Raw genomic sequence first — 55,839 nt, 5'->3', positions numbered from 1 at the left:
CCCCTGCGGCAGCGATACTACGCCCGGTGCCCCCCCCAATGGTGCTGCCGAGCAGGCCGCCGACCACACCGCCTCCTATGGTGCCGAGGATGGAGTTCTCCTCCGCCTGGATCTTGACCGGACGGGTGGAGACGATGGTGCCGTAGTTGACGGTCTGCACTTGCTTGGCCCTGTCTTTGGTGTAGACATCGCCAGAATAGACATCGCTGTTGGCACAACCGGTGATGGCTGTGGCCAGCAGGGCGATGAGGGTCAGTCGTTGCAACATAATGGTTCTCCTGAATTTGACTACAAATTGGGCATCCTGGGTCACTCTACCCCTCTCTTCACCATGATGGCACCCTCAAAGTGTAACCAAGTATGTTGTATCCAAGCTGGCTCACTCCGAGGTCTTGGCAGGGTTTTGGCATAGCTCCGTCAGCCTCTGTCGGATCGCGCTCTACTGCCTGTTATGGGGAGGGTGATGGGACTAGCTGGTGCTCGAGCAGGCACCTATCCTCCCCCGGTCCGAAGTAGGCGGGCTCCAGCGCCAGCTCGCGATAGCCGAGCCGCTCATAGAGGCGCCTGGCCGGATTGGCCGGATCGACGGTCAGTCGCACCTGCAGGCAACCTTGCGCCAGCAGTGCTTGCTCCAGACTGTCGATGATGGCTTTGGCCAGTCCGAGCCCGCGGGCCTGGGGCAGGACCGCCAGGGAGAGCAGCCAGCCCTGGGTTCTGTGCTGTCCCACGCCCCCCAAGCCGTAGCCGAGCAACTGCCCCTCGCGTTCGGCGACCAGCAGCAGTTCGGGCCACAGATCCATGGCCTGGCGAAAGAAGAAGTCGGGGTAGACGGCGTCGCCGAATACCTGGGATTCAATCTGCCAGATGGCATGCATGTCGGCCGGGGTGGCAAGTCTGAGGGTCGGGGTCACTGGGGCTCCGCTGGTTGGCGAGTGCGCGAGAAATGGTCGGCAAGGGTAGCCCTAGTCGAGAGGGGATTCAAGCGGTGGCGAGGTGGCGGTAAGTGTGGCGTTGTCTATGTGGCTGCCGGGGGCAAGAAACGAAACAGGGCCATGAGGCCCTGCTTTTATGAGGCTGACTGCAATCAGATGAGGTCGGTGGCCTGCTCCAGCCAGGCGAGATCCTCGCCTTCCAGCAAGGGGCTCAAGCGACGATAAACCTCGGCATGATACTCGTTTATCCAGCGGAACTCATCCTGGCTGAGCAGGCTGCGATCGATCAGGCGAATGTCGAACGGCACATAGGTCAGTCGCTCGAAGCCCAGCATGTCGAGCTCACCCTGACGGGGCAGTTCGATCACGATCTCCAGGTTCTCGCAGCGAATGCCGAACGCATCTTCCCGGTAGTAGCCGGGCTCGTTGGAGAGCACCATGCCCGGCATCAGCGGTACCAGACTGCCCTTGGGCGCGATGCGCTGGGGGCCTTCGTGCACGCTCAGGAAGTGGCCCACACCGTGGCCGGTACCATGGTCGTAGTTATACCCGGCCTGCCAGAGCGGCATGCGGGCCAGCACGTCGAGTTGGATGCCCGAGGTGCCGCGCGGGAAGCGAGCCTGATCCAGGGCGATATGACCCTGCAGCACGCGGGTGAACATGGCCTTGTGCTCCTCGGTCACCTCACCCACCTTGACGGTGCGGGTGATGTCGGTGGTGCCGTCCAGATATTGAGCCCCCGAGTCGACCAGATAGATGGCGTCCTGACCGAAGCCGCGCGGCACCCCGTTGGTATGGCGGTAGTGGCACATGGCGGCGTTGGGACCGAGCGCCGAAATGGTGTCGAAGCTGGGTTCGACATAGTGCAGCTGTTCCTTGCGAAACCCTTCGAGCTGATCCGCCAGGCTGGCTTCATCGACCCCGTCGAACTCACCGGAGACGATCAGGCGATCCAGCCAGGCGAGGAAACGGGTGACGGCCACGCCATCGCGCAGGTGGGCGGCACGCATGCCCGTCAGCTCAGTCTCGTTCTTGCAGGCCTTGGGCAGCATGGTGGGATCTTGACCCGCGACCAGGATGGCACCCGCCTCTTCCATGGTCAGTTGGGCCCAGGCGTTGGCGGTGTTGGGGTCGGCCAGGACTTTTTGTTGATCTTCACCGATGCGCTGGAGCAGGGCTCCCAACTTGTCGGTGGGGTAGACGGAGACATCCTGCCCCACATGCTGGCTGAAGGCGATGCAGTCGAGCTTGTCGGTATCGACGAAGAAATCCATGCTGGCGTTGGCATAGAGCACACCGAATCCCAGTACCACGGGCAGACGCTCGACATCGCGACCGCGCAGGTTGAGCAGCCAGTTGATGGGCTCGGCCTGGGTCAGCAGCACGGCGTCCAGACCACGCTTGCGCAGGTCGCTCGCCAGCAGCTCGCGCTTGGCCTGGCTGGATTGGCCGGCCAGCTCTTCGCTGTAGAACATGACGGGGTGCTTGCCGGGGGCAGGACGGTCCAGCCAGTGCTGGTCGACGGGATTGTCGGTGATGGCGACGAGGGTGATGCCGCGCTCGCCCAGTTGGGCATTGGCATGCTGGTACCAGGTCAGGCTGTGCAGACGGGGATCGAAGCCGACCCGGTTGCCCGGCTCAAGCTGATCCGCCAACCAGCTGACATGGGGATCCTCATTGAGGTGCAAGAAGCTGAAGAGGTGGGCCGGGGTCTGCATCCGGGCCTGGACAGTGTAGCGACCATCGACGAAGAGCGCGGCCTGCTTGGCCAGGATGATGGCCAGACCCGCCGAGCCATTGAAGCCGGTCAGCCAGTCCAGGCGCTCGGCGTGGGCCGGAATGTACTCCCCCAGATGTTCGTCATCGTGGGGCACTATGAACGCGTCCAGTTCCTGCTGGGCCAGGGTGGTCCTGACTTGGGCGACGCGGGTTTCAATGATCTCGAAATGGTTCATGTCGTAATTGCCAGATAGTTGTTCGATGAGCGGTTCAGCCGGGCTGACCGTGGCTGAGGATCTGTCCGATGGACAGGCCTGCCGCCTGTATATGCTGCTTGAGCAGCACGGCAGCCTCGTGTTTTCGCCTCGCCCGGCACAGGGCCAGCAGTTCGGCATGTTCGCGCTCCGCCTTGTCTACACCACCTTGGGCAAATAGCAGCTCGAAGCGCACGTAACGGTCGCAACTCAGATTGATTTGGGCGATCAGCTCCATGGCCTGGGGGCGATTGGCGGCCTGATAGAGGGTGGCATGGAAGCTGTGATTGAGCTGGGCCCAATGCTCGACCCGGGTCCCTGACTCGAGTGCGGCATCGAACTGATCGAGAATGGCCTGGGCGTTGACGAAGGTCTCCTCCGTCATCAGATCGACGGCGTGAAACAGGGTATCGGCTTCCAGCAGGGCTCGCAAATAAAAGAGCTCGGCCACGGACTCGCTATCGAGTCGGGTGACCACGGCGCCGCGATGGGGTTCGAACTTGACCAGCCCCTGAGCCTCCAGCTGCATCAGGGCCTCCCGCACCGGAATGCGGCTGACCGCCAGCTCCTTGGCGATGGCGTCCTGGCGCAAGGGGGCGCCGGCCGGGAAGTCTCCGCGCAGTATCCTGGCTCTGAGGTTGTCCATCACCATCTGGGTGCGGGTCTTGTAGATAGGCGTCATGGTTGTGTCATGGGGGCAGGTTGCAAAATTGTATATTGTATAAAGTTTGGCTGAATCTAACGCGCTCGCGCCGGCAAGGCAAGGTGGCGCTGGACCAATTGCCAGATGTTGGTCAAAAAAATACCGGCCAGCAGAGCTGACCGGTATGGCAGTGCGGTGGGGCTGTTACAGCTGAGGGCCTGCGGCTACCAGCTGTTTGCCTTCGTCGTTATCGGTGAAGCGTTCAAAGTTCTTGATGAAGCGCATCCCCAAGTCCTGAGCCTTCTCATCCCACTGGGCGACCTCGGCATAGGTATCGCGAGGATCCAGTATGGCCGGGTTGACGCCGGGCAGGGCGGTCGGGATTTCCAGGTTGAAGATGGGCAGCATCTTGGTCTGTGCCTGCTCGATGGAGCCATCCAGGATGGCGTCGATGATGGCGCGGGTGTCCTTGATGGAGATGCGTTTGCCGGTGCCGTTCCAGCCGGTGTTGACCAGGTAGGCCTCGGCGCCGGATGCTTCCATCCGCTTGACCAGTTCCTGACCGTACTTGGTCGGGTGCAGGCTGAGGAAGGCCGCACCGAAGCAGGAGGAGAAGGTCGGGGTCGGTTCTGTGATGCCACGCTCGGTACCGGCCAGTTTGGCGGTGAAGCCGGACAGGAAGTGGTACTTGGTCTGTGCCTTGGTCAGCTTGGAGACCGGGGGCAGCACGCCGAAAGCATCGGCCGTCAGGAAGATCACCTTGTTGGCGTGACCGGCCTTGGAGACCGGCTTGACGATGTTCTCGATGTGATAGAGGGGGTAGGAGACCCGGGTGTTCTCGGTGCGGGAACCATCATCGAAGTCGATGGTGCCGTCTTCGGCCACGGTCACGTTCTCCAGCAGGGCGTCGCGACGGATGGCGTTGAAGATGTCCGGCTCGGCCTCCTTGGAGAGCTTGATGGTCTTGGCGTAGCAACCCCCTTCGAAGTTGAACACGCCGTCGTCATCCCAGCCGTGCTCGTCATCGCCGATAAGCGCACGCTTGGGATCGGTGGAGAGGGTGGTCTTGCCGGTGCCGGAGAGGCCGAAGAAGATGGCCACGTCGCCCTCCTGACCCACGTTGGCGGAGCAGTGCATGGAGGCGATGCCGCGCAGGGGCAGGAAGTAGTTCATCATGGAGAACATGCCCTTCTTCATCTCGCCACCGTACCAGGTGCCGCCGATGAGCTGGATCTTCTCGGTGAGGTTGAAGGCGACGAAGTTCTCGGAGTTGAGACCCTGCTCCTGCCAGTTCGGGTTGGTGCATTTGGCTCCGTTCATCACCACGAAGTCAGCCTTGAACGTCTTCAGCTCGGCCTCGCTGGGGCGGATGAACATGTTTTTGACGAAGTGGGCCTGCCAGGCCACCTCTGTGATGACACGCACCGCCAGACGGGTGTCCGGGTTGGCACCGCAGTAGCCATCGATGACAAACAGACGCTTGCCACTGAGCTGTTTGGTCACCAGGGATTTTAGATGTGACCAGACTTCCGGGCTCAGTGCCTTGTTATCGTTCTTGCCCTGGTCAGACCACCACACAGTATTCTGGGTAGTGGCGTCCTTGACGATATATTTATCTTTCGGGGAGCGGCCGGTAAAGATACCGGTATTGACATTGACGGCGCCCAATTCAGTTACTGTACCGCGTTCGAATCCTTCCAGGTCTGGGCGAGTCTCTTCTGTGAAAAGCTGCTCATAGGAGGGGTTACGCAGGATTTCTACGGCGTTATGGATGCCATATTGCTCCAGTTGTAACTGTTGGGCCAGGGTGGGTTCTGCCACTATTGTCATTGTATTCTCCTGGGTTCAGAGGTGTGTAGGGTTCTATCTGGCATCAACTCTACCACTTAGGTAGTAGAATTTAGCGACCTTCATCAAACTTTATAAAGTAGGGTATTTTTTTGTTATTTAAGTTAAAGGCGGGTTTCCCCGCCTTCATTTAGTGTAACTGGTTTGTATCATTACCGGGAGCCCCGCTGAACAGGGTTTCGACATCGATCGCATCAAAGGGATACTGGGCGCCGCAATAGTCGCAGTGCATCTCGATCTTGCCCTGCTCCTGCAGCATCTCCAGCACTTCAGCCTTCTCTACCTGCAACAGGGCACCCTCGCAGCGCTCCCGCGAGCAGGTGCAGCGGAAGGCGACGGCCTGGGGATCGAACACGCGTACCTTGTCCTGGTGATAGAGGCGATAGAGGATCTCTTCGGCCTCCAGACCGAACAGCTCTTCATCCTTGATGGTGCTGGTGAGCTGGGTCAGGTGGTCGAAGTCGATGCTGTGATCCTCACTCTGGGATGGCAGCTCCTGCAGCAGTATGCCGGCGGCGCGGGGTTGGCCCTCATGGTGTCCGGTGCGGATCCAGAGCTTGGTGGCGAGCTGTTCGGATTGGGCGAAATACTGCTCCAGGCAGCCGGCCAGGGTATCGGCCTCCAGGGCAACGATGCCTTGATAGCGCTCACCCTGCTCGGGGGTGATGGTGATGACCAGCTGGCCGTTACCTATCAGGCTCTGCAGTTTGCCATCGCTGGGCAGCTCCCCTTCATGACGGGCGACACCGCGCAGCTGCTGGTTGTTGTCGCCATTGATGACGGCCAGACGCACCGGGCCATCCCCTTGCAATTGCACGGTAATGGAGCCTTCGAACTTGAGGGTGGCAGTGAGCAGGCTGGTGGCGACCAGCAGTTCGCCCAGCAGCTGTTGTACCTGAACCGGATAGCTCTGCGCCTCGATCACGTGGCGATAGGTGCTATCCAGCTGGACCAGCTCACCCCGCACTTCGTACTCTTCAAACAGATAGCGATACAGCAGATCTTGGTGACTCATCTCATCTTCCTTCGGGGTGGTAATAGGTTGGGCACCCGGCATCTTGGGTCGGGTGTGAACTTTCTGGCGTACATGTCGTCATACAGGGGTCATGGACTCAGGTCAGTATTGCTTTACCCGGATCAGCTGGCGGCGCTCCTGCTTGTCGGGGCGACGCTCGGGGCTAGGCGCAAACTGGCTGTTGAAGCGGCGCGCCTCGGCATTGTCGGCCCGGCGTTTGAGGCTCTCGGGGGTCTCTTCATACATCAGTTGGGCGAGGGGGGCCGATTTGCGCTGCTCGCTCAGGGTGAGCACTCGCACCTCCCGCTCATCCTGACCCTGCCAGAAACGGATCAGGGCGCCGAGCTCGACCGCCTTGCCGGGTTTGCTGCGCTGGCCGTTATAGTGCACCTTACCCCCTTCGATCTGCTCCCGTGCCAGACTGCGGCTCTTGTAGAAGCGGGCGGCCCATAGCCACTTGTCCAGACGCAGGGAGGATTCGGGCGAAACGGCTTTGCTCATGACGGATTCCGACGATGTGACATGGTGACCGATTATACCAGAGCCGGGGCCCTGGGTTGAATCCGGGCTGCATTGGAGTGATGGCACGAGCATTTTTGACCATCTTGCCCTTTAGGTCAGTTGTCTCAGGCGCCATTGCCGTACACAATGGCTGACCGACTTGGATAGAAAATTATTTTGAGAAACATGACGCTACCGTTCAGGGATGACTTGCTGTCTGCCTTGCTTGCCCAGGGCAAGCGGCTGCCCCTTGCCCGTCTCAGCCACTGGTTGTTCTGGGGACTCTTGCTGCTGCTGGCTCACCAGTGCGCCGGTTTGACCTGGCGCCTGTTCTCTTTGGCGAGTCCGGAGCCGCAGACGGCCTGGCAACCCCGCACGGGCGTGGCGGAGACGGCGAGTCAAGGTACAGACCTGGCGCCTCTCACTCGCCTGGGTCTGTTTGGTCGTGCGGAGCAAATCCAGGCCCAAGCCCAGGTGGCGGCCGATGCCCCCAAGACCCAGCTCAATGCCCAGCTCAACGGGGTACTGGCGAGCTCCAATGCCGCCAAATCCATCGCCATCATCGCCCATAACGGCACCCAGAACTCCTACGGTATTGGTGACTACATAGATGGTACCCAGGCCCGGCTGCGACAGATTTTTGCCGATCGCGTCATCATAGCGCGCAACGGTCGTGATGAGACCCTGATGCTCGATGGTGAAGAGTACGGCAAGCCGTTGCCGGCCAAGGGCAACGCGACAGACAAGTTGGGCGAGGTGCGTGGCGAGCTGATGAGCAATCCGGGCAAACTCACCGATTACCTCAATATATCCCCGGTCCGGGTCGATGGCCGCATGGCGGGCTATCGCCTCAACCCTGGGCGGGATCCCGAACTCTTTAACCAGCTCGGCCTGGTCGCCAATGACCTGGCCGTCAGTATCAATGGGCTCGACCTGCGCGACAATGCTCAGGCGATGCAAGCAATGCAGCAGGTGGCGAGTGCCACCGAGATGACAGTGACAGTCGAACGGCAAGGACAGCTGTATGACGTCTATGTCGGCTTGTCAGAATAATGATCCGGAGTAGTGCACGCATGAGAAATAAAGGGAAAGGCTGGCGCCTGGCGTCTGTGGCGGCGGCCTTGCTGATGACGGGATCCGTCTGGGCGACCGAGTATTCGGCCAGCTTCAAGAATGCAGAGATCGAAGAGTTCATCAACACAGTTGGTAAAAACCTCAACAAAACCATAATCATAGAGCCATCAGTGCGCGGCAAGATCAATGTGCGCAGCTACGATCTGCTCAACGAGGATCAGTACTACCAATTCTTCCTGAGCGTGCTGGATGTGTACGGTTTCGCCGTGGTGCCCATGAACAACGGGGTGCTCAAGGTGGTGCGTGCCAAGGACGCCAAGACCTCGGCCATTCCCGTGGTCGACGACCGTAACCCCGGGATTGGCGACGAGATGGTGACCCGGGTGGTCCCGGTGCACAATGTCTCGGTGCGCGAGCTTGCTCCCCTGCTGCGTCAGCTCAATGACAACGCGGGCGGCGGTAACGTGGTGCATTACGAGCCCTCCAACGTGCTGCTGATCACCGGCCGCGCCGCCGTGGTCAACCGCCTGGTCGAGGTGGTGCGCCGGGTCGACAAGGCGGGCAATCAGGATGTGGACATCATCAAGTTGAGATATGCCTCCGCTGGCGAGATGGTGCGCCTGGTGAGCAACCTCAACAAGGATGGTGCGGCCCAGGGGGGCAACGCCGGCTACCAGCTCACTCCCAAGGTGGTGGCGGATGAGCGCACCAACTCTGTGGTGGTGAGTGGTGAGCCCAAGGCGCGGGCGCGTATCATACAGATGGTGCATCAGCTCGATCGGGATCTGCAGAGTCAGGGCAATACCCGGGTCTTCTACCTGAAATATGGCAAGGCCAAGGATCTGGTGGATGTGCTCAAGGGCGTCAGCTCCAGCATCGAGGCCGACAAGAAGGGCAATGCTGCAGGTGCCACGGCTGGCACCAGCATAGGCGGCGGTCAGCTGGCCATCTCGGCGGATGAGACCACCAATGCCCTGGTGATCACCGCTCAACCGGACGTCATGGCCGAGCTGGAACAGGTGATCGCCAAGCTCGACATCCGCCGTGCTCAGGTGCTGGTCGAAGCCATCATCGTCGAGGTGCAGGACGGCGATGGCCTCAATCTCGGGGTGCAGTGGGGCAATGCCAATGGCGGCGGTACCCAGTTTACCAATACCGGCTTGCCGATAGGGCCTGCCATCATCGCGGGCAAGGATTACCAGGACAACGGCAATACCGAGGGGCTGGAGAACCTGCTGGGTGGCTTCAGTGGCATGGCTGCCGGTTTCTACAAAGGGGACTGGGCCATGCTGGTGACGGCGCTCTCCACCAATACCAAGAACGATATCCTCTCGACCCCGAGCATCGTCACCATGGACAACAAGGAGGCGTCGTTCAACGTGGGTCAGGAGGTGCCGGTACAGACCGGCTCCCAGAGTTCCACCTCGGGAGACAACATCTTCAACACCATAGAGCGCAAGACGGTGGGCACCAAGCTGGTGGTCACTCCCCAGATCAACGAAGGGGACTCCGTGCTGCTCAACATCGAGCAGGAGGTCTCCAGCGTCGCCCAGGCTCAGGCCGCGGGTACGGCCGATCTTGGCCCCACCTTCGACACCCGTACCGTCAAGAACGCCGTGCTGGTGAAGAGTGGCGAAACCGTGGTGCTGGGTGGTCTGATGGATGAGCAGACCAAGGAGCAGGTCTCCAAGGTGCCCATCCTCGGCGACATCCCAGTGCTGGGTTATCTGTTCCGATCCACCTCCAACACCACGGCCAAACGCAACCTGATGATCTTCATCCGGCCGACCATATTGCGGGATGCCAATGTCTATTCCGGCATCTCCAGCAGCAAGTACACCCTGTTCCGGGCCGAGCAGCTGGATCGCGCGGCGCAAGAGGGCTACCTCACCTCGCCACCGCGCCAGGTGTTACCCGAATATGGCCAGGACATCATGGTCTCCCCCGAGGTCCAGAGGCAGATCCAGGCCATGAAGAGCCAGCAGCAGGCCACGGCAGCGAGCGTGCAACCCTTCGTGCAGAGCAAGCCCTGATGGCGGCCTATCAGCTTGATGGCAGCGAACTGTCGGCCCCCCTGCCCGAGCTGCCCTTCGCCTTTGCCCGCAACTTCGGGGTGATCCTGACCGAGCGGGCCGGTGCCCCCGTGCTGATCTGCCGGCCCGGGGTCAGCCCCCAGACCCTGCTCGAGGTGCAGCGGGTGGCGGGTGCCACTTTCGCAGTCGAGCAGATAGAGGGTGAGGCGTTCGAGCAGTTGCTGATGGCCCACTACCAGCGCGACTCCTCCGAGGCGCGTCAGCTGATGGAAGATCTCGGTAACGAGATGGACTTCTTCGCCCTGGCCGAAGAGCTGCCCCAGAGCGAGGACTTGCTCGACGCCGATGACGACGCGCCCATCATTCGCCTCATCAACGCCATGTTGAGCGAGGCGATAAAAGAGGAGGCGTCCGACATCCACATCGAGACCTTCGAGCGGGTGCTGGTGATCCGTTTTCGCATCGATGGCGTGCTGCGGGAGATCCTGCGTCCCCATCGCAAGCTGGCCTCCTTGCTGGTGTCGCGTATCAAGGTCATGTCGCGCATGGACATCGCCGAGAAGCGCCTGCCTCAGGATGGCCGCATCTCATTGCGCATCGGTGGCCGGGCGGTGGACGTGCGGGTCTCGACCATGCCGTCCAGCTACGGCGAGCGGGTGGTATTGCGACTGCTCGACAAGAACAACATCCGCCTCGAGCTCAAGCAGCTCGGCATGACGCTGGCCAATCGCAACATCATCAGCGAGCTCATTCGCAAACCCCACGGCATCATTCTGGTGACGGGGCCGACCGGTTCGGGCAAGTCCACCACCCTCTATGCGGCGCTCTCGGAGATCAACTCCCGGGATCGCAACATCCTCACTGTTGAGGATCCCATCGAATATGACCTGGAAGGGGTCGGCCAGACCCAGGTCAACGCCAAGGTCGACATGACCTTCGCCCGTGGCCTGCGCGCCATCTTGCGTCAGGATCCGGACGTGGTCATGGTGGGGGAGATCCGGGATCTGGATACCGCCCAGATAGCGGTACAGGCGTCCCTCACCGGCCACCTGGTGATGTCGACCCTGCACACCAATACCGCCATCGGCGCCATCACCCGGATGCGGGACATGGGCATAGAGCCCTTCCTGCTCTCCTCCTCCCTGCTGGCGGTGCTTGCGCAACGATTGGTACGTACCCTCTGTCCCGACTGCAAGGAGGCGCGTCCGGTCACGGAGCAAGAGCTGGCATTGATGCGCATCGAGGGCCTGGACAGGGCCAGTCAGCTCTGGCATCCGGTGGGGTGCGAACAGTGCAACCACACCGGCTACCGTGGCCGGACCGGCATCCATGAACTGGTGGTGGTCGATGAGGCGGTACGCGAGGCGGTCCACAGTGCGAGCGGTGAGCTCGCCATCGAGCGGTTGATCCGCCCCCACACCCCCAGCATTCGCCGCGACGGTATCGACAAGGTGCTCCAGGGGCAGACCAGCCTGGAAGAAGTGCTGCGTGTGACTCGGGAAGATTGAGGATAGGACGTGGCAGCATTCGAATATAAGGCCCTGGATGACAAGGGGCGCCAGAAGCAGGGGGTGACCGAGGGTGACTCGGCGCGCCAGGTGCGCCAGCAACTGCGCGAGCAGGGGCTGACCCCGCTCGAGGTGAGTGAAACCACCGAGAAGGCCAAGCGTGAGGCAGGCCAGTTCCGACTGTTTCGCCGTGGCGCCAGTACCGCCGAGCTGGCACTGATCACCCGCCAGCTGGCGACCCTGGTGGGGGCCGGTCTCACCATAGAGGAGGCGCTCAAGGCGGTCTCCCAGCAGTGTGAGAAGGCCCATCTCAGCAGCCTGGTGGCGACAGTGCGTGGCCGGGTGGTGGAGGGTTACAGTCTGGCCGATTCGCTTGGCGCCTTCCCCCATGTGTTCGATCAGCTGTTCCGCTCCATGGTGGCGGCCGGGGAGAAATCCGGCCACCTGGAGAAGGTGCTCAACCGGCTCGCCGATTACACCGAACAGCGCCAGCATATGCGCACCAAGCTGATGCAGGCGATGATCTACCCCATGGTGTTGACCCTGGTCGCGGTGGGGGTCATCTCCATCTTGCTGACCGCCGTGGTGCCCAAGGTGGTGGCCCAGTTTGAACATATGGGGCAGCAGCTGCCCGCCACCACGCGCTTCCTGATCGGCACCAGCGAACTGATGCAGAACTATGGCCTCTGGTTCCTGCTGCTGATCTTCCTGGGTGGTTTCGTTTGGCGTTGGTGGCTGGGGGATGCGCTGCGCCGTCGCCATTGGCACGGGATCCTGCTGCGTCTGCCGGTGATTGGCCGGGTCAGCCGCGGCCTAAATACCGCCCGTTTTGCCCGCACCCTGAGCATCCTCAATGCCAGCGCCGTGCCGCTGATCGAGGGGATGAAGATCTCCGGCGAAGTGCTCTCCAATGACTTCGCCCGGGCCCGCATCCTCGAGGCCACCGAGCGGGTGCGGGAGGGGACCAGTCTGCGCAAGTCTCTGAATGAAACCAAAATATTTCCGCCCATGATGCTGCACATGATCGCCTCCGGCGAGCAGAGCGGCGAGCTCGACAGCATGCTGGAGCGGGCGGCGGACAACCAGGACCGGGAGTTTGAAAGCCAGGTCAACATCGCCCTTGGCGTGTTCGAACCCATGCTGGTGGTCTCCATGGCCGGGGTGGTGCTCTTTATCGTGATGTCGATCCTGCAGCCCATCCTCGAACTCAACAATATGGTCAATATGTAACGGGATCCGCCCGCCGGGTCTCACTGTGGTCAATCGCTGATGGTACAGACCATCTTATTTTGTGAGGGAGTAAGTCATGCATAAGCGTCGTCAATCGGGTTTCACCCTGCTGGAAGTCATGGTGGTCATCGTCATCCTGGGGATACTGGCCAGCCTGGTGGTGCCCAATCTGATGGGAAACAAGGAAAAAGCCGATCAGCAGAAGGCGGTCTCCGACATAGTGGCGCTGGAAAACGCCCTCGACATGTACAAGCTGGACAACAATCGCTACCCGACCACCGAGCAGGGTCTGGATGCCCTGGTCAATAAACCGACCTCGGCCCCCGAGCCGCGCAGCTACCGGGAAGGGGGCTATATCAAGCGCCTGCCGCAAGATCCCTGGAGCAATCCTTATCAGCTGCTCAGCCCAGGCCAATTCGGCAAGCTCGACGTCTTCTCCATGGGGCAAGATGGCGAAGCGGGCACCGATGACGACATCGGCAACTGGAATCTGAAGGACTTCCAGTAAGTGCTTGTACTGCCATCCAGGTGCTGTGGATGAGACTGCCGTGATCGGCGCGTCGTCTCGTCATCGCCAAGCCGGCTTCACCCTGCTGGAAGTGTTGCTGGTCGCCATGTTGATGGGACTGGTGGCCACCGCCGTTACCCTCAGCATGGGCGGCGCCAAGGGGGATCGCGAGCTGGACAAGCAGGCGCGTCGCTTCATGGCCGTTCTGCAACAAGCCCAGGAGCAGGCCGTGATGGATGGTCGTCTGCTGGGCTTGCGCCTCGAGGATCACGGCTGGCAATTCATGGTGCGCCAAGGCAAGGATCGCAACTGGACGGCTCTGGGTGATGACAAGGTGCTGGGGCCGGTGCAACTGCCGGAGGATATCCAGCTCGGCGTCGAACTGGGCGGTTTGGCCTGGCAGCCGGATGAAGACGAACGAGGGGAGGACGACAAGGTGGCCAGCCCCCAGGTGTTTATCTTTCCCGGTGACGAGCTGACCCCCTTCGTACTGACCTTCACTCAGCAGGTCGATGAGGAGCGCTACTTCCGTGTGGTGTGGGCCGATGAATTTGGCAACCTGAAACTGGATAGCGATCGGCCTGAGGAGGAGCAATGAGAACGCCGCGCATGGTGCTGCGCCATGGTGGGCTTCGCCAGGCCAGGGGCATGACGCTGCTCGAGGTGATGGTGGCCCTGGTGGTGTTTGCCATCGCCGGGCTGGCGGTGATGAAGACGGCGAGCGAACACCTCTCCGGGCTCAGCTATCTGGAACAGAAAACCCTGGCGACCTGGGTTGTCCAGAACCAGCTGGTGCAGCAGCGACTCGAAGGTTCCTGGCCGAGCGACAGCTGGGTCGAGGGGGATGAAGAGATGGCGGGACAGCGCTGGTATTGGCGTTATCGCGGTGTCGCTACCGCCGACAGCAACTTCAAGGCACTGGATCTGGAGGTGCGTACCGCCCCCAAATCCGAGAGTCCCGTGGCCATGATGCGCACCTATGTCAGCCGCTAAACGACCCGCTCGCGGTGCCATGCCGCTGGAGACACCAATGAGGTCATCGTCCGCGCCAGGGCCGCAGGTCCGGCATCTGAGCAAGCAGGGGGGCTTTACCCTGCTGGAGATGCTGGTGGCGATCGCCATCTTCGCCGGCCTGAGTCTGGGTGCCTATCAGGTGTTGCAGGGGGTGCTCACCAGCGATGAGGTGGCCAGGAAGAAAGAGGTGCGTCTGGCCCAATTACAGCGCGCCTTCGATGTGCTGGAGCGGGACGTGAGCCAGATGGTACCGCGTACCGGCCGCATCGAGGGTGAAAATAACCGGGTGTTGCTGGCTGCCAGCCAGTTTGGCCAGCAGAGTGATGATTGGGGCATGGCCTTCATCCGGGGGGGCTGGCTCAACCCGGATGGTATCTTGCCGCGATCTGGCCTGCAGCGGGTCGGTTGGCGGCTCAAGGATCACCAGCTGGAGCGGCTCAGCTATCTCTACCCGGACCCAGTGATAGGCACCGAGCCCAGGGTGCAAGGGTTGCTCGACCGGGTGACGGGACTGCGCCTCTTCTTCTACAGCGAGGGGGGCTGGAAGTCGGAGTGGACCCAGGAGGAGCGCTTGCCTGACGGCTTGGCGGTGGAACTGGATCTGGACGATTACGGCACCATACGTCGCCAGTTTCTGATTGGGGCCGGCGGCCAGAGGCTCGAAGATGCACCGACACAATAGAGGCGCCGGGCCGGGCAGAAGCCGGGGCATGGCACTGCTGGTGGTGTTGTTGATCCTCTCGGTCATGGTGATCATCGCCAGCAACATGAGTGGCCGCTTGCAGCTTGAGCTCAGGCGCACTGCCAACCTCAGCACCGGCAAGCAGGCATGGTGGTATGCCATCTCCACCGAGGCGCTGGTCAGCAAGATACTGGCCCAGGACTTCAAGGATGACCCCAAGGTGGTCAGCCTGAGCCAGTACTGGGCGCGCAAGGATGTGATATTTCCGGTCGAGGATGGCACCCTCAAGGGAGAGGTGCGTGACCTGCAAAGCTGCTTCAACCTCAACAGCCTGAGCGTAGGGCAGCAGGAGGACAGTGGGGACGATCTGGCCAACCAGCCTTATCCCGTCAAGGTGTTCCGCACCCTGTTGACCCAGCTTGAGATCGACGAATACGAGGCAACCCAGCTGACGGATGCGGTGCGTGACTGGACCGACAGCGATACGGTACTGGTCTCCAGCTATGGGGCCGAAGACGCTTATTATGAAGGGCTGAGTCAGCCCTATCTGCCCGCCAATCAGAAGATGCTGGGGGTGGATGAGTTACGGGCGGTGCGTGGGGTCAGCGGCAAGCTATATGCCAGGCTGGCACCCTATGTCTGCGCCCTGCCAAACGACAAGTTACTGGTGAATATCAATACCATATCCCCGGATCAGCCCGAGCTGCTGGCGGCGCTCTACCTGGGAAAGATCAGTGTGGATGACGCCAAGGGCGTGCTCAAGGATCGCCCCAGGAAAGGCTGGCAAAGCAAGGCGGAGATGACGAGCCTGCCTGCGCTGGCGGCGGGCTCCGGCATCAAGGGGTTGAATGAGGCGATAGACGTCAAGAGCGATTACTTCGTGGCTTATCTGCTGGCCGAGGTGGCCGACACCCGGGCCAGGCTGGAGACCTATTTCCAGCGCAGTAAAGAGAACAAGGCGGTGGTGCTGCGGCGGGTCAATGGGGGGGCTGAGTGAAGCTCGCCTCGACGCGCGACGGTATCTCGCCGTCCATATCAAGGGTCAGCCGTCGACAGGATTCGGCCAAGGCCAAGGAGAGAGTGTGTTGAACGAGAGTCTGGTCATCCGTCTGGGGACGACCCAGGAAGAGCCGGTCGAGTGGCTGGTCTGGTCGAAGGGGGAGGAGGAGATCATCGCCTCCGGGACCCTGGCCTCGGCCCATGAACTGCATGAGCTGCGTGAACGGGCCGGAGGTCGTCCCGTGGTCGTTCTGGTGCCGGGCAGCGCCGTTATCTTCCGGCGAGTGCGGCTGCCGGGCAAATACAACCGCCAGTCGGCGGCGGCCCTGCCTTATCTGCTTGAGGAGCAGATCGCCTCCGATGTGGAGTCCCTGCATCTGGTCGTGCTGTCTCATCAGGGCCAGGAGGTGGATCTGATGGCGGTGGACCGGCAGCAGATGCTGCGCTGGCTCGGCTGGTTGGAGGCAGCGGGGCTCAAGAGCCTGCAACTGCTGCCGGATGTGCTGGCCTTGCCGCAGGCGAGCGACGGCTGGTCGGCGCTGCAGCTGGGCAAGGTCTGGTTGTTGCGCCAAGGGCCTCACCAGGGACTGGTTGCGGACGAAGTCTTGCTCGGCCTGCTGCTGGGCGCGCAGCCCGAGCCTGTCACCATTCACAGCCATACGCCCCCCCCCGCCCTGGCGGGAGCGAACTGGCAGGGGGCCGATCCCGAACTGCCCATGCTGCTGCTGGCCCGGGAGGCGCTGCGCGGTCAGGTGAACCTGTTGCAGGGGTCCTTCCGACCACAGACCGAGTACAGTCGTCACTGGTTGCAGTGGCGCAAGGTGGTGGCGGTGGCGGTGGCCTTGTTGCTGGTCACCCTGGGGCAGCGCGGCCTGGCCCTCTATCAGCTCGATAAGCAGGACAAGGCACTCAAGGCCGAGATCCGGGAGGTCTATACCCGTATCTTCCCGGGAGAGACCCGGATAGTGAATGTACGCAGTCAGGTGGAGCAGCATCTGAGGCTGCTTGGCGGTGCGCCCCAAAGTGGCGTCTTGCTGTTTTTGACCGAACTGGCCCCCACCTTTGCCGAAGTGCCGGGGCTCAAGCCCGAGGTGCTGCGCTTTGATGTGGAGCGGGGAGAGCTGAGGCTGCAAGTCACGGCCCCCGGCTTTACCGAGATGGAGCGATTCCGCGAATTGGCGGGCAAGGGTTTCGAGGTGCAACAGGGCGAGGTGCGCAGCACGGAAGGTCGGGTCGAGGGGGCACTGGTGCTCAAGGGTAAATCATCATGATGACAAGATTCGAACTCTGGTGGCGCGGCATCAGCGCCCGGGAGCAGCGACTGGTGGCCATTGGCGGTACTCTGCTGATCATCGGTCTCTTCTATTGGCTGGTGTGGCAACCCCTCGGCAATCGCATCGCGGAGCGGGAGCGACAGGTGAAGAACCAGCAGCAGACCCTGGTCTGGCTGAAAGAGAAGGGTGAGCGGATCTTGGTAGCCCAGGCGGGCAGCGGTCGCAACATCGATTTGGGGGGCACCCTGGATGGGGTTGTCAACCGCACCGCCTTCAACCACAAGATCAAGATCACCCGGCTGCAACCCCAGGGTCAGGAGCTGCAGGTATGGATAGACGCAGTCCCCTTCGATGGGCTGCTGATGTGGCTGGCCGAGCTGTCGGACAGATACGGCGTCCAGGTCAAGGTGATTGAGGTGGCCCGCGAGCAGTTGCCCGCCGGCATGGTCAAGGTGAGACGCTTACAGGTGAGTCGCCCGCAATGAAACGCAAGATCTGGATAGTCGTCGTCTTCATGCTGGCCTGGCTGGGCTTCTTGCTGACCAGCGTGCCCGCCAGTCTGGTGGCTCGCCATCTGCCGCTGCCGCCCATGGTCAAACTGGAAGGGGTGAGTGGCACCCTCTGGCGGGGGGAAGTGGCGCGTCTGCAATATGCCAGCGAGTCTGTGACCCGGCTGCGCTGGGATCTCAATGGCTGGTCGCTGCTGCGCTTTGCTCCCGAGCTGGCGGTGCGTTTCGGCGAGCGGGATGGCCTCAATGGCCAAGGGGTGGTGGGTTGGGGCAGCGCCGCCTTTGGCCGTGACCTGACCCTCAACGCTCCCGCCCCCTGGTTGCTGAGCCGGCTGCCCCTGCGCCTGCCCTTCCCGATCACGGCAACGGGCCAGTTACAGCTCAAGATCGATGAATTCAGTCAGGGTCAGCCCTGGTGCGATAGCCTCTATGGCAACCTCCATTGGTACGATGCCGAGGCCGACACCCCGGCGGGCAAGTTGAAGCTGGGGGATCCCGAGGTCAAGTTGACCTGTCTCGACTCCAAGCTGGTGGCCGAGCTCAAGCAGGGGTCGGAGGCGGTGCAGGTACTGGGCAAGCTGGAGTTGCAGGCCAATCGCCAGTACCTGTTCCAGGGCAGTCTCAAGCCCGGTCCCGAGTTGCCGGAGCAGATGAAACAGGGGCTGCCCTATCTCGGTCAGCCAGACAGTCAGGGTCGCTTCCCGCTGCGTTATCAGGGCCGCATCTGACCCGCAGCAGTATGAATAGACAACACCCCGCCTCGGCGGGGTGTTTCGTTATGGCGCTGATCAGGCCGTCGATTCGCCGTCGCCGGGCGCCGTGATGAGATGGTTCAGAAAGAAGCTGAACAGCTCGGCGCGCGAGCCGAGCCGCAGCTTGCCATAGAGATGTTTACGGTGATTCTTCACGGTGCCGCTGCCAATCCCGAGCGCCGTGGCGATGGCCTCGGTATCCAGCCCTTGCAACAGCAGGCGGGCAACCTGGCGCTCCCTGGGGGTGAGCTGATCCCCGCCGACAGTGTCCATCGCCAGCTCCAGCGCGGCCTTGACCGTGGCGCCGTCAGCCGACGTGGTGCTGGTTGCCATCAAGGGCATGGCCTGTGGCCAATGCTGGCGGCACAGAGCGTGCACCAGCGGAAACAGCTCTTCCAGCTTGACTCGTTCGCCCTGACTCAGGGGGTGGCGCTTGCCGAGACGCCCGAGAAAGAGCACCAGGGTCAGCCCGGCATGGATGGGCAGGATCAGCCCCACCTCCTCCTGCCAGCCGGTGGCCTGATAGAAGCGTTGCTGATAGTCCGGATCCAGCTTGCCCTGTGATACTTGTGCCAGGGTCCAGACCCCTGCGGGCAACCCGGCGGCCAATGCCTGCATGAAGGGATCCTGACCGAAGTGGCTGGTGAGGTAGCGATCAAACAACAGGGCTCGCCGGTGCTCCAGATTGTCATAGAGGTAGACGGGGCGCTGCCCCATCCCGAGCAGCAGGGCGCAGTCGAACGCCACTTGCCGCTGGATGAGACGCACCAGCATGGCCGGGAAGGCACTGGTGTGCAGGGCATCCAGGGTGGCGGTCAGATCGGGGGTGAGGGTGGCGTGGGTCATGACGGGCTTGGCTTCCTGGGGAGGGGCTGAGTCACTTGAGCAGAGATGCTAGCACGGGGTGAGAAAACTGTCCCCTGAGGGACATGGCCGTCGGGCTGTCAGAGGGGGAGGATAGCAACCTTTCCCCCCGTTTCGGAGATCCCATGATAGACCCCAGGTTGCTCGATGAGTTGACCGAGCGTGGCCTCATCGCCCAGCACTCAGACATGGCGGCCCTGCGAGATCACCTCGCCACCCCGCGCACCCTCTATTGCGGATTCGACCCCACCGCCGGCAGCCTGCACATCGGTCATCTGGTGCCGCTGTTGATGCTGCGCCGCTTCCAGCTCGCCGGGCACCGCCCGGTGGCCCTGGTCGGCGGCGCCACCGGCCTCATCGGCGATCCCAGCTTCAAGGCGACCGAGCGCAGCCTCAACAGCAATGAAACCGTACAGGGCTGGGTCGCCAGCCTGTCGGCTCAGATAACGGCCCTGTTACCTGCCGCTGAGGGGCTGGCGGCGGCCACCCTGGTCAACAACGGCGACTGGCTGGGGCAGATGTCGGCCCTGGATTTCTTGCGGGATGTCGGCAAGCACTTCTCGGTCAACGCCATGCTGGCGCGGGAGTCGGTGCGCCAGCGGCTGGCCCGCCCGGATCAGGGGATCTCCTTCACCGAGTTCTCTTATGCCCTGTTGCAATCCCTGGACTTCGCCGAGTTGCACCAGCGGCTCGGCTGCACTTTGCAGATTGGCGGCAACGATCAGTGGGGCAATATCCTCAGCGGCATGGATCTCACCCGCCGCCGCCATCAGGCCCAGGTGTTTGGCATGACGCTGCCGCTCATCACCAAGGCGGACGGCACCAAGTTCGGCAAGACCGAGGGGGGCGCCATCTGGCTGGATCCGGCGCTCACCTCGCCCTATGCCTTCCATCAGTTCTGGCTCGGCACAGCGGACGAGGATGTCCATCGCTTGCTGCGCTACTACAGCTTTATGGCGCTGACCGAGATTGATGCACTGGAGGCAGAAGACGCCAGCCGGCAGGGACGCAAGCTGGCCCAGCAAGTGCTGGCCGATGAGCTGACCGAGTTGGTGCACGGCAAGGGGGCGCTGGCGGCGGCGCGGCGCATCGGTGAGTTGCTGTTTTGCGGCGATGCGGCTCGCCTTGGGGAGAGCGATCTGGCCCAACTGGCCCAGGATGGCATGCCGAGCTGCCAAGTGCAGGGGCCGCAGGATCTGCCGAGCCTGCTGGTGGCGTGTGGCCTGGCTGCCTCAAAGCGTATCGCCCGCGAGCTGCTAGGGGCGGGGGCCATCTCCCTCAATGGTGCATCGAAGCAGGATGAGTGGCTGGCCCCTGGCGATCGGCTGTTTGGCCGCTACCTGCTGCTGCGCCGGGGCAAGAAGCAGTACCGGTTGGTGGAGTGGCTGGACTGAGCCGTCCCTGATAGACGCCACGGGGGTGACATGGTGCTGACCGTCCGTCACCCTCAATCGCCAGCGCGACTCATGGGGCAGCTCGCGCCATGATGGAGAGGAGGGGCTCTGCCCCATCTTGCGCTGAGTCAGCCCGCTAGCGGCAACAGCTCGGCATAGTCGTGTATGGCCGGGAAGGCGGTGATCCGCTGCGCGGGCTGCTGACTGTCCGGGGTCTGGATGGCAAGCTGATAGCCGATGCCAAAATCGGCGGCGGCCTGCAAGATGCGCTCGCTGTCATCGACGAACAGGGTACGGGCCGGATCGAACGCCAGCCGCTCTGCCAGGGCCTGCCAGCAGTGCTGGCTCTCCTTCGACCAACCCAGTTCATGGGTGCTTATCATCAGATCCAGATGGTCGGCCAGTCCGAGTCGCGCCTCCTTGACCGAGAGGCTGGCGGGGTGGGCATTGGTGAACAGCACCAGCTGCTTGCCCGCCGCCCGCAAGGCGGCCAGGAAGGGGAGAGCATGAGGCCGCCACTGGATCTTCTCCAGAAGCTCCTGCTTGAGGGCGCGAATGTCCAGTCCCAGGGTCCGGCTCCAGTAATCCACGCAATACCAGTCGAGGGTGCCGGCGACCGCCTGATAGTGGGCATCGATCTGCGCCCTGGCCTCGGCCAGCGACAGCGCGCGCCGCTCGGCATAACACTCGGGCACCCGCCGTTGCCAGAGGTAGCTGTCAAAATGGAGATCGATCAGGGTGCCATCCATGTCGAGCAGGACTGTATCTATCTGGTGCCAGGGAAGCGGGGTCGGCATGGGGTATCTCGGTGTTGAAAGGGCGCGCCATTATAACGGATTTTTAGGGTCGCTTTCCCGGCCTTGGCCCGTGGTGTTCGTCTTGCGACTCGTTTACTCTTGAGTCATGACTCTCGCCAGTGGCCCGGCTATGGACCCCAACAAGCGCAAACCCGACATCATCAAGGCTGACATCGTGGCCGAAAGCCGCCTGTTCAAGGTGGAATCCCTGCATCTCAAGTTCTCCAACGGCGAGGAGCGGGTCTATGAGCGGATGCGGGGCGGCAACCGGGGTGCCGTCATGGTGGTGCCCATGCTCGATGCCGACACCCTGCTGCTGATCCGTGAATATGCCGCTGGCACCCACAGTTATGAGCTGGGCTTTCCCAAGGGGCTGATCGATCCCGGTGAGGATGCCCTGACCGCGGGTAACCGCGAGCTGATGGAGGAGGCGGGCTTTGGCGCCAACAGCCTGACCCCCCTCAAACAGGTCTCCCTGGCCCCTGGCTATTTCGCCAGCAAGATGGACATCTTGCTGGCCCGGGATCTTTTCCCCGAACAGCGGGTCGGTGACGAGCCTGAGCCCCTGGAAGTGATCCCCTGGCCACTCAATCGCATCGACGAACTGCTCGAGCGGGAGGACTTCACCGAATCACGTAGCATCAGCGCCCTGCTATTGACCATCAAGTGGTTGGCAGAGCAGGAAAAATAACGCCAGAGCGGCGAGTGACACAGAGGATGACAAGATGCAGGAACTACTGAGCTGGGTTCCCGGGGTCAAGGAGATCGCCCGCGAAGCGGGGCGTATCCTTCACGACATCTATCAAGGCGGCCAGTTTGAGCGCGAGCTGAAGGAGGATGCGACCCCGGTCACCAGTGCCGATCTGGCCGCGGATGCCTACCTGAAACAGGCGCTCGCGGCGCTCACCCCCCATATTCCTGTGTTGACCGAGGAGGCGGCGGATGTCCCCTTCAGCCAGCGATCGAACTGGCGGCAGTACTGGCTGGTGGATCCCCTGGATGGCACGGGGGAATTCATCGCCGGCAGCGGTGACTTCGCCACCCTGATAGCCCTGGTGCGGGACAATGTGCCGGTGCTCGGCGTCATCTATGCCCCGGAGGCCGATCTGCTCTACTGGGCGGTGCGTGGTCATGGCGCCTTCAAGGAGGTAGCCGGTGAGAGCAAGCCCATCCGCGCCCAGCACCATGAACATGATCTTCCCAGCTCCCTGGTGATCGCCATCAGTCGTCGCCAGCAACAGGCGAGCCTGACGCGTCGTCTCAACCCGAGCATCCATTACGATCTGGTCCCGCTGGGATCCAGCTCCCTCAAATCCTGTCTGGTGGCCGAAGGGGCGGCCGACTGCTATGTGCGACTCGGCCCTACCGGTGAGTGGGACACCGCAGCGGCTCAGTGCATCGTCGAGGCGGCGGGAGGGCGCATCCTCAGCCTGGCGTTGCAGCCACTGAGCTATAACGAGACAGAATCCCTCGGCAATCCCGACTTCATCGTGATGGGGGATCCTCGTCTGGCTTGGACCCAGATAGTGCTGCATCGCGACTGACCGTATCTTGCATCGGCATAAAAACGGCGACCTCAGGGTCGCCGTTTTTGTTGATATCGCCAGCGGGCGGGGAGCTCGCCTGCCATCAATCAAGAGGCGGTTCTGCGGCGGTTTGCTGCTGGCGCAGCCACTGGCCAGGGGTCAAGCCACAGGCTTTGGCGAAGGCGCGGGTCAGGGCGGCGCTGCTGCCATAGCCCACCGTCGGGGCAACCAGCTTGAGGGGCTCCCCCGCCAACAGATGCTGCTGGGCCAGGGTCAGCCGCCACTCGCTCAGATAGCGCAGTGGCGTCTTGCCTATCAGCTGATGGAAGTGGGCGGCGAAGCGGGCGCGGGACATGCCCGCCAGCGCAGCCAGCCCTTGCAGCGTCCAGGGATGTTCGGGTTGTTGCTGCATGGCGATGATCGCCTTGCCCAGCCTCGGATCGGCCAGCCCCGCCAGCACGCCCCCCCGGTAGAGCCCGGCATCGAGCACATGGCGCAACACCAGGATGAGCAGCAGATCCAGCAAGCGATCCATCGCCTGACTCTGGCCATAGCCGGGTTGAGCCGCCTCCTGAAACAGCAGCTCCAACACGGGAGCCAGGCCGGGGGCGCTGGCCAGGGGAATGATCAGGCGGCTCGGTAGCGCAGCAACCAGGGGGTTGCTGTGGGTGCGGCCGAAGCGGACGTTGGCGCAGACCAGATCGCAGTCGAGCCGACTCTGCATGCGGTGACCGCAGCCCGCTGGAAACAGGATCAGGGTCGGCTCATCCAGGGTGACGCTAGCCTCCCCGTCACTGCTCAGTCTGAGGGTACCCGCGCGAAGCAGGTGCAGGTGGCCACCAGGGTCCGAGTCCTGATAATCGACCCGACCACACAGGCTGCCTGCGTAGAAGAGCCGGGCCCGGGGCGCGTATTGATGGAGCAGTACCGACAAGGAATCCATGATTGATACGATAGGTGACTATTTTTGGACTGTTGGTGATAAATCGTATCATGCTTTTTGAAATACTCTCTCTCGTTGACCAGCCAATCCATTAACACGAGAGGACAATGTCCATGGTACGTATCCATCCCCTGACCATAGCCCAGGCCAAACCCGCCGCCGCCACGACCCTCACCGCCATCAAGGGCAAACTCGGCATGGTGCCGAACCTGTTTTCCACCCTGGCCAACTCCCCCACGGTGTTCAAGGCCTATCTGGCCTTTGCCGAGACCCTGGGCCAAGGGCGACTCAGCGTCCGCCAACGGGAGCTGCTGGCACTGGCCATCGGCCAGGAAAATGCTTGCCAATACTGCCTGAGCGCCCATGTGCTGGGCGCCAACAAGGCCGGTTTTTCCCCGGCGCAGATCCGCCAAGCCCGTCTGGGTAAGGCCGAGGATCCGCTGGATCAGGGGCTGATCTCGCTGGCAATCCAGCTGGTTCGTCAGCGGGGCGTCATCGATGACGGCCAGCTGACCGCGGCCAGAGCCGCCGGGGTGGACGATGAACTGCTCATCGAAGTGTTGGGACAGGTCGCCCTCAACACCTTCACCAACTACAGCAACCATGTGGCGGGTACCGAGATCGACTTCCCCCTGGTTGAGGTGCAGCCATGAGGGACGGCTGGTTGGCACGGGCCAAGCCCGTGACCCGGGAAGAGAGCGGTTATCTGGTGGGATTGGCGGGGGTGCTGCTCATCCTCGTCTGGCTCGGGATATTCAAGTTCACTCCCACCGAGGCGGAGGCGATAAGGCCGCTGGTAGCGAGCCATCCACTGATGAGCTGGCTCTATGGCATCTGGTCGGTGCAGGGGGTCTCCAATCTGGTGGGGATCGCCGAGTTGGTGGTCGCCCTGGCCCTGCTGCTCTCCCTGCGCTATCGCCTGGCGGGTGTTTACGGCGGTTTGGGCGCCTGCATCATCTTCCTGATGACGTTGAGCTTTATCTTTACCCTGCCCGGCGCCTGGCGTTGGGTGGATGGCATGCCGATAGTCGATTTCTTCCTGCTCAAGGATCTGGTGCTGCTAGGGGTCTCGCTGACCGTGATCAACCGTAGCCGGGCCTTGTAATTTCAAGCTTTCACCTACTGTTTGCGCCTCAGGATGAGGCGCTTTTTTATGGTTGTCGCCAGCGCCTGGCAATAAAAAAACGCGGCCTGATAGCCGCGTTTTCGTGAGCCGTTGAGTGAAAACTCACTCGGCGTCGTAATCTTCAATCTCTTTGCCGAGCGCTGCCATGACGGAGAGCCGCGGGCTTCGATATCCAGACAACAAAAACGCGGCTTGATAGCCGCGTTTTCGTGAGCCTTCGAGTGAATACTCACTCGGCGTCGTAATCTTCAATCTCTTTGCCGAGCGCTGCCATGACGGAGAGCCGCGGACTTCGATATCCAGACAACAAAAACGCGGCCTGAGAGCCGCGTTTTCGTGAGCCGTTGAGTGAAAACTCACTCGGCATCGTAATCTTCAATCTCTTTGCCGAGCGCTTCCATGATGGCTCGGGCTTCAGCCGGAACGCTGTCCGGGTGATCCTTGCGCAAATCGTCGTCGCCGGGCAGTGGCTGGCCGGTGAACGCATGGAGAAAGGCCTCGCAGAGCAGTTCGCTGTTTGTCGCATGGCGCAGGTTGTTCACCTGGCGACGGGTGCGCTCATCGGTCAACACTTTCAACACCTTGAGCGGGATCGAGACGGTAATCTTCTTGACCTGTTCACTCTTCTTACCGTGTTCCGCATAAGGGCTGACGTAGTCGCCGTTCCACTCTGTACCCATGATTCACCTGTTCTCATTTGGCCTTGAGCGCGGATTTTAACCCTTAAGGAAATCAATGGCAATCCAACAGCAAAGCCATTTAGACGTCTAGAAGTGTTGACGGCTTTATTGGGGTGGCGTAATGTCTTGTGCAATGGCGAGGATGGACTCGCACAAGGATGAGGAGAGAGAGATGACCCATAAGGCAACCCTGACGGTACGCACCGGCATAGAGACAGATACTCAGCATGGTGCCGTAGTGCCGCCCATCTATCTCTCCAGCAACTACACCTTTGCCGACTTCGGCGTGCCCCGTCAATACGATTATGCCCGCTCCGGCAACCCGACCCGTGGCAATCTGGCGGACGCGCTGGCGGCCCTGGAAGGGGGAGCGGGCGCCGTGGTGACCGGCACCGGCATGGGGGCCATCCATTTGGTGACCCAGGCCCTGTTGCAGGTGGGGGATCTGCTGATTGCCCCCCATGATTGCTACGGCGGTACCTGGCGCCTGTTCGAATTCCTGGCCGCAAAGGGCAACTACAGGGTCAAGTTCGTCGATCAGGGGAATGAGCAGGCCCTGGCCGCCGCCCTGGCCGAGGGGCCCAAGCTGGTCTGGGTCGAGACCCCCTCCAACCCGCTGTTGCGGGTAGTGGATGTGGCCGCCATCTGTGATGCCTCCCATGCCGTGGGCGCTCTGGTCGCGGTCGACAACACCTTCCTCTCTCCGCTGCTGCAACAGCCCCTGGCCCTCGGCGCCGATCTGGTGGTGCACTCCACCACCAAGTACATCAATGGTCACTCGGACGTGGTGGGGGGGGTGGCCATCGCCAAGGAGCAGGCGCTGGCCGATAGCCTGCTGTGGTGGGCCAACTGCCTGGGGCTGACCAGTGGCGCCTTCGATTCCTATTTGACCCTGCGCGGCCTGCGTACCCTGGGGCCCCGTCTGCGCACCCATCAGGAGAATACCCAGAGTATTCTGGCCTTCCTGCAGACCCAGCCCCTGGTGAAAACCATTTATCACCCCAGTCTGCCGACTCACCCCGGCCACGAGATAGCGCTGCGCCAGCAGTCCGGCTTCGGTGCCATGCTGAGCTTCGAGCTCGATTGCGACGAGGCGGGTCTGCGCGCCTTCCTCGGCGCCCTCAACTACTTCTCGGTGGCCGAGTCTTTAGGGGGGGTGGAGAGCCTGGTGGCCCACCCGGCCAGCATGACCCACAGGGCCATGAGCGCCGAGGCGCAGCAGGCGGCGGGGATCAGTCCCCAATTACTGCGGATCTCGGTCGGCATAGAACACGGCGAGGATCTGGTCGCGGATCTGGCCCAGGCCCTGGCGGTCGCCGGGCAGGTGGCCGCGCAATGAGTCAGAGCAGTCAAGCCGCCGTCCTCGGTGGCCAAGCCACAACGGGTAGCACCAAGATGAGTGAAATGGTCAAGGAGGCCGAGGTGACGGTCAACGTTAAGCATCGGCAAGTACACAAGTTCGGTGGCAGCAGCCTGGCGGATCCCGTCTGTTATCGCCGGGTCGCGGCCATCGTCGAGCAACAGGGCAACGGCAGCGAACTGATCGTGGTCTCGGCCGCGGGCAAGACCACCAACCGGCTGATCCAGCTGGTGGAGCTGGCCGAGGCGGGGGACGAGGCGGCCGGTGAGGCGCTCAACGCCCTGCGTGCCTATCAGCAAGGGTTGATCGACGGCCTGCTGGAAGGGGATTTGCACCAGAGCCTGACCGCTCAGCTCAACGGCGATATCAGCAGTCTGGGCCTGATCCTGGAGGGGCAGTTCGATCGCTTCGAGCGCAACGGCCTGCTCGCCTTCGGGGAAGTCTGGTCGGCGCGCCTCCTGGCCGCCTTGCTCAGCAGCCGTGGCGAACCCGCCATCTGGCTCGATGCCCGCAGCTTCCTGCGCGCAGAGGATGGCGCCCTGGTCAAGGTGGACGAGGTGCTCTCCCGTGAGCTGCTCAAGGCGCGGCTCGCCGAGCATGCGGGTCGCATCGTGGTGACAGGTTTTATCGCCGCCGACATGGAGGGGCGCTCCCTGCTGCTTGGCCGCAATGGTTCCGACTACAGTGCCAGCCTGCTGGCCCTGCTGGCCGATGGCGACTCCACCACCATCTGGAGCGACGTGGCCGGGGTTTACAGCGCGGATCCGCGCCGGGTCAAGGAGGCGCGCCTGCTGGAGCGGCTCAGTCTGGCCGAGGCCAACGAACTGGCTCGCCTGGGATCCTCCGTGCTGCATTCGCGTACCCTGCAACCGGTGGCGGACAGCCGCCAGCGGCTCACCCTGCGTTGCAGCTACAACCCCGACGAGGGCTGCACCCATATCTTGCGCCGCGCGCCGCGCAGCAACGGTGCCCGCATCGTCAACTCGGTGGATCAGATTGCGCTGATCGAGCTCAAGGTGTTGCCTCAGGGTGATTTCGAGCAGGCGGTCAAGACCATAGAGGCCCATCTGGACCGTCATCGTCTCAGCCCGCTGACCCTGCAACGTCAGCCGGACAGGCGGGTGCTGCGCCTCGCCTATACCCTGGAAGTGGCGGTCGGCGCCTACGACCTGCTGCGGGACTTCCAGCTGCAGGGGGGCTTCACCGGCCTTATCCAGAAAGAGGGTTACAGCCTGGTCGCCCTGGTGGGAGCCGGGGTGACGGACAACGCCGAGCAGTGTCATCGCTTCTATCAACTGCTCTCGGATCAGCCCCAGGAGTTCGTGCAGGTCGCCAAAGATGGCCTGAGCCTGGTGGCCGTGCTGCGCCAGGTGGTGCTGGAGCCGCTGATGATAGCCCTGCACAGCGCCCTGTTCAGCCGCCCGACCCGGGTCGGCCTGGTGCTGTTTGGCAAGGGCAATATCGGCAGCCAGTGGCTCAACCTCTATGGCCGTGAGCAGGCTCGTCTCGAGCGCGAACTGAACGTGGCGCTCACCCTCTATGGGGTGTTCAACTCCCAGGGGGGGCTGCTGGACGAGGAGGGGCTGGATCCCGTCAAGGTGCAGCAGCACTTCGAGCCCAGCCCGCTCATCTGGCCAGAGCTGCTAAACCAGCTCGAACAGCACAGTTTCGACAGTCTGATCGCCCTGGATCTGACCGCCAGCGAGACGGTGAGTCGCTACTATCCCGACTTTGCCCAGCTCGGCTGCCACATCATCGCCGCCAACAAGTTCGCCGGTGCCGCCGAGAGCGAGTTCTATCAGCGCATCAAGCAGAGCTGTCGGGATCATCAGGTGCAGTGGCGCTACAACGCCACCGTCGGTGCCGGGCTGCCCATCCAGTCCAGCATCCAGATGCTGCGCCAGAGCGGGGATCGCATCCAGGGCGTGTCCGGCATCTTCTCCGGTACCCTGAGCTGGCTGTTCCAGCAATATGACGGCAGTCGTCCCTTCTCCGAGCTGGTGGACGACGCCTGGCAGCAGGGGTTGACCGAGCCGGATCCGCGCGAGGATCTCTCCGGCCAGGATGTGCGTCGCAAGCTGCTCATTCTGGCGCGGGAAGCGGGCTTCGAGCTGGATTCTGCCGATATCGAGCTGGAAAATCTGGTGCCAGCGGCCCTGCGCAAGCTGTCGGTCGAGGAGTTCATGAACAGGCTGGGCGAGCTGGACGGCCCGCTGCAGGCGGCGTTCGAGGGGGCGCATCGGGTCGGCAAGGTGCTGCGTTTCGTGGCCCGTTTCGAACGAGGCGGCAAGGCGCGCGTCGGACTGGAGACCCTGGTGCCGCACCACCCCTTCGCCAATCTGCTCCCTTGCGACAATGTGTTCGCCATCGAGAGCGACAGCTACCGCAGCAATCCCCTGGTCATTCAGGGGCCGGGGGCGGGACGGGAGGTGACCGCCGGTGCCATCCAGTACGATCTCTGGCAGATCTGCGCCGAGCTGTAAGGCTATGACGGTGAACGGTGAACGGTGAACTGGCAGCAGCCACACCTCAGTGAGATCTCCGACAGCGCTGCGTCAGCCTGTAAGGTGATGGTGGCGAGCTGATCCCTTGCAACCAGCCAACTGACAACCAAAGAGGCGCCTTCGGGCGCCTCTTTGCATGGTGCTAACCGGCTGGCCTGACTCACCACAGCAGGTGGCCGAGCAGGGGAGCGAGCAGCACGGTTACCATGCCCGCAATCATCATCACCATGCTGGCCACCACTCCCTCCTCGTTGCCCAGCTGATAGGCCTTGGCGGTGCCTGCCCCGTGGGCCGATGCGCCAAAACCCGCCCCCTTGCCGAGCTTGCTGCGGATGGCGAGACGGCTCAGCACCCCATCCCCCACCGCCATGCCTATCACCCCGGTCAGTACCACGAACAGCGCGGTCAAGTCGCTCTGACCCCCGACGCTCTTGCTCGCCTCGACGGCGAAGGGGGTGGTGATGGAGCGCATGGCGAGGCTGCGTTGCAGCAGATCCGAGAGCCCGAGCCAGCGAGCCAGCAGCACTGAGCTGCCCACCGCCATCACCACGGAGGCCAGGACCCCGATGGAGAGGGACAGCCAGTGTTTGCGCATCAGGGCCTTGTTCTCATACACGGGGATGGCGAAGGCGATCGTGGCCGGGCCCAGCAGCCAGAGCAGCCAGTGACTGTCGGCCATATAGGTCTCATAGGGGATGTGGCACGACAGCACCAGGGCGATCAGGAGTGCAGGGGCCAGCAGCAGGGGCATCAGCGGCAGTATGCGTTTGCGGCCATAGAGCCATTTGCTGAGGTAATAGAACAGCAGAGTGAGGGCCAGGCAGAGCAGGCTCAGGGTCTGGTTAGTCATGACGGCGCTGCCTGCGAGCCAGTTTGAGCTCGAGCCGGTAGACCCTGTCGACCACCAGGGCCGTGGTGCCGAGCACCAGCACAGTGCTGAGGCTTATCACCAGCAGGATGCGCAGCCCCTGATGCAGCAGCAGATCTTGATAGTTGACCACGGCCACCACGGCGGGCACGAAGAACAGCAGCATCTCGGCCAGTAGCCAGCGCGAGCCTGCGCTAAACCAGCGGGTCTTGACGACGCCGGTCAGGATCAAAGCGAGCAGGACCAGCATGCCGGTGAGATTGGCGGGCAAAGGCAGATGAAAGAGGCGCACTGCCGCATCGGCGAGCCACCAGATGGCGGCCAGCAGGGCGACCTGCAAGGGGGTGATAAACCAGAGGGGCAGAGCCATGAGAGAGGGCCATTCGGTAAGAAGGCTTTCAGTCTACCGCCGGACTAAACCTGCAAAAAATGAATTTAAATTATGAAATTCATGCCAAATTGGCATGATATGACCTTGCCCCTGGAGGAGGAATCATGGATATCCGTGCCTTGCGTTACTTCGTCGAACTGGTGCGGGAGCAGAGCTTCACCCGCGCCTCCGAGAAGCTGTTCGTCACTCAGCCCACCATCAGCAAGATGATCCGCAGCCTGGAAGAGGAGCTCGGTCAGCCGCTGCTCAACCGGGAGGGGCGCCGCTTCACCCTGACCGACAGCGGCCAGGTGCTGTTCGCCCGTGCCCAGGAGATATTGACGCAGATGCAGCAGCTCGAGACCGAACTGGCGGATCTGCAGAGTCTCAAGGGGGGGCGCCTGGCGCTGGGCATGCCCCCCATGGTGGGGCATGTCTATGCCGATCTGATCCGTACCTATCGCCAGCGTTACCCGGCCATAGAGCTCTCCATCGTGGAATATGGCGGGCGTCGTATCGAACAGGCGGTGCTGGAGGGGGAGCTGGACTTGGCCATCACCATGTTGCCGACCCGGGAGACGGGGGCACTCAACGCCCTGGTACTGGCCAGCTATCCGATCCAGGTGGTGCTGCCAGCCGAGCCGCGCTGGCGCGAGCGGGCCTGCGTCCGTTTCTCGGATCTGCGTGACGAGCCGCTGCTGCTCTATACCCAGGCTTTCACCCTGAGCGATCGCATCGAGCAGGCCTGTCTGGATGCAGGGTTCAGCCCTCAGGTGGCGGCCCGCAGCAGTCAGTGGGACTTTCTCACCGCCATGGTGCGCAGTGGCATGGGGGTCGCCTTCCTGCCAGAGCCCGTCTGTCGTCGCCTGAACCCGGAGGGTCTGCTGCTCAGACCCCTGTTGCCGGAGCTGAGCTGGCAACTCGGGGTGATCTGGCCCCAGGGCCGCTATCTGTCACGCAGTGCCGAAGCCTGGCTGGCGCTCTGCCGTGAGTTCCAGGCAGGCTAAGGCTGGGTGTTGGATCCGCAGGGTTGAGGCTCTCTTGCTCGGCCACTTCGCTCTCTACGCCGCTATCCATCAGGACTTGTCCCGATCTGCTGTGTCCATCAATCCATATGACGCAGTGCGCATCAGGGCCCCGAGTCGTCGGCAGAGTTGGCGCAGGGTCTGATTGTCGAGGCAGCCAAAGCCGAGCAGCCAGCCCTCCAGCCTGGGCTCCCCCAGATAGAACTGACGCAAGGGGCGCAGCCCCAGCCCCAGGGCATTGGCAGCCTGGGTCCAGCGGGCCTCGCCGCCCGGGGGCAGCAGCACGGCGCACTGCAGGCCGGCGCCGCTGTGGATGGGGGTCAGTTGGGGGCAGTGTTCGGCCAGTTCGCTCAGCAGCAGATCCCGGCGACTCTGGTAGAGCAGGCGGCTCTGGCGCAGATGGGTGGCGAAGTGGCCGGCCCGGATAAAGTCCGCGGTGACCGCCTGCTGCAACTGGTTGCTGTGGCCATCGAAGGCGGCGCGGGCCCGGCTGAAGGCCTCCATCAGCGGGCGCGGCAGCACCAGATAGGCGAGGCGCAATGAGCCGAACAGCACCTTGCTGAAGGTGCCCACATAGATGACCCGCCCCTGGCTGTCGAGCCCCTGCAAGGCGGGCAGCGGGCGCTGATCATACTGATACTCCCCGTCGTAATCGTCTTCCAAAATCCAGGCGCCGTGCCGCTCGGCCTCGGCCAGCAATGCCATCCGCCGTGGCAGGCTCATGGGTACGCCGAGGGGATACTGATGGGCCGGGGTGCAGTAGATGAGCCTGGGCTGCGGATGTTCCCCCGCCGGGTCGAGGCCCTCTTCATCCACCGGCACCGGGTGAATGCGGGCGCCGGCGCTCTCCAGTGCGGTTCTGGCTCCCGGATAACCGGGATCTTCGACCCAGACGGTGTCGCCGGCGTCGATGAGCAGCTGGGTTGCCAGCAAGATCCCCTGCTGGGAGCTGGTGAGGATCAGGATCTGATCCGGCTCGCACTGCACCCCCCGCGACTGCACCAGATAGCTGCTGATGGCGGCGCGCAGCTCCCCTAAGCCTTGCGGATCCCCGTAGTTCATCCACTGGCTGGCGCGCTGGCGCCACTGCTGTTGCATCAAGCGGCCCCAGAGCGCCTGGGGAAAGATGCGCGGATCCGGCTGGCTGGAGGCAAAGGAGACGCCGACCTCGGGGGCATCGTGACAGGCACCGCCTGCCGCCATCTCCTGACCGCGACGGGATAGTCCGGCCGCCGACTGGGGCGGCCTTGGAGTGGGCCGCACCGCCGCCAGGGCGACGAAGCTGCCGGCCCCCACCTTGCGCACCAGATAGCCCTCGGCCTCCAGTCGGCCATAGGCCAGCTCCACCGTACTGCGGGAGATGCCGAGATCCCGGGCCAGCATGCGGCTGGCGGGCAGCCGACTGTGCTGGGGCAGGTGACCGGCCAAGATGGCGCTACGCAGAGTGCGCACCAGCTGTTCGTGCAGTGGCAGATCGTTCTGTTGCTGGTCGGCAAACAGGGTAGGCAGGGCGGTCATGGCAGTCTCCGGACAGGGCTGTCAGCCCATCAAAATTGGTCTGCTTATATTGGCAAAATTGGTCGGCGTGGCAAGGCCATTATGACGCTACATTGAGGGTCAGAGAATGGAGTGCAACCACCACAAGGAGTCGGGATGTCAGAGTTCAGTGCCCTCATCAGCTGGCAACGGGGGGCCGGCGAGCCCTTCGTCGATCAGCGTTACAGTCGGGCCCATGAGTGGGAGTTTGACGGCGGCGTCAGGGTGCCCGCCTCCTCCTCCCCCCATGTGGTGCCCTTGCCCTTTTCGGTGGCGGAGCATGTCGATCCGGAGGAGGCCTTCGTCGCCTCGCTCTCCAGTTGTCACATGCTGACCTTCCTCTGGCTGGCGGCCAAGGCGCGCTATCTGGTGGAAGACTACCGCGATAAGGCGGTCGGGGTCATGGAGCCGGACGAGCGGGGCCGCCAGTCGATCACCAGGGTCACCCTGCGCCCCCGGGTACTGTTTGCTGGTGAGCGCCAGCCGAGCCTGGTCGAACTGGAGCGGCTGCACCATCAGGCCCACGAGCAGTGCTTTATCGCCAACTCGGTGAGAACCGAGATCACCACAGAAGTCGCGCTATATCAGGAGCCGGTATGAGTCATGTATTGAGCACGGGAGTGGCCAGCCCGCAGGAGGCCAGCGCCTTCTTCGAGGCCCAGCTGAAATTTCGCACCGACCCGGCCGATCTCGCCGCCGATCTGTTAAACGCAGAGGCGGGTGAGGAGGGGCGCATCGTCGTCATCGACACCCGCTCCCCTGAACATTATGCCGAGGGCCATATTCCGGGGGCCGTCTCTTTTCCCCATCGCACCATGAGCCCGGTCACCACGGCCGGGCTGGCGCGAGACAAGGTCTATGTCTGCTACTGCGATGGCATCGGCTGCAACGGCTCGACCCAGGGGGCCCATAAGCTGGCCGCGCTGGGTTTTCAGGTCAAGGAGCTGATCGGCGGCCTGCATTGGTGGCGTCAGGACGGTTTCGCCGTCGCCACCGGCAGCGAGGCCGGTGTCTTGCAAGAAGGAGGGATAGCCTGTGGCTGCTAACAACGTTACCTCTCATATCACTAACGAATTCAATCAACCCCTGGGCGCTGTGGTGCCGGATTGGACGGGGGCCGAGTTTCCCCCTCATCAGCTGATGAGTGGCTGGGGCTGCCGGTTGGAGCCCCTTGACCCCGGGCTGCACGGCGGCCCGCTGTGGCAGGCGTTCAGTGCCGATGATGGGGCCATGTGGACCTACCTCACCAGCGGCCCCTTCGCGGACGAGTCGGCCATGCTGGCCTGGTTGCAGCAGTGCGCTGCCAAGGTCGATCCCCAGTTCTATGTCATTGTCGATGAGCCGAGCGGCAAGGCGCTGGGGCTCGCCAGCTACCTGCGTATCGATCCTGCCGCTGGCAGCATAGAAGTGGGCTGGCTGCACTTCTCCCCCGCCATGCAGCGCACCCGCCTCTCGACCGCCGCCATGGCACTGATGATGGGGCGGGCCTTTGCCCTGGGCTATCGTCGCTACGAGTGGAAGTGCAACGAGCTCAACCTGCCCTCCCGCCAGGCGGCGCTGCGGCTCGGGTTCAGTTACGAGGGCACCTTCCGCCAGGCCAGGGTCGACAAGGGCCGTTCCCGCGATACCGCCTGGTTCTCGGTGATCGACAGCGAGTGGCCCGCACTGGCGGCCAGTTTCGAGGGTTGGCTGGCCGATGACAACTTCGATGGGCAGGGGCGCCAGCGGCTGCGGCTCTCCGACTTGACGGCGGCCTGCCGCGCTCAGGCAGATAAAATGCCCTGAGCGTCGGTTGGCGTCCTGGCTGGCAACACCCGATAAAACCAAAGAGGCCCCGGATGTCGGGGCCTCTTTGCTATCACCTCTGCGACCTCATCATGGTGCTCGTCCCTTAGTGTTCACCTATGGGCGCGGCTAGCCATTTCAGAAGGCGAAGCATGTCTCGGGGCGCCACCCCGACCGAGAGGCCGCGCTTGCCGCCGCTCACCAGGATCTCATCAAACTGCAGGGCGGAGTCATCGAGCACTGTGGGCAACAGCTTCTTCTGGGCCAGCGGGCTGATGCCCCCCACCTTATAACCGGTCAGCTTCTCGGCCTCCGCAGGCTTCATCATCTCCACCTTCTTGAGGCCCGCCGCCTTGGCGAGCTGCTTGAGGCTGCACAGGCCCGATGAGGGCACTATGGCCACCACCGCCTGCTTGTCGTGATGGGCGATCAGGGTCTTGAACACTTGCGCTTCGGGCAGGCCGAGTTGAGTCGCGGCATGCTTGCCAAAGTCGTCGTGGGCCTCGCACTCATAGGGGTAGAGCTTGTGGGGGATCTTTAGCTTTTTCAGCAAATTGATAGCGGGGGTCATCAGATTTCCTCGAGCCTTGGCAAGGTCAAATAGTCTGCTCCTGCGTGGCGAGGGATGCAAGCCGGAGGGCCACCGTTGAATGCCGGGAAGAAATCGTGTCTTTCTCCTCGACCGAACAAGTGGTGCCCCTAAACCCAGCTCATCACGATGGCAAGCATCATCACCTAGATTGGCTACTAAGGACGAGAAACATCCAACACAAACACGTCAATTAGCCCTAATAACTCGGTGGGGAGTTTTTTCTCAATATCTGATTTCAGCATCTCGGCAGATTCAATTCTGTGCTTCTTTCGTCCTGCAACATCTTCATTCGCACCAAACCAGATAACCAGGAATATGCCTTGCTGTTCAGCATCTGGATGAATGGAGTAGCGCTCATAGAGCTGGGTGGATGCGGCCGTGTAAAGTTCTCGATGCCATTGTCCCTTGACCTCAGTCACCAAAAGCCGTCTCTGGCCACCCATCATCTTGGTGACAGTGAAATCACTACGATTTCGATCTTTTAGCTGATGTTCCGGTGTGACAGTGATATTTTGCGGCTCAAGGCGCAACTTGATACGTTCAGCAATGATCTCTGTTGAACTAACTTCATCCAGCCTTTCACCTTTCTCGTAATAACGAGCTGCTGAATTGAACTCTCCCCCATGGATATCTTGTTGATATTGTTGCAACTCGTAAAGAACCAGCTTGCGCAAGCCTTCCACTGTAACAACTTCATTACCATCCAGCAGCTTGAGAATTTCTTGTGGCAGCGGAGGAGTGAAATCCCGCAATGCCCTCCGCCTTAGCTGGGTCGCATAGATGCTCTGCAAGTCCATATGAAAATCGGAAATGCGGGAGTTTTTAAGCAGACGGTTAAGGACTGGTAGAGCATGACTAGAATCATCAGAGTTAATAGACCAAATCACCTCACTCAAAAATCTGTATGCTTTCTCCTCTTTAGGGCTCCCAGTACCATAATGATTCGGCAGCACTACCTTAGGCCAGTGGTCTATAAATGCTTCAAGAATAGCCTCAATCTTATTTGATGTGAGCATGGGCCAATATTGGCGATCGCTGCGGTTTATTCGCCCTGATAGCTCATATAGTATAAATACTGTATTCTTATCGATCCTCAACCAACTCCAATATTCCTCATGTATATCGGTCAAAAAGTAGAAAGCACGTACTAACCAGAATGTACGTCTCTGTTCTATCTCTTCGTCGCCAGTTAATATAGGCCACTTTGACATCAGTTCTTCACAACGCAGTATAATAATTTCGTTCAATTCATAACGATTACCATATTGAGCTGCAATCTCAAAAAGTGAGTCCAGTGGTAAAATAGCCAACTCTGGAAAACGGGCAAGCCATTCTATAGAAAGAGTGGGGCGCAGATGGCTAAAGGCCTCATCACGCTGAAGTAACCATATATCTGCAGTCATATATCCTGATTGAGCTAGTTGTGGCTCAATATATTCCCTTAGAAAACGCTCCGCGCTTCCGAGATCGGGAAATAGCTGGCGATCTACCTCTGATTTAAGTCTATTATTCTCCTCTTCCGAAATCGAGTCATACCCCCGATAGATACCTACACGAAGAGCTTGTAGAAGTCGATATTCAACAGAATTAAGATTCCCTTGAACACGCATCGTCTCTATGCTCGCTGCATAAAGTACCATTTCAACAGTTAAGTCTGATGAGATAGCCAGCCTATCTAATGTAGGTATTCTTGGAGACAATATTTCAAAACAGTTTTGCAACAATTCATGAAGCTTATTACCACAACCAAACTCAGCCTCTACATTCTCTGGCTCCATCAACATGAGGAAGGCAAAATGCGAAAACATTTCAAACCCACGAATACTTTCAAGAGAAAATGCATCGTCATGTATGAACTTTAAATTTTCAGAGCGAACTTCAAACTGCCGCCGACGTTCACGGCGGAGTTGCTTTCTATCCAGCCGCGCATATGGTTTATTTCTTTCTTGATAGGCTTGAGTTGCAGCAGCCCAATTACGTCTCATCCATTCGCGCATAAAGGAAGGTTTTAATAAAGCGTGCCTGCGCATATGCCGTCTTATTGGATCTCTCTCTTTCGCTTCTGCTAATGAATAAAAATCATGAGTTTTGATGAAAAAACCCCATAGGACATGGTTGTTTATTTCAAAAGAAAGATCGACTATAAACTTATAATCTTCAGGTTGAAACACTAGGCCTGAGTGAGAAAACCGACCAAATTTATGTCGTAGCACATAGGATATGTCTTCAACTTCGTACAGTTTTGAAAAAAACATGTAAAATTATACCTTGCCGTAAGCCATTATTTTTACAGAGCACTTGAACAGCGTGGCTTTCATCCTGGCGTTTACTCTTGTGAAATCTCAAATTTTCAATCCATCCCCAGACCCTCACAGGATTAAATGGTGCCAGAGCCATTTTAAAATAATGATCCAGAAGTAAACCGACAACTTTACTTATACCATTTAGACAATCACAATCGTAGTATTTTTTGCCACAATGGCAGGCAAGGTCTCTGGTCAATTCATCCAACAACCACTCGATAGTTAACAAATCAATTTCGGCAATGAATTTTTTTATAAAATAGCGAGCACCTATGGTACGTTCTCGCACTTGGTGGCCAGGATAGAGCGTTGCGCATATACAAAGAAATTCAGATAAATATTTCCTTTCAAAGGTTTGATAACCCAGCGTTAGAATGATTTCTGCCGCGATCTCCAGCGAGACCTCACTCGCTTCTGCAATGAAACGGGCCAAGTCTGCGTGGTGATCGCGGCCTGTTATCTTGAGCAAGCATCTCGTTGACAGAATGCGTGTATGGGCGCTTTCTTGCGCAGCAAAAGCGAGCTGGCACAACTCTTTTTGTAGAGATTCAATTGCCGCAGATCCCGCCAGCAATTCAAGAATCAAGTCGCGCAAATGCCCTTCATTACCAGTTGCTAGTAGTGGCTTTAGTTCGTCTGCCACATCCTGCGTGAAGAAACCAGCGATACTGAACCTGCGCCAGTAATCACCCCGCCTGAAGTAGGGATCTTGAGCTGCAAATTTCCTCAACTGCTCCAGCAGCATTCGTTTTGAGCTAGGAAGCAATTGGGAAGGATCACCGTTGGCCAGCACAGCATAAGGGTCGATCCTGATGGCCTCTTCCTGTATAGCGCGGTTACCCAGTGCCGCCATCCAGCCCAATAGCCCCCGTAATTCATCTCGCACCGTATTGTTGGGCGCGATGACGGCGAAACAGTTTGCAAGCATCAGTGGCTTGGTTGGATCAGCAATCCGTTGAGTCAGATAGTGCGCCGCGCAATATTCAGCAACGATCTTATGCACTGGACGATGTTGATCCACTCGGTCACCCGGTTTAAAGAGCCGGGTTGCCAAAATATCGTTTCTTGAAGCGATAGGGTGAAGCAATGATGCCAGCGTCGGGTAGATCCGGTCTGCCGTAGCATCCTGAGTACTAACCCCCTCAGCACCAGACAACTGTAGCTTGGCGAATACTTCCGATGCCAAGTCAATCTTTTGCTGTGATGTCAGAGAGTGGGCAGTGCTCCTGACACTGGAGTTGGCCTCTTTGGCCAGACGTTCTACCGCAGTGCTAAAAATGGAGCGCTTGTCGATGAAGTGTCTTTCGCTCTCGATATAGGCGCCAGCAAACAGTTGCAGGAACAGTGGATTGGGCAGTAATGGTTCCAGTTCAAATCGAGCCACTTCAGAACGGAAGGCGACGAAGTCCTCTTCTGGATAGTGGTGGAGGAAAATAGCTTGCTGATCGTTCTCTCCAAATTCACACAGCCTGACGACCAGAGGCTGAGCACCAAGAAACTCTTGAAATGACTGGGTGTCTGCATTGCTCCATTCACTGGAACGGCTTGAAATGATGACTCGCGTTGCTTTTGCCTTACAGGCATTAGCTAGAAGTGAGTGAATTCCTGACTGATCTATCTTGGCCAGCTCATCAAATGCATCGATCACTAGTGGGCTATTTTCTTCCTCTGCCCCTATATGCCGGAATCGGGTTGCGGTTACGGCTTTTGTCCCCAACTGCCGCGCAAGACTTTCCATCAGCTCGGTTTTTCCCCCACCAGGCTCGGCCAAGACGACAACAAACTTCGAAGCAGCCAATAGCTCTGCTTCCGTGTATATCTGGCTATCACCAGAAAGCTTGCGCGGGAGGTAAAACATAGAAGTCATAGGTACAAGGAACCGATTCATTGGAATAGCTGTAGAGTCTTTCTTCACTAGTGTGAAAGTCTCATCCGAGGTCAGTAATTTTCCGATACTACGCTATTTATCAAATAGTTGGAGTGATTTCCCCGTAAATGTTAGGAGGAGTCACATAAGCCAGTTCGGCATTGCCCCCCCCTCTTATTCGCAGAGGAGAGTCCGCTTGTCCAGACCGCGAGACAGGATGTCGAGCGAGCGGCGCCGGGCCATGGATGGCCCGTCGGCGCGTGCCGTCGGACAAGCGGGTGAGCCGAAGGAACCCGACGTAGTCGGGCGAATAAGCGGGGGAAGGCCTTCTTGGTGACTTCTTGGGCCTTCAAGAAGTCACTCGCCCCGGCCCGAAGGGCGGGCGAAACCCCGTCGAGGCCAGCGGCCTCGTGTCCTGCACGGCGACGCCGTGCCATTCCCTTCCAACCCGCGGAACGGACGATTACGCCTGACGGCTAATCGACCCTACGATTGCACGGCAACGCCTAACGACCAATGTTCCTACGACAACATGCATCCAGAGGAGAGGCTGCATCAGGCGAGACAATTCGTGGAAATAAAAAGGGCGCCACTGTGGCGCCCTTTGTCATTGCGGGGAGCTGGATAGCCCCGTCTATCAACCGGTATTGCGCATGCCTGCGGCGATACCGGCGATGGTGACCATCAGCGCCTGATCGATCTCCTCGTGCAGGGATCCCGGGTTGCTGCGCGAGCGGTTGAGCAGCTCGGCTTGCAACACGTTGAGGGGATCCGTGTAGGGGTTGCGCAGCTTGATGGACTCCTTGATCCAGGGTTGATCGTCGAGCAAGTCTCCCTGGGGACGCAGAGCCAGCACCAGTTCGGCGGCCGCTTCCAGTTCGGCGCGCAGCTGCTTGCCCAGCGGCCAGAGGCTTTCGGGCACCAGACGGGTGTCATAGTATTCCGCCAGCCAGGTATCGGCCTTGAGGAACACCATCTCCAGCATCTCGAGGCGAGTGCGGAAGAAGGGCCATTGACGGCTCATCTCTTCCAGCACGGACTGGTGACCGCTGTCGATGGCTTGCTTCAGGCCCTCATGGGCACCGAGCCAGGCCGGCAGCATCAAGCGGTTCTGGGTCCAGGCGAAGATCCAGGGAATGGCGCGCAGGCTCTCGACGCCGCCATTGGGCTTGCGCTTGGCGGGGCGGGAACCGAGCGGCAGCTTGCCGAGCTCCATCTCGGGGGTGGCGGCGCGGAAGTAGGGCACGAAGTCCGGGTGGCCGCGCACTATGCTGCGGTAGTGTTCGCAGGAGGCCTCGGCCACCTGTTCGATCACGGTGCGCCAGCTCTCTTTGGGCTTGGGCGGCGGCAGCAGGTTGCCCTCCAGCACGGCGCTGGTGTAGAGGTTCAGGCTGTTGATGGCGACTTTCGGCAGGCCGAACTTGAAGCGGATCATCTCGCCCTGTTCGGTGACCCGCAGGCCGCCGCGCAGGGATCCTGGCGGTTGAGACAAGATAGCCTGATGGGCGGGGGCGCCACCGCGACCGACGGTACCGCCACGGCCATGGAACAGGGTGAGCCGTACCTTGTTGGTTTCGGCCAGGGCCACCAGAGATTCCATGGCGGCGTACTGGGCCCAACCGGCGGCCATCATGCCCGCATCTTTCGCAGAGTCCGAGTAGCCGATCATCACGTACTGGCGACCCTGGATGTAACCGCGATACCAGTCAACCGACAGCAGGCGATCCATCACCTGGGTGCCTGCCATCAGGTCTTCCTGGGTTTCGAACAGGGGGGCAACCGGCATGCGGAACTTGCAACCCGCTTCCTTGAGCAAGAGTTGCACCGCCAGTACGTCCGAGGGGGCACCGGCCATGGAGATGATGTAGATGCCGAAGGCGTCCGGATCATGGGCGGCGATCACCTTGCAGGTGTCGATGGTCTCCTTGGTCTCTGCGCTCGGCTCCCAGTCGACGGGCAGCAGCGGGCGGCGCGAGTTGAGTTCATTGAGCAGGAAGGCCTGCTTGTCGTCCTCGCTCCATTCGGCGTAGTCGCCCATGCCCAGATAACGGGTCAGTTCGGAGAAGACCTGACCGTGACGCTCGCCATCCTGACGGATATCGAGCTTGACCAGATGGATGCCGAAACAGGCCAGCTTGCGCAGCACGTCCAGCAGCATGCCGTCGGCGATGTTGCCCATGCCGCAGGCGTGCAGGGAGTGGTAGCAGAGCTCCAGGGGCTCGCGCAGCTGGGCCGTGGTCTTGACCAGATCCCGGCTCTCGCTCGCCTGATCCTGCACCTTGGCGGTGAGGAACTCCTGGGTCTCGCGCAACTGCTCACGCAGCTCACGGATCAGGGCTCGGTAGGGTTCGGCGCTGTCGCCAACGCGCTCGCGCACGGCCTGGGTGCAGTCAGACATGGAGAGCTCAGAGGTGAGCTCCTTGATGTCTTTGTAGAACAGGCTCACCGCCATCCAGCGGCCCAGTTCCAGTACCTCGGCGGTCACCTTGGCGGTGACGAAGGGGTTGCCGTCACGGTCACCGCCCATCCAGGAGGTGAACTTGACCGGGGCGGCGTCCAGGGGCAGGCGCACCCCCAGGTGCTGCTGCAGCCGTTCGTCCAGGTTGCGCATGAATTCGGGGATGGCAGGCCAGAGGCTGTTTTCCACCACGGCGAAGCCCCATTTGGCTTCATCGACCGGGGTCGGACGCTGCACCCGGATCTCGTTGGTGTGCCAGGCCTGATTGACCAGCTGTTCGATGCGGCTCTGGATCTTGTCCCGCTCGCGGGGCAGCAGATCGGACAGCTCAAGGGCTTCCAGGCAGTCGTTGAGCTGCACATGCTTGTGGATCAGGGTACGACGGGTCACCTCGGTCGGGTGAGCGGTCAGCACCAGGTCGATATCCAGCTCGCGCACGGCCTGGATGATGGCTTCCTGGGAGAGGTTGGACGCCTTGAGCTTGGCGAACATCTCCTCCAGGGGATCCGGGGTACAAATATGCTCTTCGCAATGGCGGGAGATGGTGTGGAACTGTTCGGCCACGTTGGCCAGATTGAGGAATTGGCTGAAGGCGCGTGCCACGGGCAGCAGCTCGTCGTCCGAGAGATTGCGCAGGATGTCGAGCAACCGCTCACGGTCTGCTTCATTACCCTTGCGAGAGGACTTGGCCAGTTGGCGAATGGTCTCGATCTTGTCGAGGAAGGCTTGGCCCTGATGGTCCTTGATGGATTTGCCCAGCAACTGGCCCAACATGCCTACGTTGGCGCGTAGTGCTGCGTAAGTATCGTTCATTCCACATCCTTATTTTTGTTGGTGCCCGGCCGCCGCTCCTCGGCATGGGGCTGCCCCACTTATTGTTGTGCGATTACAACATATGCTCCGTCATCTTAGGGGGACAATCTACCCAGATTGTCTGCGCAAGGTCAAATAACAAGCCAATTAAGAACATGTATTTTCGATAGTTCCCTGGCATGGCCGACTCCTTTCGTCCCCCTCGTTGTCATGTAACTTTCCTACATATCCGGTTGCGCCTCCCTGCGCTCGGTTGCACCTGTTGCGAATGAATCGCTAGCCGCATCAGCAAGGATGCCATGCACACTTCGCCATGGGTACCGGTCAGGGCTAGACGCAGAAGCGGCGGACCAGATGTTGCAGCACCGCCTTGGTGGGCTCGACGAAGGAGAGATCCAGGTACTCGTCCGGCTGGTGCGCCTGGGCGATGTGACCAGGGCCCATCACTATGGTCTGACAGCCGAGCTGCTGGATGAAGGGCGCCTCGGTGCAGTAGTTGACCGATTCGGCGCGCTTGCCGCTCGCCAACTCGGCTTCGCGCACCAGCAAGGAGGCATCGTCGCAGGCGTAGGCGGGGATGGGCTCGTGCAGGTGTTGCAGGTGCAGGCAGCCCGGCTGGTGGATTTCGATGGGGGCGAGCGCCTCTTTGAGCAAGCCCAGCAGCTCGTCGGGACCGACCTGGGGAGTGGGGCGCATGTCGATGTGCAACTCGCAACAACCGCAGATGCGATTCGGGCTATCGCCCCCCTGGATGTACCCCAGATTCAGGGTCGGTTGCGGTACTTTGAAGCGGTGATCTGCATACTTATCCTTGAGGCTGCGTTGCAGCGCCAATACCTGACCCATGGCCTGATGCATGATCTCCATGGCGTTGATGCCGTTGGCGGGATCCGAGCTGTGACCGCTCTTGCCCGTGATGCGGATGGCTTCCGACATATGGCCCTTGTGGGCGACCACGGGCACCAGGCCGGTGGGTTCGCCTATCACCGCATAGTCGGGTTTGAGCTCGGCGGCCGCGGCGATGGCGCGAGCCCCCGCCATGGTGGTCTCCTCGTCGGCGGTGGCCAGGATGCGCAGGGGCTTGTTGAGGGTCTTGAGATCGATCTCCTTGAGCGCCTCGACGATAAAGGCGAAGAAGCCCTTCATGTCGATGGTGCCCAGACCATAGAGGCGATTGCCCTCTTCGGTCACCTTGAAGGGATCCTTGCGCCAGGCACCCTGGTCAAACGGCACCGTATCGGTATGGCCTGCCAGCAGCAGACCGCCTTCTCCCTGACCATAGGTGGCGACCAGATTGAACTTGCCGGGCAGCTCCGCCAGTGGCGTCACCTCACAGCGAAACCCGAGTTGGCCGAACCAGTCGGCCAGCAACCGGATCACTCCTTCGTTGCTCTGATCCCACTTGGGATCCGTGCTGCTGATAGAGGGTATTGCAATAATATTCTTATAAAGTGAAAAAAAATCCTGATTGGCCACTAGCTCCTCCTTGCACCCTCGGAAGGTTTCTGTTAGAAAATACAAATGCAAACTGAGTGAATGAATATTCTGTTCTTGCGCTCACCGATAAGGCTCTAGTTGTAAGGGAAAGTCAATGTTCTGTCACCTGATCTATCACCGACGACGCAACCCCGCCTGAATTGCCTCCGCATGAGCTGACCCGCTCGTTGCACCCTTGCTACGCAAGAATGGAGAGGCGATTCACGGCCTCTTAATCCTTATGCAGCATCATGCTGTGAACCCAGACCTCATATTTTGGAATTGATCAATGCTTAACACCGTTATCGTCGGTGCCAGTGGCTACGCGGGAGCAGAGCTGGCCGCCCTGGTGCAGAACCACCCTGACCTCAAGCTGTTCGGCCTCTATGTCTCCGCCGGCAGCCAGGATGCCCACAAGCGTTTCTCCTCTCTTCATCCCCAGTGGGTCGGCGAGCTGGATCAGCCGCTGCTGCCCCTGGATGAGGATGGCATGACCCGGATCCTGACCCAGGCCGATCTGGTGCTGCTGGCCACCGCCCACGAGGTGAGTGCCGAATTGGCGCCCAAGTTCCTGGCCAAGGGGCTGCCGGTATTCGATCTCTCCGGCGCCTTCCGGGTGCAGGATCAGCAGTTCTATCAGGATTACTACGGCTTCACCCACGCCAATGAACAGTGGCTCGCTCAGGCGGCCTACGGTCTGGCCGAGTGGAACAGCGACGCCATCGCCGCCGCCCAGCTCATCGCCGTACCCGGTTGCTACCCGACCGCCTCCCTCTGTGCCCTCAAGCCATTGCAGCAGGCGGGCCTCATCAAGGCGGAGTGGCAACCCATCATCAATGCGGTGTCCGGTGTCTCCGGCGCGGGCCGCAAGGCATCGGTCAACACCAGCTTCTGCGAAGTGAGCCTGAGCCCCTATGGCACCTTCAGCCACAGACATCAGCCGGAGATCAGCCATCACCTCGGCAAGGGCGTGCTGTTCCAGCCCCACCTTGGCAACTATGTGCGCGGCATCCTGGCCACCATTTATGTGCAGCTGGCCGAAGGGGTGACCCCGGAGCAGGTGGACAGAGCCTACCTCGCCGCCTACGAAGGCAAGCCGCTGGTGCGTCTCACCGGCCAGATGCCTTCCATCCGTGGCGTGGCGAGCACCCCTTATTGCGATCTGGCCTGGCAGCAGCAGGGCAACATGCTGGTGGTGGTGTCCGCCATCGACAACCTGCTCAAGGGCGCGGCCTCCCAGGCCATCCAGTGTGTGAACATCAAATTTGGTTTTAAACCGGCCACCGGCCTGATTTAAGGAAGGATCGAGAAGATGGACAAACCGACATTAGTCATCAAATTGGGTGGGGCGCTGATCGAGAATGATGAGGCCCTGACCGCCCTGTTCGCGACCCTGAAGAGCTTCCTGGATGAGCAGCACAGGCCGCTGGTGCTGGTGCACGGCGGTGGCTGCCTGGTCGATGACCTGCTCAAAGGGCTGGGGCTCACTTCTACCAAGAAGAATGGCCTGCGGGTGACCCCCTTTGACCAGATCCCCTTTATCGCGGGCGCCCTGGCCGGTACCGCCAACAAGCAGATGATGGCCAAGGCCATCGCCTGTGGCATCCCGGCCGTGGGTCTGTGTCTGGCCGATGGCGGTCTGTGCCAGGTGGTGCAGCTGGATCCGGATCTCGGCGCGGTCGGCGACTGCTCCCCGGGCAACCCGGCCCTGGTGCAAGGGATCCTCTCCCAGCAGTTCCTGCCGGTCATCAGCTCCATCGGCATCACCAGCGAGGGTCAGCTGATGAACGTCAATGCGGATCAGGCGGCCACCGCCATTGCCGAGGCGCTCGGCGCGGATCTGGTGATGCTGTCGGACGTGAGCGGCATCCTGGATGGCAAGGGCAAGCTGGTTCCCCAGCTGGACAAGGCCACCGCTCAGGATCTGATGGAGAAGGGTGTCATCACCGATGGCATGGCCGTCAAGGTGAAGGCCGCGTTGCACGCCGCCGAGACCCTGGGCCAGCCGGTCTGCGTCGCCAGCTGGCGCTACCCGGATCAGCTGCTCAAGCTGCTCGGCGGCGCCGCCATCGGCACCCAGGTTACCCTCTAAGCGCGACAAAAGGACGATTCGATGCAACACCTGCTCAAAGACAGCGACCTCGACAAGGCCCAGATCCTGGCCCTGATTGCCCTGGGCAAACAGGTCAAGGCAGACCCGAAAAAGTACCGTCAGGCCCTGGCGGGCAAGGCAGTGGTGACCCTGTTCGAGAAGCCATCACTGCGCACCCGGGTCACCTTCGACATCGGCATCGCCAAGCTGGGTGGCCACAGCGTCTATCTGGATCAGCAGAACGGGGCGCTTGGCAAGCGCGAATCCGTGCAGGATTTCGCTGCCAACCTGTCCCGTTGGTGTGATGCCATCGTCGCCCGGGTATTCGATCATCAGACCCTGGTCGATCTGCAGAAGTACGCGACAGTGCCCGTGGTCAACAGCCTGTGCAACCTCTACCACCCCTGCCAGGGGCTGGCGGATTTCATGACCATCGCCGAGCACTATGACGACCTGTCCAAGGTCAAGCTCGCCTACCTGGGGGATGGCAACAACGTCAGTCACTCCCTGATGCTGCTGGGGGCGACGCTTGGCACGGACGTGACCCTGATCTGCCCGAAAGGCCATGGCCCCGATACCCAGATCTTCAAGCAGGCCGAGGCGCTGGCGGCTCAATCTGGCGCGCACATTCACATCAGTGACGACGTGGCCGACATCGAGGGCTTCGATGTTGTCTACACCGATACCTGGGTCTCCATGGGTGACAACACCCCAATGGAGCAGGTAAAAGAGATCTTCATGCCTTATCAGATCAACCAGGCCCTGCTCGACCGGACCGGCATCGCGCATGTGCTGCACTGCCAACCGGCCCATCGGGAGCTGGAGATCACCTCGGAAGTGATGGACGGCCCCGCCTCCCTCATTTTGGACGAGGCAGAGAACCGGATGCATATCCAGAACGCCATCTTGCTGACCCTGATGGGCCACAACTGAGCGACCGACCCTGTTTTTAATGTTTTCAAGATTGATCATGGAGAGAAGTAAATGAGCGGAATCAACAAGATAGTACTGGCTTACTCGGGCGGACTGGATACCTCGGCCATCATTCCCTGGCTCAAAGAGCACTACAACGCCGAGATCATCGCCTTCGTGGCCGATGTCGGTCAGGGTGAAGATGACCTGGAAGGGGTGGAAGAGAAGGCCCTGGCTTCCGGTGCCACCAAGTGCATCGTCTATGACCTGAAGGAAGAGTTCGTCAAGGAGTACGTCTATCCGACCCTGAAGACGGGCGCCATCTACGAAGGCACTTACCTGCTGGGCACCTCCATGGCCCGTCCGGTGATCGCCAAGGCCATGGTGGAAGTGGCCAAGGCCGAAGGGGCCGATGCCATCGCCCACGGTTGCACCGGCAAGGGCAACGATCAGGTGCGTTTCGAAGGGGCCGTGGCTTCCCTGGCACCCCAGCTCAAAGTGATCGCCCCCTGGCGCATCTGGGACATGCGTTCCCGGGAAGAGCTGCTCGCCTATCTGGAAGCGCGCAACATCCCTTGCAAGGCGACCCTGAAGAAGCTCTACAGCCGCGATGCCAACGCCTGGCACATCTCCACCGAGGGTGGCGAGCTGGAGAGCACCTGGAACGAGCCGTCCGACGCCGTCTGGCAGTGGACCGTCTCCCCGGAGCAGGCACCGAACGAGCCTGAATACGTCAAGCTGACCGTCAAGCAGGGTGAAATCGTCGCGGTCGATGACCAGGCCCTGAGCCCCTACCAGGTGCTGGTGACCCTGAACGAGCGCGCCGGCAAGCACGGCGTCGGTCGTATCGACATCACAGAGAACCGTCTGGTGGGCATGAAGTCCCGTGGTTGCTACGAGACCCCGGGCGGCACCGTCATGATGGCGGCCCTGCGTGCCATCGAAGAGCTGGTGCTGGACAAGCCGACCCGCTCCTGGCGTGAGAAGCTCGGCGCCGAGTTCTCCCATCTGGTCTATGACGGCCGCTGGTTCACCCCGCTGTGCAAGGCAGTACTGGCCTCTGCCAACGCCATCGCCGAGGATCTGGACGGTGAAGTGGTGCTGAAGATGTACAAGGGCCAGGTGAGCGCGACCCAGAAGCGTTCCGCCAACAGCCTCTACTCCGAAGATTTCGCCACCTTCGGCGCCGACGAGGTGTACGACCAGAGCCATGCCGAAGGCTTTATCCGCCTCTACACCCTGGCCAGCCGCATTCGTGCCCTGAAAGAGCAGAATCTGGCGGTGGGCGGCGACCATACCCACGGTTGATCGTCACCTTCATGACCAGATAAGCGAGGGGGCCTGGCCCCCTCATTTATCAAGACGCCGTGATGGCTAAGGGTCAGCCCTTAGCCATCGGGGTGGGAGAGTCGGCAGACCGACCCTCAAGCGTGACGAAAGGGGCGCCAGCGCGCCCCTTTTTATGAGATAACCCTTCATCGAGATAACGAGCGGCGGGCGCAAGTGGCGCCACCGACAACAGATTCAAGGAGAGCAGTATGGCACTTTGGGGTGGACGCTTCAGTCAGGGGGCAGATAGCAGGTTCAAGCAGTTCAATGACTCCTTGCGCTTCGATTACCGGCTGGCGGAGCAGGACATTCAGGGCTCCATGGCCTGGGCCCGCGCCCTGGTCTCGGTCGGTGTCCTGACCGCCGATGAGCAAGGAAAACTGCAACAAGCGATGGAGGTGCTGCTCGCTTCGGTGCAACAGGATCCCCAGCAGATCCTCAGCTCCGATGCCGAAGACATCCACTCCTGGGTCGAGGGCGCGCTTATCGCCGCCGTCGGCGACCTCGGCAAGAAGCTGCACACCGGCCGCTCGCGCAACGATCAGGTCGCCACCGATCTCAAACTCTGGTGCAAGGCCCAGGGGGAGCTGCTGGCTGCCTCTATCACCGCCCTGCAACAGGGGCTGGTCGCTTCCGCCCGTGCCAATCAGGCCGCGGTGCTGCCCGGTTACACCCACCTGCAGCGTGCCCAGCCGGTCACCTTCGCCCACTGGGCCCTGGCCTATGTGGAGATGCTGGAGCGCGACCACTCCCGCCTGCAGGATGCCCTCAAGCGCCTCGACACCAGCCCGCTCGGCTGCGGCGCCCTGGCGGGTACGGCGTACGCCATCGACCGCGAGGCGCTGGCGCTGGACATGGGCTTTAGCGGCGCCACCCGCAACAGCCTGGATTCGGTCTCGGATCGGGATCACGTGGTGGAGCTGATGCACGTGGCGTCGCTGTCCATGGCACACCTTTCTCGTTTTGCGGAAGATCTCATCTTCTACAACACCGGCGAGGCGGGCTTCGTCGAGCTCTCCGATGCGGTCACCTCGGGGTCGTCGCTGATGCCCCAGAAGAAGAACCCGGACGCCCTTGAGCTCATTCGCGGCAAGACTGGCCGGGTGGTCGGCGCCCAGATGGCCATGCTGATGAGCCTGAAGGCGCTGCCGCTGGCCTACAACAAGGACATGCAGGAAGACAAGGAGGGGCTGTTCGATGCCCTCGACACCTGGCACGACTGCCTCGACATGGCGGCGCTGGTGCTGATCGATCTCAAGGTGAACGTCGAGCGCACCAAGGCGGCGGCCCAGGGCGGCTACGCCAACGCCACCGAGCTGGCGGACTATCTGGTGGCCAAGGGGATCCCCTTCCGCGAGGCGCACCATATCGTCGGTGAAGTGGTGGTGCAGGCCATCAAGTTGAAGAAACCCCTGGAGGAGCTCTCTTTGCCTGAGTTCCAGCGTTTCAGCCCTGTGGTGGGGGAGGATGTCTATCCGAACCTGGAGCTGGAAGCCACCCTGGCCAAGCGGGTCGCCAAGGGCGGCGTCGCCCGCGAGCTGGTGGATGCAGCCCTCACCGCCGCCGAAGCCTGGCTGGCCAAGCGGGCGGGTTAAACTGCGGCGACCCTCATTCCAAATAGAAAGCAAAACGGCAACCCTAGGTTGCCGTTTTATTGCTCATAGGTTCACTATCCAGAAGCCTGCCGTGGTTATTCTAAACCAGAAGATTATCGCGTAGGGTTGGTTAAAATTCCGGATAGAAAGACATTATTAGATTTTATATAGCACTTATAGGTGAGGGTTAAACAATGAAGATTTATCTGATGGCGACGCTCATAACACTCACGTCGAATTCTTCTTATGCTAATGAAATATATCGCCATCCGGCTTCCGGAGATAGTGGTACATATTATGTTTTAAGTAATGAAAAGCTTAACTCTAGTGTAAGGAAGGTATTAACTAGCCGAGTAGGAAAAAACAGTGAGTACACTGATTTTACGGAGGTTAAGGTAAATTGCTTGTCGAATCAGTATTTTGAGCTGGCAGGTAGCAGTGAGGATGGTTTACAGAATAAACCCACAAAGATACTTACAGACTGGTCTAAAAAATCTAAATGGGTTCCGCTCGTGACGGGATCTAGCAAATATGACTTGGTTCAATTTATTTGTAAAAATAAATAGCTTAAATTATCGAAGTTACAGATCTTAATTTAAAGTGCAAAAGGAAACTTGCCACATGAAAGTGCTGATATTGCCAGGGATAGGAAACTCGGGGCCGGATCACTGGCAGAGCCATTGGGAGCAAACCAACCGTGGCTATAGCCGGGTTGAACAGCGAAATTGGGACAGCCCGGCGTGCAGCGACTGGGTTGCATCGCTCGAGGCCAGCGTCAAGCACCATGGCGAGGAGACGATCCTGGTCGCTCATAGCCTGGCGTGCCTGCTGGTGGCCCACTGGGCGGCGCGCACCGAGTTGAAGATCAAAGCCGCCTTGCTGGTGGCGGTGCCCAACCCCCAGGGACCGGTATTTCCGAGCCAGGCGACGGGATTCGCGCCCTTGCCCATGGCGAGCCTGCCATTCAAATCCATATTGATTGCCAGCGCCGATGACCCCTATGGCGACATCGTCCACTCGGAGCAATGTGCGGCCAGCTGGGGCAGCACCCTGGTGAACATAGGCGAGGCGGGTCACATCAATGGCGCCAGCGGCCTGGGTGCCTGGCCCGCAGGCCATCAATGGTTGCACGCGTTAGCCATGGCCTGATGGACCTGGGTTGAATCGCGGTGCTCGCCGAGGCGAGCTCTTCCCGAATGGAACTCGGGTCTTGCCACTATCCAAGGAGTGATTATGTATCTGCCAACCCATTTCGCCGTCACCGAGCCCGAGGCGCTGCACGCGCTTATACGGGCCTATCCGCTGGGGGCCCTGATCACTCATTGGGAAGGAGGGCTGGATGCCAATCACCTGCCGTTCGAGTTCGATGCCGGGGAGGGGGAGCATGGCGTCTTGCGGGCCCATGTGGCGCGCAACAACCCGCTCTGGCAGGAGGTGAAGGAAGGGCAGGAGGTGCTGGTGATCTTCAGGGCCGCCGAGGGCTATGTCTCCCCCAGCTGGTATCCGAGCAAGCAGGTACATCATCAGCAGGTGCCCACCTGGAACTATGCGGTGGTGCATGCCCACGGTCGCATCCGGGTGCGGGACGACGCCCGCTTCGTGCGCCGCCTGTTGACGAGCCTGACCCGGGTCCATGAGGCCGCCGAGCCCGCGCCCTGGAAGATGGCGGATGCACCCAGAGACTATATCGAGGCCATGGTGCAGGCCGTGGTGGGCATCGAAATCGAGATAACCGGGTTGGTGGGCAAGTTCAAGCTGAGTCAGAACAAGGAGGAGGGGGACCGGCTGGGGGTCGTCGATGCTTTGCAGGCCAAGGGCCAGACCGCGCTGGCAGCGGCGATGCAACAGTCACCACTCTCGCCGCGATAGCGATACATTCCGCTATGTGGAGAGATTGCAAAACGGCAACCCATGGGTTGCCGTCGTTGATGGTGCGTCCGTTCAGAGCATCATTGGCCAGGCGGCTGGCGTCATAGCGTCCATTTCGCGACCAGCCATGGGGCTGGCTGCCTGGACTACAATTTCTTTCGCATCAATGCATTGGGGATCATGACGCCGCGGCGGACTGGATACCTTCGCTCCTCCACATGAAAGCCATGCAGTGCGAAGAAGGGTTCCGCCGACTTGCTCACATCGGCTGTCAGTTCGCTGATCCCCAATAACCTGGCCTCTTCATGAAGGCGCATCATCAAGCGGGTGCCGACCCCTTGTCGTGCATGAGAGCCAGCCACGAAAAAGTGGTCGATATAGCCATTGGGCTGAACGTCAGCATACCCGGCGATGTCACCATCAATGTCAGCGACAAAGGGGCGTAATGTCCTGATATGGTCAGCCCACAGCGTCGGGGAAATATCCTCGGGTGCCCATGCCTGAATCTGCTCAGCTGTGTACTCTGCCGATGCAACTTCATGCACTGCCGATAAAAAAACCTTAAATAACGCGGCTTCATCCCCGATGTTGAATCGTCGAATGTTCATTGTTTCCTCTCTGGATAACGGAGACTGGGTGCCCGGCTCAGAGATCTCTGAATGGCCGGCGCTTCTCTTCCTCGATGACGATGGCCTCCAGATTGGCGACCCGCTCCTGCAACTCCTTGATGATGAGATCCTGCTTGCCGAGGCGGTCGGTGATTCGGGCATCCCCCAGCTGGTAGCGGGCGCGCTTGCCGAGATAGCCAAACAGCAGGCTGATCAGGACAATAAGGACGATGGCGGTCCACAGACTCATGTTTGCCTCCCTGGCAGCAGGACTCCGGTCTGGGTCAGTCCGGCCATTTTGACAGCCCCACCCCGTCTTGCCCAGCGGGGGATCCCATCTTGGCTGATTTGTAAGAGTTTGGTTACAAAAAGCCTGCCAATTGCCTCGACCCTGGCGCGCCAGTGCTGGTAAGTTAGGCCGATCTTCGTAGCCAGATTGATAATGCCATGGACAGTAAAGTCATTCTCATCGTCGATGACAGCCAGGCGCTGACCGATACCCTCACCGAGTATCTGGGCCGCGCCGGTTTCGAGGTACGCACCGCCTGTGATGGTGAGGCCATGTGGCAGCAGGTGCGCCAGGGCATGCCGGATCTGGTGATCCTGGACGTGATGCTGCCCGGGGATGACGGCTTCACCCTCTGCTCTCAGCTGCGCCGCCTCTCCAACGTGCCCATCATGATGCTGACCGCCGTGACCGAGGATGCCGATCGCATCGCCGGGCTCGAGATAGGGGCGGATGATTACCTCACCAAGAGTTTCAATCCCCGGGAGCTGCTGGCCCGGATCAAGGCGCTGCTGCGGCGCAGCCGTCTCACCCAGCAGGCGGCGACTGCCCGGCGCATCAGCTTCGGCCCCTGGACCCTGGACAGCGTGACCCGTCAGCTCTCCCGTGCGGGGGAGGTGCCGCGTCAGCTATCGGGGGCCGACTACACCCTGCTCGGCCTCTTCATTCGCCACCCCAATGAGCTGCTCAGCCGGGATCTCATCTCCCATGAGATCTGGGGGAGGGAGAGCGACCCGTTCGAGCGGGGCATAGACGTACAGGTCTCCCGGCTGCGCCAGGCCCTGGATGACAAGGATCGCACCCTGATCATGACGGTGCGCAACAAGGGCTACATGCTGGCGACCGAGACCGTCTATGAGGCCTAGCCGTGGCTGGGGGCCCCGCTCCCTGGCCAGCCGCACCAGCCTGTTCCTGCTGTGCGTCATCCTGGCCGCCGAGCTGTGCGCCGGTTATTTCTGGTATCGCCACAGCAACCAGGCTCAGGAGCAGGGCTTGATCAGCACGGTGCGCAGCATGGCCCTGAGCGCCTCCTCCACCATCGCCTTCTTTCGCAAGCTGCCCCAGGATTACCGCCATCTGGTGCTGGAGCAGCTGCGCAACATGGGGGGCACCCGCTTCTTCGTCTCCCTCAACAATCACCCGCTGCCGGTGACCCCCATCTCGGGTTCGTCCCGCCGCGAGCACATGGTGACCGAGGTGCGGCGCGTGCTGCAGCAGGAGCTGGGCAGCGAGGTGACCACCCGGGTCGAGTTTACCAATCGCGCCGATCTGCGGGTGTTCAACACCGAGCTCCCCATCGACGACTTGCCCCTGAACTGGGCCCACTACAGCCTGGCACTGGGGGAGCTCAATCCGCCCATTCTGGTGATACAGATCGCCGTGTCGCCCACCGCCTGGTTCTATCTGGCGGCTGCGCTGCCCGCCCCTTATGACAGCCTTGATCCCCGCTTCTTCACCCTGAATCAGCTCGGCTTCATGCTGGGCTCGGCGCTCATCATACTGATCGCCACCTGGTGGGTGGTGCGCAAGGAGATAAGGCCCATCCGCAACCTGGCGCGGGCCGCCACCCTGCTCGACAGCAAGCGGGAGGTGCCCGAGGTGCAGGAGGAGGGGAGCAGCGAGACCCGCGCCGCCATCCACGCCTTCAACAAGATGCAGCGGCGCATCAGCAGCCACCTGCATGAGCGTGATCTGCTGTTCAGCGCCATGTCCCATGATCTAAAAACCCCGCTGGCCTGCCTCAAGCTGCGTACCGAGATGCTGGATGATGCCGAGGTGCGGGACAAGTTCGCAGCCCATCTGGACGAGATGGAGCTGATGGTGAAGGGTGCCTTGCAGTGCATGAAAGAGACCCATATCCACGAGGAGATAGAGGCGCTGGATCTGATGGGCATGCTGCGCCGCTGTGGCGAGCTCCATAACCACGATGAGCTGAGGATGACGCTGCAAGGGCCCTCCAGCCTGATGCTGGTCGGCAAGCCGCTGGCCATCAAGCGCTGCCTGCAAAACATCATAGACAACGGCATCAAGTATGGAGAGCGCCTTTCGGTGCAGGTGGCGCGCCAGGGGGACAAGGTGAGGATCGCATTCAGTGACCAAGGGCCGGGCATCAGTCCGGCGCTGATGGAGCGGGTGTTTGATCCCTACTTCAGGGTGGCCTCGACCCGGGCCCTGCCCGGCAGCGGGCTCGGCCTCACCATAGCCCGCCACATCGCCCGCATCCACGGCGGCGACATTCATCTTCACAATCATCAACCCCATGGTTTGACCCTGGTACTGGAGCTCAACCTTGACTAATTCCCTGCGGGCCCTGCCCGGCAGCTCACCATCGTCCGCATCCACGGTGGCGACATTCATCTTCACAA

54 protein-coding genes (1 of these 54 running past the window's edge) are annotated in these 55,839 nt (G+C 60.9%); 33 read left to right on the top strand and 21 right to left on the bottom strand.

Features of this window, described 5'->3' with window-relative positions:
- The 7 genes from BN1130_RS20655 to hslR all read right to left on the bottom strand — a co-directional run.
- Positions 1-268, bottom strand: the 5' portion of a protein-coding gene (locus BN1130_RS20655) for an outer membrane lipoprotein (protein ID WP_042044314.1). It extends 197 nt beyond the left edge of the window; the window shows 268 of its 465 coding nt (coding positions 1-268); the start codon lies at positions 266-268; the stop codon falls past the left edge of the window.
- A 181-nt stretch (positions 269-449) separates the two neighbouring features.
- Positions 450-875 (bottom strand): GNAT family N-acetyltransferase, encoded by a 426-nt coding sequence (locus tag BN1130_RS20650; RefSeq protein WP_042044424.1) that lies wholly within the window; start codon positions 873-875, stop codon positions 450-452.
- 209 nt (positions 876-1,084) lie between these two features.
- Positions 1,085-2,887 carry an aminopeptidase P family protein gene (locus tag BN1130_RS20645; protein ID WP_042044313.1) on the bottom strand — a complete coding sequence of 601 codons (1,803 nt, stop codon included), beginning with the start codon at positions 2,885-2,887 and terminating at the stop codon, positions 1,085-1,087.
- A gap of 34 nt (positions 2,888-2,921) precedes the next feature.
- A complete protein-coding gene (locus BN1130_RS20640; protein WP_042044312.1) occupies positions 2,922-3,587 on the bottom strand; it encodes a GntR family transcriptional regulator in 666 nt (221 codons plus the stop codon).
- Positions 3,588-3,752: 165 nt separating this feature from the next.
- Entirely contained in the window at positions 3,753-5,378 is a 1,626-nt protein-coding gene (gene pckA, locus BN1130_RS20635) for a phosphoenolpyruvate carboxykinase (ATP) (RefSeq protein WP_042044311.1), read from the bottom strand.
- A gap of 148 nt (positions 5,379-5,526) precedes the next feature.
- Positions 5,527-6,411 carry an Hsp33 family molecular chaperone HslO gene (hslO, locus tag BN1130_RS20630; protein ID WP_042044310.1) on the bottom strand — a complete coding sequence of 295 codons (885 nt, stop codon included), beginning with the start codon at positions 6,409-6,411 and terminating at the stop codon, positions 5,527-5,529.
- A 102-nt stretch (positions 6,412-6,513) separates the two neighbouring features.
- The gene (gene hslR / locus BN1130_RS20625; protein WP_042044309.1) at positions 6,514-6,912 is read right to left on the bottom strand and encodes a ribosome-associated heat shock protein Hsp15; all 399 of its coding nucleotides are present in this window, start codon (positions 6,910-6,912) and stop codon (positions 6,514-6,516) included.
- Between the two features lie 186 nt (positions 6,913-7,098).
- Between hslR and exeC the strand changes: the two genes are divergently transcribed.
- The 12 genes from exeC to exeN all read left to right on the top strand — a co-directional run bounded on the left by exeC (position 7,099) and on the right by exeN (position 18,471).
- Positions 7,099-7,965 carry a GspC family type II secretion system variant ExeC gene (gene exeC / locus BN1130_RS20620; protein WP_042044308.1) on the top strand — a complete coding sequence of 289 codons (867 nt, stop codon included), beginning with the start codon at positions 7,099-7,101 and terminating at the stop codon, positions 7,963-7,965.
- 20 nt (positions 7,966-7,985) lie between these two features.
- The gene (gene exeD, locus BN1130_RS20615) at positions 7,986-10,019 is read left to right on the top strand and encodes a GspD family T2SS secretin variant ExeD (RefSeq protein WP_042044307.1); all 2,034 of its coding nucleotides are present in this window, start codon (positions 7,986-7,988) and stop codon (positions 10,017-10,019) included.
- Positions 10,019-11,527 carry a type II secretion system ATPase GspE gene (gene gspE / locus BN1130_RS20610; protein WP_042044306.1) on the top strand — a complete coding sequence of 503 codons (1,509 nt, stop codon included), beginning with the start codon at positions 10,019-10,021 and terminating at the stop codon, positions 11,525-11,527. Before exeD ends, gspE begins: the two co-directional genes overlap by 1 nt.
- 9 nt (positions 11,528-11,536) lie before the next feature.
- Positions 11,537-12,757, top strand: coding sequence for a GspF family T2SS innner membrane protein variant ExeF (exeF, locus tag BN1130_RS20605; protein ID WP_042044305.1), 1,221 nt, complete (start codon positions 11,537-11,539; stop codon positions 12,755-12,757).
- A gap of 76 nt (positions 12,758-12,833) precedes the next feature.
- On the top strand, positions 12,834-13,265 hold the full coding sequence (gene exeG / locus BN1130_RS20600; protein ID WP_042044304.1) for a GspG family T2SS major pseudopilin variant ExeG: 432 nt from the start codon (positions 12,834-12,836) through the stop codon (positions 13,263-13,265).
- A 40-nt stretch (positions 13,266-13,305) separates the two neighbouring features.
- Positions 13,306-13,863, top strand: a complete 558-nt coding sequence (gene exeH / locus BN1130_RS20595) for a GspH family T2SS minor pseudopilin variant ExeH (RefSeq protein WP_157014138.1) — start codon at positions 13,306-13,308, stop codon at positions 13,861-13,863.
- 11 nt (positions 13,864-13,874) lie between these two features.
- Entirely contained in the window at positions 13,875-14,258 is a 384-nt protein-coding gene (exeI, locus tag BN1130_RS20590) for a GspI family T2SS minor pseudopilin variant ExeI (RefSeq protein ID WP_157014137.1), read from the top strand.
- Positions 14,259-14,295: 37 nt separating this feature from the next.
- Positions 14,296-14,961: a GspJ family T2SS minor pseudopilin variant ExeJ gene (gene exeJ, locus BN1130_RS20585; protein ID WP_042044302.1), complete on the top strand. Its 666-nt coding sequence runs from the start codon at positions 14,296-14,298 to the stop codon at positions 14,959-14,961.
- Positions 14,945-15,958, top strand: a complete 1,014-nt coding sequence (gene exeK / locus BN1130_RS20580) for a GspK family T2SS minor pseudopilin variant ExeK (protein ID WP_198135318.1) — start codon at positions 14,945-14,947, stop codon at positions 15,956-15,958. Before exeJ ends, exeK begins: the two co-directional genes overlap by 17 nt.
- A gap of 88 nt (positions 15,959-16,046) precedes the next feature.
- The gene (gene exeL, locus BN1130_RS20575) at positions 16,047-17,231 is read left to right on the top strand and encodes a GspL family type II secretion system protein ExeL (protein ID WP_042044300.1); all 1,185 of its coding nucleotides are present in this window, start codon (positions 16,047-16,049) and stop codon (positions 17,229-17,231) included.
- Complete coding sequence (gene exeM, locus BN1130_RS20570) at positions 17,228-17,719, top strand: GspM family type II secretion system protein ExeM (RefSeq protein WP_042044299.1); 492 nt, start codon at positions 17,228-17,230, stop codon at positions 17,717-17,719. The genes exeL and exeM overlap by 4 nt, the downstream gene beginning before the upstream one ends.
- On the top strand, positions 17,716-18,471 hold the full coding sequence (gene exeN / locus BN1130_RS20565; protein WP_042044298.1) for a GspN family type II secretion system protein ExeN: 756 nt from the start codon (positions 17,716-17,718) through the stop codon (positions 18,469-18,471). The genes exeM and exeN overlap by 4 nt, the downstream gene beginning before the upstream one ends.
- Positions 18,472-18,531: 60 nt before the next feature.
- Here the strand turns inward: exeN and BN1130_RS20560 are convergent, their stop codons facing one another.
- A complete protein-coding gene (locus BN1130_RS20560; RefSeq protein ID WP_042044297.1) occupies positions 18,532-19,341 on the bottom strand; it encodes a helix-turn-helix transcriptional regulator in 810 nt (269 codons plus the stop codon).
- 143 nt (positions 19,342-19,484) lie between these two features.
- Here BN1130_RS20560 and tyrS point away from each other — a divergent pair, with 143 nt between their 5' ends.
- On the top strand, positions 19,485-20,753 hold the full coding sequence (gene tyrS / locus BN1130_RS20555; protein ID WP_042044296.1) for a tyrosine--tRNA ligase: 1,269 nt from the start codon (positions 19,485-19,487) through the stop codon (positions 20,751-20,753).
- Between the two features lie 128 nt (positions 20,754-20,881).
- Here tyrS and yrfG read toward each other — a convergent pair whose 3' ends face one another.
- On the bottom strand, positions 20,882-21,550 hold the full coding sequence (yrfG, locus tag BN1130_RS20550) for a GMP/IMP nucleotidase (protein WP_042044295.1): 669 nt from the start codon (positions 21,548-21,550) through the stop codon (positions 20,882-20,884).
- Positions 21,551-21,680: 130 nt separating this feature from the next.
- Here yrfG and nudE point away from each other — a divergent pair, with 130 nt between their 5' ends.
- Together nudE and cysQ are read left to right on the top strand one after the other, a co-directional pair.
- Positions 21,681-22,241 (top strand): ADP compounds hydrolase NudE, encoded by a 561-nt coding sequence (gene nudE / locus BN1130_RS20545; protein WP_157014126.1) that lies wholly within the window; start codon positions 21,681-21,683, stop codon positions 22,239-22,241.
- Positions 22,242-22,275: 34 nt separating this feature from the next.
- The gene (gene cysQ, locus BN1130_RS20540) at positions 22,276-23,094 is read left to right on the top strand and encodes a 3'(2'),5'-bisphosphate nucleotidase CysQ (RefSeq protein WP_042044293.1); all 819 of its coding nucleotides are present in this window, start codon (positions 22,276-22,278) and stop codon (positions 23,092-23,094) included.
- Positions 23,095-23,179: 85 nt separating this feature from the next.
- Here cysQ and BN1130_RS20535 read toward each other — a convergent pair whose 3' ends face one another.
- Entirely contained in the window at positions 23,180-24,019 is an 840-nt protein-coding gene (locus BN1130_RS20535; protein ID WP_042044292.1) for an AraC family transcriptional regulator, read from the bottom strand.
- 113 nt (positions 24,020-24,132) lie between these two features.
- Between BN1130_RS20535 and BN1130_RS20530 the strand changes: the two genes are divergently transcribed.
- Positions 24,133-24,672: a carboxymuconolactone decarboxylase family protein gene (locus tag BN1130_RS20530; protein ID WP_042044422.1), complete on the top strand. Its 540-nt coding sequence runs from the start codon at positions 24,133-24,135 to the stop codon at positions 24,670-24,672.
- A gap of 29 nt (positions 24,673-24,701) precedes the next feature.
- Entirely contained in the window at positions 24,702-25,124 is a 423-nt protein-coding gene (locus tag BN1130_RS20525; RefSeq protein ID WP_042044421.1) for a DUF417 family protein, read from the top strand.
- Positions 25,125-25,501: 377 nt separating this feature from the next.
- Here the strand turns inward: BN1130_RS20525 and metJ are convergent, their stop codons facing one another.
- The gene (metJ, locus tag BN1130_RS20520; RefSeq protein WP_005891844.1) at positions 25,502-25,825 is read right to left on the bottom strand and encodes a met regulon transcriptional regulator MetJ; all 324 of its coding nucleotides are present in this window, start codon (positions 25,823-25,825) and stop codon (positions 25,502-25,504) included.
- A 172-nt stretch (positions 25,826-25,997) separates the two neighbouring features.
- Here metJ and metB point away from each other — a divergent pair, with 172 nt between their 5' ends.
- Together metB and BN1130_RS20510 are read left to right on the top strand one after the other, a co-directional pair.
- Positions 25,998-27,164 (top strand): cystathionine gamma-synthase, encoded by a 1,167-nt coding sequence (metB, locus tag BN1130_RS20515; RefSeq protein ID WP_042044291.1) that lies wholly within the window; start codon positions 25,998-26,000, stop codon positions 27,162-27,164.
- 56 nt (positions 27,165-27,220) lie between these two features.
- Entirely contained in the window at positions 27,221-29,668 is a 2,448-nt protein-coding gene (locus tag BN1130_RS20510; protein ID WP_157014136.1) for a bifunctional aspartate kinase/homoserine dehydrogenase II, read from the top strand.
- Positions 29,669-29,849: 181 nt separating this feature from the next.
- Here the strand turns inward: BN1130_RS20510 and BN1130_RS20505 are convergent, their stop codons facing one another.
- Together BN1130_RS20505 and BN1130_RS20500 are read right to left on the bottom strand one after the other, a co-directional pair.
- Positions 29,850-30,539: an LrgB family protein gene (locus BN1130_RS20505; protein ID WP_042044289.1), complete on the bottom strand. Its 690-nt coding sequence runs from the start codon at positions 30,537-30,539 to the stop codon at positions 29,850-29,852.
- The gene (locus tag BN1130_RS20500; protein ID WP_042044288.1) at positions 30,532-30,927 is read right to left on the bottom strand and encodes a CidA/LrgA family protein; all 396 of its coding nucleotides are present in this window, start codon (positions 30,925-30,927) and stop codon (positions 30,532-30,534) included. The genes BN1130_RS20505 and BN1130_RS20500 overlap by 8 nt, the downstream gene beginning before the upstream one ends.
- Positions 30,928-31,052: 125 nt before the next feature.
- On the opposite strand from BN1130_RS20500, the gene BN1130_RS20495 reads away from it, so the two are divergent.
- A complete protein-coding gene (locus tag BN1130_RS20495) occupies positions 31,053-31,934 on the top strand; it encodes a LysR family transcriptional regulator (RefSeq protein WP_042044286.1) in 882 nt (293 codons plus the stop codon).
- A gap of 69 nt (positions 31,935-32,003) precedes the next feature.
- Here the strand turns inward: BN1130_RS20495 and pdxR are convergent, their stop codons facing one another.
- On the bottom strand, positions 32,004-33,470 hold the full coding sequence (gene pdxR / locus BN1130_RS20490) for a MocR-like pyridoxine biosynthesis transcription factor PdxR (protein ID WP_042044285.1): 1,467 nt from the start codon (positions 33,468-33,470) through the stop codon (positions 32,004-32,006).
- 135 nt (positions 33,471-33,605) lie between these two features.
- Between pdxR and BN1130_RS20485 the strand changes: the two genes are divergently transcribed.
- Genes BN1130_RS20485 through BN1130_RS20475 form a run of 3 tightly spaced genes read left to right on the top strand, consistent with a single transcriptional unit; the run spans position 33,606 to position 35,273 of the window.
- Positions 33,606-34,088 carry an OsmC family protein gene (locus BN1130_RS20485; RefSeq protein ID WP_042044284.1) on the top strand — a complete coding sequence of 161 codons (483 nt, stop codon included), beginning with the start codon at positions 33,606-33,608 and terminating at the stop codon, positions 34,086-34,088.
- Positions 34,085-34,534 (top strand): rhodanese-like domain-containing protein, encoded by a 450-nt coding sequence (locus tag BN1130_RS20480; protein WP_042044283.1) that lies wholly within the window; start codon positions 34,085-34,087, stop codon positions 34,532-34,534. The genes BN1130_RS20485 and BN1130_RS20480 overlap by 4 nt, the downstream gene beginning before the upstream one ends.
- The gene (locus BN1130_RS20475) at positions 34,524-35,273 is read left to right on the top strand and encodes a GNAT family N-acetyltransferase (protein WP_042044282.1); all 750 of its coding nucleotides are present in this window, start codon (positions 34,524-34,526) and stop codon (positions 35,271-35,273) included. The genes BN1130_RS20480 and BN1130_RS20475 overlap by 11 nt, the downstream gene beginning before the upstream one ends.
- Before the next feature lie 106 nt (positions 35,274-35,379).
- On the opposite strand, the gene ybaK is transcribed toward BN1130_RS20475, so the two are convergent.
- The 5 genes from ybaK to argE all read right to left on the bottom strand — a co-directional run bounded on the left by ybaK (position 35,380) and on the right by argE (position 44,782).
- On the bottom strand, positions 35,380-35,844 hold the full coding sequence (gene ybaK / locus BN1130_RS20470; RefSeq protein ID WP_042044281.1) for a Cys-tRNA(Pro) deacylase: 465 nt from the start codon (positions 35,842-35,844) through the stop codon (positions 35,380-35,382).
- A 176-nt stretch (positions 35,845-36,020) separates the two neighbouring features.
- The gene (locus BN1130_RS22765; RefSeq protein ID WP_198135317.1) at positions 36,021-38,120 is read right to left on the bottom strand and encodes a hypothetical protein; all 2,100 of its coding nucleotides are present in this window, start codon (positions 38,118-38,120) and stop codon (positions 36,021-36,023) included.
- Positions 38,092-40,083, bottom strand: a complete 1,992-nt coding sequence (locus BN1130_RS22760; protein ID WP_198135316.1) for an NACHT domain-containing protein — start codon at positions 40,081-40,083, stop codon at positions 38,092-38,094. The genes BN1130_RS22765 and BN1130_RS22760 overlap by 29 nt, the downstream gene beginning before the upstream one ends.
- A 589-nt stretch (positions 40,084-40,672) precedes the next feature.
- A complete protein-coding gene (gene ppc, locus BN1130_RS20460) occupies positions 40,673-43,306 on the bottom strand; it encodes a phosphoenolpyruvate carboxylase (protein ID WP_042044280.1) in 2,634 nt (877 codons plus the stop codon).
- A gap of 330 nt (positions 43,307-43,636) precedes the next feature.
- The gene (gene argE / locus BN1130_RS20455) at positions 43,637-44,782 is read right to left on the bottom strand and encodes an acetylornithine deacetylase (RefSeq protein WP_042044279.1); all 1,146 of its coding nucleotides are present in this window, start codon (positions 44,780-44,782) and stop codon (positions 43,637-43,639) included.
- A gap of 289 nt (positions 44,783-45,071) precedes the next feature.
- On the opposite strand from argE, the gene argC reads away from it, so the two are divergent.
- The 8 genes from argC to BN1130_RS20420 all read left to right on the top strand — a co-directional run bounded on the left by argC (position 45,072) and on the right by BN1130_RS20420 (position 52,579).
- Complete coding sequence (gene argC / locus BN1130_RS20450; RefSeq protein ID WP_042044278.1) at positions 45,072-46,079, top strand: N-acetyl-gamma-glutamyl-phosphate reductase; 1,008 nt, start codon at positions 45,072-45,074, stop codon at positions 46,077-46,079.
- 15 nt (positions 46,080-46,094) lie between these two features.
- Positions 46,095-46,874, top strand: a complete 780-nt coding sequence (gene argB, locus BN1130_RS20445) for an acetylglutamate kinase (RefSeq protein WP_042044277.1) — start codon at positions 46,095-46,097, stop codon at positions 46,872-46,874.
- 21 nt (positions 46,875-46,895) lie between these two features.
- Entirely contained in the window at positions 46,896-47,807 is a 912-nt protein-coding gene (locus tag BN1130_RS20440; RefSeq protein ID WP_042044276.1) for an ornithine carbamoyltransferase, read from the top strand.
- A 51-nt stretch (positions 47,808-47,858) separates the two neighbouring features.
- Positions 47,859-49,094, top strand: a complete 1,236-nt coding sequence (locus BN1130_RS20435) for an argininosuccinate synthase (RefSeq protein ID WP_042044275.1) — start codon at positions 47,859-47,861, stop codon at positions 49,092-49,094.
- Between the two features lie 230 nt (positions 49,095-49,324).
- Positions 49,325-50,710 (top strand): argininosuccinate lyase, encoded by a 1,386-nt coding sequence (gene argH, locus BN1130_RS20430; protein WP_042044274.1) that lies wholly within the window; start codon positions 49,325-49,327, stop codon positions 50,708-50,710.
- A gap of 194 nt (positions 50,711-50,904) precedes the next feature.
- On the top strand, positions 50,905-51,276 hold the full coding sequence (locus tag BN1130_RS22490) for a hypothetical protein (RefSeq protein ID WP_157014124.1): 372 nt from the start codon (positions 50,905-50,907) through the stop codon (positions 51,274-51,276).
- Positions 51,277-51,331: 55 nt separating this feature from the next.
- On the top strand, positions 51,332-51,859 hold the full coding sequence (locus BN1130_RS20425; RefSeq protein ID WP_042044273.1) for an RBBP9/YdeN family alpha/beta hydrolase: 528 nt from the start codon (positions 51,332-51,334) through the stop codon (positions 51,857-51,859).
- A gap of 84 nt (positions 51,860-51,943) precedes the next feature.
- A complete protein-coding gene (locus BN1130_RS20420; protein ID WP_042044272.1) occupies positions 51,944-52,579 on the top strand; it encodes an FMN-binding negative transcriptional regulator in 636 nt (211 codons plus the stop codon).
- Between the two features lie 146 nt (positions 52,580-52,725).
- Here BN1130_RS20420 and BN1130_RS20415 read toward each other — a convergent pair whose 3' ends face one another.
- Both BN1130_RS20415 and BN1130_RS20410 read right to left on the bottom strand, forming a co-directional pair.
- Positions 52,726-53,187: a GNAT family N-acetyltransferase gene (locus BN1130_RS20415; RefSeq protein WP_042044271.1), complete on the bottom strand. Its 462-nt coding sequence runs from the start codon at positions 53,185-53,187 to the stop codon at positions 52,726-52,728.
- 37 nt (positions 53,188-53,224) lie between these two features.
- Positions 53,225-53,437 carry a hypothetical protein gene (locus BN1130_RS20410; RefSeq protein WP_042044270.1) on the bottom strand — a complete coding sequence of 71 codons (213 nt, stop codon included), beginning with the start codon at positions 53,435-53,437 and terminating at the stop codon, positions 53,225-53,227.
- Between the two features lie 197 nt (positions 53,438-53,634).
- Between BN1130_RS20410 and BN1130_RS20405 the strand changes: the two genes are divergently transcribed.
- Both BN1130_RS20405 and BN1130_RS20400 read left to right on the top strand, forming a co-directional pair.
- Positions 53,635-54,339 carry a response regulator gene (locus tag BN1130_RS20405; RefSeq protein ID WP_042044269.1) on the top strand — a complete coding sequence of 235 codons (705 nt, stop codon included), beginning with the start codon at positions 53,635-53,637 and terminating at the stop codon, positions 54,337-54,339.
- Positions 54,329-55,771: a sensor histidine kinase gene (locus tag BN1130_RS20400; protein WP_042044268.1), complete on the top strand. Its 1,443-nt coding sequence runs from the start codon at positions 54,329-54,331 to the stop codon at positions 55,769-55,771. The genes BN1130_RS20405 and BN1130_RS20400 overlap by 11 nt, the downstream gene beginning before the upstream one ends.
- The last annotated feature ends 68 nt before the right edge of the window (positions 55,772-55,839 follow it).

This window comes from Aeromonas rivuli, assembly GCF_000820045.1.
GTDB lineage: Bacteria > Pseudomonadota > Gammaproteobacteria > Enterobacterales > Aeromonadaceae > Aeromonas > Aeromonas rivuli.
Note: the sequence above shows the minus strand (reverse complement) of the source record. Positions and strands in the feature narration are given on the sequence as shown.

What these genes read in the sequence shown, in the direction of transcription:
- exeN (WP_042044298.1), top strand. Translation starts at nt 17,716, where the DNA reads ATGAAACGCAAGATCTGGATAGTCGTCGTCTTCATGCTGGCCTGGCTG.
- BN1130_RS20400 (WP_042044268.1), top strand. Translation starts at nt 54,329, where the DNA reads ATGAGGCCTAGCCGTGGCTGGGGGCCCCGCTCCCTGGCCAGCCGCACC.
- BN1130_RS20495 (WP_042044286.1), top strand. Translation starts at nt 31,053, where the DNA reads ATGGATATCCGTGCCTTGCGTTACTTCGTCGAACTGGTGCGGGAGCAG.
- BN1130_RS20485 (WP_042044284.1), top strand. Translation starts at nt 33,606, where the DNA reads ATGTCAGAGTTCAGTGCCCTCATCAGCTGGCAACGGGGGGCCGGCGAG.
- BN1130_RS20530 (WP_042044422.1), top strand. Translation starts at nt 24,133, where the DNA reads ATGGTACGTATCCATCCCCTGACCATAGCCCAGGCCAAACCCGCCGCC.
- BN1130_RS20440 (WP_042044276.1), top strand. Translation starts at nt 46,896, where the DNA reads ATGCAACACCTGCTCAAAGACAGCGACCTCGACAAGGCCCAGATCCTG.
- BN1130_RS20535 (WP_042044292.1), bottom strand. Translation starts at nt 24,019, where the DNA reads ATGGATTCCTTGTCGGTACTGCTCCATCAATACGCGCCCCGGGCCCGG.
- BN1130_RS20650 (WP_042044424.1), bottom strand. Translation starts at nt 875, where the DNA reads ATGCATGCCATCTGGCAGATTGAATCCCAGGTATTCGGCGACGCCGTC.
- exeJ (WP_042044302.1), top strand. Translation starts at nt 14,296, where the DNA reads ATGAGGTCATCGTCCGCGCCAGGGCCGCAGGTCCGGCATCTGAGCAAG.
- argB (WP_042044277.1), top strand. Translation starts at nt 46,095, where the DNA reads ATGGACAAACCGACATTAGTCATCAAATTGGGTGGGGCGCTGATCGAG.
- exeC (WP_042044308.1), top strand. Translation starts at nt 7,099, where the DNA reads ATGACGCTACCGTTCAGGGATGACTTGCTGTCTGCCTTGCTTGCCCAG.
- pckA (WP_042044311.1), bottom strand. Translation starts at nt 5,378, where the DNA reads ATGACAATAGTGGCAGAACCCACCCTGGCCCAACAGTTACAACTGGAG.
- BN1130_RS20405 (WP_042044269.1), top strand. Translation starts at nt 53,635, where the DNA reads ATGGACAGTAAAGTCATTCTCATCGTCGATGACAGCCAGGCGCTGACC.
- BN1130_RS20645 (WP_042044313.1), bottom strand. Translation starts at nt 2,887, where the DNA reads ATGAACCATTTCGAGATCATTGAAACCCGCGTCGCCCAAGTCAGGACC.
- hslR (WP_042044309.1), bottom strand. Translation starts at nt 6,912, where the DNA reads ATGAGCAAAGCCGTTTCGCCCGAATCCTCCCTGCGTCTGGACAAGTGG.
- BN1130_RS20500 (WP_042044288.1), bottom strand. Translation starts at nt 30,927, where the DNA reads ATGGCTCTGCCCCTCTGGTTTATCACCCCCTTGCAGGTCGCCCTGCTG.
- BN1130_RS20640 (WP_042044312.1), bottom strand. Translation starts at nt 3,587, where the DNA reads ATGACGCCTATCTACAAGACCCGCACCCAGATGGTGATGGACAACCTC.
- BN1130_RS22490 (WP_157014124.1), top strand. Translation starts at nt 50,905, where the DNA reads ATGAAGATTTATCTGATGGCGACGCTCATAACACTCACGTCGAATTCT.
- BN1130_RS20505 (WP_042044289.1), bottom strand. Translation starts at nt 30,539, where the DNA reads ATGACTAACCAGACCCTGAGCCTGCTCTGCCTGGCCCTCACTCTGCTG.
- exeI (WP_157014137.1), top strand. Translation starts at nt 13,875, where the DNA reads ATGGTGCTGCGCCATGGTGGGCTTCGCCAGGCCAGGGGCATGACGCTG.
- ybaK (WP_042044281.1), bottom strand. Translation starts at nt 35,844, where the DNA reads ATGACCCCCGCTATCAATTTGCTGAAAAAGCTAAAGATCCCCCACAAG.
- BN1130_RS20435 (WP_042044275.1), top strand. Translation starts at nt 47,859, where the DNA reads ATGAGCGGAATCAACAAGATAGTACTGGCTTACTCGGGCGGACTGGAT.
- BN1130_RS20510 (WP_157014136.1), top strand. Translation starts at nt 27,221, where the DNA reads ATGAGTGAAATGGTCAAGGAGGCCGAGGTGACGGTCAACGTTAAGCAT.
- exeG (WP_042044304.1), top strand. Translation starts at nt 12,834, where the DNA reads ATGCATAAGCGTCGTCAATCGGGTTTCACCCTGCTGGAAGTCATGGTG.
- exeM (WP_042044299.1), top strand. Translation starts at nt 17,228, where the DNA reads ATGATGACAAGATTCGAACTCTGGTGGCGCGGCATCAGCGCCCGGGAG.
- argH (WP_042044274.1), top strand. Translation starts at nt 49,325, where the DNA reads ATGGCACTTTGGGGTGGACGCTTCAGTCAGGGGGCAGATAGCAGGTTC.
- cysQ (WP_042044293.1), top strand. Translation starts at nt 22,276, where the DNA reads ATGCAGGAACTACTGAGCTGGGTTCCCGGGGTCAAGGAGATCGCCCGC.
- exeD (WP_042044307.1), top strand. Translation starts at nt 7,986, where the DNA reads ATGAGAAATAAAGGGAAAGGCTGGCGCCTGGCGTCTGTGGCGGCGGCC.
- BN1130_RS20410 (WP_042044270.1), bottom strand. Translation starts at nt 53,437, where the DNA reads ATGAGTCTGTGGACCGCCATCGTCCTTATTGTCCTGATCAGCCTGCTG.
- BN1130_RS22765 (WP_198135317.1), bottom strand. Translation starts at nt 38,120, where the DNA reads ATGTTTTTTTCAAAACTGTACGAAGTTGAAGACATATCCTATGTGCTA.
- yrfG (WP_042044295.1), bottom strand. Translation starts at nt 21,550, where the DNA reads ATGCCGACCCCGCTTCCCTGGCACCAGATAGATACAGTCCTGCTCGAC.
- metB (WP_042044291.1), top strand. Translation starts at nt 25,998, where the DNA reads ATGACCCATAAGGCAACCCTGACGGTACGCACCGGCATAGAGACAGAT.
- argC (WP_042044278.1), top strand. Translation starts at nt 45,072, where the DNA reads ATGCTTAACACCGTTATCGTCGGTGCCAGTGGCTACGCGGGAGCAGAG.
- hslO (WP_042044310.1), bottom strand. Translation starts at nt 6,411, where the DNA reads ATGAGTCACCAAGATCTGCTGTATCGCTATCTGTTTGAAGAGTACGAA.
- ppc (WP_042044280.1), bottom strand. Translation starts at nt 43,306, where the DNA reads ATGAACGATACTTACGCAGCACTACGCGCCAACGTAGGCATGTTGGGC.
- metJ (WP_005891844.1), bottom strand. Translation starts at nt 25,825, where the DNA reads ATGGGTACAGAGTGGAACGGCGACTACGTCAGCCCTTATGCGGAACAC.
- BN1130_RS20480 (WP_042044283.1), top strand. Translation starts at nt 34,085, where the DNA reads ATGAGTCATGTATTGAGCACGGGAGTGGCCAGCCCGCAGGAGGCCAGC.
- BN1130_RS20415 (WP_042044271.1), bottom strand. Translation starts at nt 53,187, where the DNA reads ATGAACATTCGACGATTCAACATCGGGGATGAAGCCGCGTTATTTAAG.
- pdxR (WP_042044285.1), bottom strand. Translation starts at nt 33,470, where the DNA reads ATGACCGCCCTGCCTACCCTGTTTGCCGACCAGCAACAGAACGATCTG.
- BN1130_RS20425 (WP_042044273.1), top strand. Translation starts at nt 51,332, where the DNA reads ATGAAAGTGCTGATATTGCCAGGGATAGGAAACTCGGGGCCGGATCAC.
- exeK (WP_198135318.1), top strand. Translation starts at nt 14,945, where the DNA reads ATGCACCGACACAATAGAGGCGCCGGGCCGGGCAGAAGCCGGGGCATG.
- gspE (WP_042044306.1), top strand. Translation starts at nt 10,019, where the DNA reads ATGGCGGCCTATCAGCTTGATGGCAGCGAACTGTCGGCCCCCCTGCCC.
- BN1130_RS20560 (WP_042044297.1), bottom strand. Translation starts at nt 19,341, where the DNA reads ATGACCCACGCCACCCTCACCCCCGATCTGACCGCCACCCTGGATGCC.
- nudE (WP_157014126.1), top strand. Translation starts at nt 21,681, where the DNA reads ATGGACCCCAACAAGCGCAAACCCGACATCATCAAGGCTGACATCGTG.
- BN1130_RS20420 (WP_042044272.1), top strand. Translation starts at nt 51,944, where the DNA reads ATGTATCTGCCAACCCATTTCGCCGTCACCGAGCCCGAGGCGCTGCAC.
- tyrS (WP_042044296.1), top strand. Translation starts at nt 19,485, where the DNA reads ATGATAGACCCCAGGTTGCTCGATGAGTTGACCGAGCGTGGCCTCATC.